The sequence below is a fragment of the Stenotrophomonas riyadhensis genome (assembly GCF_040256885.1).
GTDB classification, from domain to species: Bacteria; Pseudomonadota; Gammaproteobacteria; order Xanthomonadales; family Xanthomonadaceae; genus Stenotrophomonas; species Stenotrophomonas riyadhensis.
In genome coordinates, this window is sequence record NZ_CP155568.1 from 560723 (window position 1) to 618393 (window position 57671).

A 57671-nucleotide genomic window follows, 5' to 3' on the forward strand; every position below is an offset into this window, starting at 1 on the left:
CGGTCAGCAGCGGTGCCCGGTAGTGCAGTTCGTGCACGGCACCTGCGCGTTGCCTGCCTCTTTCCAGTGTCCCGGCATCCAGCCAGCGGGACAGTTCCCCTCCGGTGAATACTACGGCCATGCGTCGTCCTGTCCTCTCCATCTGCGGCACGCGTTGCCAGGGGCACCGCAAGCGGGGAAGGGGACATTCTACGGAAAGGCGGCCGCGCATACCGGTTCATGCTGCGGCGCACCCCAGCCGGCAACGGGTGTGCCGCTAGAATGGCAGCATTCTCACCGGGTAGGGCAGTAGAGATGCAGCAATCGACTTCCACCGGCAAGCGCGGCAAGCGCTTCGCCAGTGCGGCGGAGGCCCTGCAAGGGGTGGTCGCCGATGGCCAGACGCTGGCCGTGGGCGGCTTCGGCCTGTGTGGCATTCCCGAGGCGCTGATCGCCGCGCTGCGCGACAGTGGCGCCAAGGGCCTGACCGTGATCTCCAACAATGCCGGCGTCGATGGTTTCGGCCTGGGCCAGCTGCTGGAAACCCGGCAGATCAAGAAGATGATTTCGTCCTACGTGGGCGAGAACAAGGAATTCGAGCGCCAGTTCCTGGCTGGCGAGCTGGAGCTGGAATTCAATCCGCAGGGCACCCTGGCCGAGCGCCTGCGTGCCGGCGGCGCGGGCATCCCGGCGTTCTTCACTGCCACTGGCTACGGCACGGTGGTGGCCGAGGGCAAGGAAACCCGCGAGTTCGACGGCAAGCACTACGTGATGGAGACCGCGCTGCGTGCCGATGTCGCGCTGGTCAAGGCGTGGAAGGCCGACGAAGCGGGCAACCTGGTGTTCCGCAAGACCGCGCGTAACTTCAACCCGGCCTGTGCGATGGCCGGCAAGGTCTGCATCGTGGAAGTGGAGGAGGTCGTGCCGGTCGGCGCCATCGATCCGGACCAGGTGCACCTGCCCGGTATCTACGTGCATCGGATCGTGCACAACCCGCATCCAGAAAAGCGTATCGAACAGCGCACCATCCGCGCGGAGGGCAACTGACATGGCGTGGACCCGCGATGAGATGGCGGCACGCGCCGCCCGCGAACTGACTGATGGCGCCTACGTGAACCTGGGCATCGGCCTGCCGACCCTGGTTGCCAACCACATCCCCGAAGGCGTGGACGTATGGCTGCAGTCGGAGAATGGCCTGCTCGGTATCGGCCCGTTCCCGACCGATGCCGAAGTCGATGCCGACCTGATCAACGCCGGCAAGCAGACCGTGACCGCACGCGCCGGTGCCAGCTACTTCGGCAGCCACGACAGCTTCGCGATGATCCGCGGCGGCCACGTCAACCTGGCCATCCTCGGCGCCATGCAGGTCACCCACAAGGGCGACCTGGCCAACTGGATGGTGCCCGGCAAGATGGTCAAGGGCATGGGCGGCGCGATGGATCTGGTGGCCGGCGTGCAGCGCGTGGTGGTGCTGATGGAGCACACCGCCAAGAACGGCGAGCACAAGATCCTGACCGAATGCACGCTGCCGCTGACCGGTGTGGGCGTGGTCGACCGCATCATCACCGATCTGGCCGTGTTCGACGTCACCGACAAGGGCCTGTTGCTGGTGGAAGCGGCGCCGGGCGTCAGCGATGACGAGTTGAAGGAAAAGACGGGCGTGGCCTTTCAGCGCTAGTCCTGAGGGCTCGCGCTGACTGTACCGCGTCCGGTGAACGCGTCTTCGGTGGCGAGTTGGGCAAGTACAAGGTCGGCATTCCATCGCCCACTGCCCAGACATTGGAGTGGAACCTGGACGCCCTCGGCGTCCAGGTTCAGCTCGGCGATGTCCTCATGGAGCGTATGGCAGGTTTCTTCGATGAAGGTCAGCGTCCCGGTATGGACCTCGGCGAGGATCTCCAGGGCAGCCGTTGGAAGTTCAACGGAACCGAAGCGGGGCGTATTCAGGCCCTCGCTGCTTTCAGTGAAGCCGTTGAACTGGCCGTGCGGAGCTGCCAGCAGTGACTCCAGCAGCAGGTCGTTGGCAAGGATGGGGGAGTCTGTTTCGTTGCCGCCATTGCGGCCGTCGAAGTACCGTGCCTCGGCCCAGCCCTGCGATGCCAGTGCGCTGGCGCCTGCGCGCAGGGCCATGTAGCAGCCGCCCAGTGGTGTGCCGAGCAGGCGCGCGAGGTTGCGCTGGATGCTGCCGGCGTAGCCCACGTCGATCACCATTGGCGTCGATGAGCCGACGGTACGGGCCCAGTACGCCTGATAGACCTTGCGATGGCGGGCAGCCAGCGACAGAAGTGCATCCCTGACCGGGTGCAGCCAACGCTGTACCTCGTCGGCCATTTCCGGCAGAAAGACGTCGCGCTCCATCAGCGCCGGCTGCAATGCCGCCACCCGTGCCACGGCATCTTCGCCGAGTCGTGCCTGCAGCAGGCCGCGCAGCGACCCGTTGAACGTACCCTGCATGAGCAGTGCAAGATCTGAGGCATCGAGCTGTGCGGGCAGCAGCGTCGCCCGACGCGACGCCAGAAAATAGGTGCTCTTGATCCTGGCGGCGAACGGGTGTGCGGCCTGCAGCCGGGTGAATGCCTGCTCCAGCAGATAGCCTTCGCGGCTCAGGAACAGCAGGTGGTCCACCTCGCGGCGGCGAGCTACGTCGATGATATGCAGCAGGAAGTCCAGGACCAACGGGCCGAGTACCGTATAGCCCAGCGTATGTGCATCGAGCTGGGGACGACCGAGCAGCCGCTGCGGAGAGGTGTCGGCGATCGCAGCGAAGCTGTTTGCCAGCAGGCCGCGCCAAAGCTGCTCAGACCATGGTGCCTGGGTGCCCTGGGGATGGCGGAGCGGGCGAAGGCCCGGTACGACGTCCAGCAGGGTGACCGGCCGCAGCACGTGCACGGGCGTAAGCAGGCCGCCCAGCTGCGGCATCTGGATGTCGGCGTGTTCGTTGTCACCCACATGTAGCCAGCGGCCATCTTCGCGCCCTTCCTGACGCGCCAGCTGCTTCCAACTGTCGGCAGAGTCCTTGCGCAGGCCGGTCTCGCAGGAAATCCACCACCGCGAGATGAGCTGCTGCACTCGATCGGGCAGGACCTGCCGCATGTCGTCGCTGGATAGATACATGTCGGAGAACGCCGTCAGCGAAGTCAGCTTTGCATCTACAAGCGCTGTCAGCAGACCTTGCCGCGGCCGGAGTATCGCGCACTCATGCATTCGCTCGGCATTGGCAAGCATGCTCGCATCCACGCCAGGCAACGCGAGGCGCCCGGCAAGCTCGATGTGGATCTCGGAGAGGGAGGGGTCCCGCTGCAAGATTTCACGCAGGCAGCTTTCCGCATCGGCGCGATGCCGGGAGAAATCGCATATGCCCCATTGCCGCTCCAGTCGCCAAGCGAGATGTTCGCGGGCCGCGGCGGGTGTCAGGAACACGCGGGTGACCAGCGTATCGAAAATATCGACCGTGACCATGCGTGCGTCCAGCGCGGCTAGCGTCAAACGGTCAGACAGGCCGGTTTGAAGTGCCTCGCCGACATTACGTTCACCTTCGGCAGCAAGTGCCAGGCGACCATCGGGTGGCAGGATGCCCAAGCGGAAACCCTGGTGGCGGGCGATGACGCCAAACAGGCGCTCGACGGCGTGCTGCAGCGTTCCATCCACCTGGCCCTGTTCCACGGGGAAGGCATCCAGTGGAAGGTTCAGATCGTACAGCGGTCGCAGCGCATCGACTCGCGCCCAGAACATCGAGCCGGCGGGGAAGTCTATGTAACGCTGCGCATCCAGGGCGATTCCAAGTTTCTGCGCGAGTGCGTCGCACGCGGGGCCATTGCTCAGCCAAGTGTGCGCCCAGAGTGGAACACCGTCGTAACTTTCAGGATAGACCAGGCCCAGCTGTGGGTCGGCCTGGAAGGTGCCCAAGATCCAAGCGATGCGCTCACGTGAGCCCAAAAGGCTGTCTAACAGGTAGTGGCGCCACGTCTGCTGTTCGCTACCGGTATAGAGCGATTTCTTGGTGTGAATGTGGCACACCAGATCCAGTGCCTTGATCTCTTCGCGGAACGTTACTAATAGTGGAGCGATGTCGCGACCACGATTCTGGACTTGGCGGACAAGGAGGGTCTGGACGTTCGGAAGGCGCCCGAATGCCTCACGTGCCTGCGCTTCGGCTGCAGCGTCCATCACCGAGACCAGCAAGGTAAAGCGCAGTGGCATACGCGAGAGCGTGGTGGCGAACTCGTTGATCAGGTCTGGATAGAACACGTGCGCCATCACGCCCACACTCAACCGCAGCTGTTCCAGGGGGATCGGCACAGGCAGCGCAGGCGTATCGAAGGGTTCGCTGGCGCGGGTGCGGACGACGCTGGCCGAGCGCAGGCGCGCAATGAAACCGCGCACGCCCATTGCATGAACTACCTTCAGTGCGCGGAGCAGCACCGATCCCAGTCCAGCCATGCCACCGCCGTGGCGCTGCACCGACCGTCGCGCGGTGGCGAGATAGCGCCCCAGGCTCATGACTGGCCTCTGCGGGGCTGTGGAAGAGGCGGCAGGGGGGAGGGGCACGGCATCAGGTGCATTGGGCAGTGGCGCTGAAATGTCCCGTCATTCTCCGGTTTGCGCCTGAATCGAGCAAATCAGGCATGCTCGCTGTTGCTCCTGTCCAGTACCCGGCCCAATGCTGTTTCCTCCTGATCTGCCTGACGCTGATGTCCGTCATCTATCGGGCTGGCTGCCCGCTGGCAAGGCCGCTGCATTGCTGCTGACCCTGCAGGCCGAAGTCCCCTGGGAAGTCCACCGCATCCGCATGTTCGGCAACTGGGTGGATTCGCCGCGGCTGAGCTGCTGGATCGGCGATTCGCAGGCGCGCTACCGCTATTCCGGGGCTGAATTCGTGCCGCACCCCTGGCCATCCGCGTTGCAGGCCATGCGTGATCGCCTGCAGGTGGAGGGCCTCGGCCGCTTCAACAGCGTGCTGCTGAACCGCTATCGCGGCGGCGGTGATTACATGGGCTGGCACAGCGATGACGAGCCGGAACTGGGGCCGGCCCCGGTGATTGCTTCGCTGAGCCTGGGCGCGGCGCGGCGCTTCCTGCTGCGCCGGCGCGATGACCCGGCGCGGAAGGCCGAGTATCTGCTCGGCCATGGCGATCTGCTGGTGATGGCCGGTGAGACCCAGCAGTTCTATCAGCACGCGCTGCCGAAGATGGCGCGGGTGCAGGGCGAGCGGATCAACCTGACGTTCCGCTGGATCACGCCGCGCTGATCGATCAGCGTGCGACGGTCGGCTGGTCGGCCTGCCCGCTGGTCAGCGTCCAGCCCACCACGTCCTGCGCCAGCTGCTGCAGGCCACGTTCGAAGGCGGCGGTGACGGCAGGAACATCGGTGCTGCCGACCGGCTGCGCCTGACGGAAGGTGCGGTCGGCGACCACGCGCTGGTCGGCGACGTGGATCAGCTTGGCGTTGACCTCGATCACCACCGTCGGCGTGGCCTGTCCCTGGTAATCCGATTCGAAGCGGCGCACGTCGGTGGACAGCTTGTAGTCGGCACGGATGCCGGCGGTGCTGCGGGCGACGCCGCGGATGCGGCCGGAATCCTCGAAGCCGCGCAGCAGCGTGTCCTCGATCATGTCGGTAGCCGGCTGGACCCAGCTGGCGCCCTTGTAGATCTCCATCTGCGACGGCGTCGGCCGCACGTTGATGCGCGGGCTGTCAACCATGCGCGCGGCGCTGGGCTTGGCCAGTACCAGCTGCCAGCTGGCCTGCGGCCATGCCGGGTCCGCCTTCACCTGCACCGAGGGCGAGTACAGCGTCACCGCGGTTTTCTCGCTGCTGCCAAGGATGGAGCAGCCGCCCAGCAGGGGGACCATCGAAGCGGCCAGCAGCAGGCGCGGAAGGGTGGTCGGGCTCATTTGGGTTCGAACTCCTTCGGTGCGTCGCGGCCCAGCAGGTAGCGCGCGGGGTTGTTCTCGAGGCGGTCGCTGACCCGGCGCAGGTCGCGGATCAGGCCGCGCAGTTCGGTCAGCGTCGGGCCGAGCTGGCCAAGGCCATCGTTGGCGAAGCTGTTGATCGCGGCGCGGTTCTCGCCAAGGATCGAATCGGCGTTGCCGGCGGCCGAATCAAGCTTGGCCAGGGTGCCGTCGAGCTTGTCGATGATGCCGGGCAGCTGCTGCACCAGGTTCTTGTCGAGGCGCTCGATGGTGCCGTTGGTGGTCTTCAGCGTGGTGTCCAGGCTGCGCGCGGCATCGCGCGCGCTGAGCAGCAGCGCCTGGGTGCCCTGGTCACGGTCGGCCAGGCCACCGCTGATGGTTTCCAGGTTGGCCAGTGTCGCGTTGATCGAGGCGACGTTGCGGTCGCTGAGGATCTGGTCCATGCGCTCGACGATGCGGTTGGCAACGTCGGTGATGTTCTGCAGCGCCGATGGCGTGGTCGGGATGATCGGCGCCGGGTCCTTGTTGACCGTGGTCAGCGCCGGCGACTGCGGCGTGCCACCACTGAGCTGGATGATCGACGGGCCGGTCAGGCTGGTGATCGCCAGCTTGGCGCGGGTATCGGTCTTGACCGGCGTGTTGGAGTTCAGGCGGATGCGCGCGACGACCTGGCGCGGGTCGTCCGGTACCAGGTTCAGTTCGGTGATCGAGCCCACGGCGATGCCGTTGTACTGCACCGGGCTGCCCACCGACAGGCCGGTCACCGCTTCGCGGAACACCACGCGGTATTCCTGCCAGGTGCGGTCGGAGGAGTACTTGGCGGCCCACAGGCCGAAGGCCAGCAGGGCCAGGCCGGTGATCAGGGTGAACGCGCCGATCAGCACGTAGTTGGCTTTGGTTTCCATGGCTCAGGCACTCTCGATCTGTTCGCCACGCGCGGCGCGCGCGCGCGGTCCGTGGAAGTATTCCTGGATCCACGGATGATCCAGTTTCTCGATCTCCGGCAGCGGCGCATTGGCCACTACCTTGCGGTCGGCGATCACTGCCACCCGGTCACAGATGGCGTACAACGTGTCCAGATCATGGGTGATCAGGAACACGGTCAGTCCCAGTGCTTCCTGCAGGGTCTTGATCAGGCGGTCGAATGCCGCCGCACCGATCGGATCGAGACCGGCGGTCGGTTCGTCCAGGAACAGCAGCGGCGGATCCAGCGCCAGCGCCCGGGCCAGGCCGGCGCGCTTGCGCATGCCACCGGACAGCTGCGAGGGCAGCTTGTTGATTGCATCGGCGGGCAGGCCAGCCAGCTTCACCTTCAGCAGCGCCAGCTCGTAATGCCAGCGCTCGGGCAGCTCGCGATGGTGCTCCTTCAGTGGCACCTGAACGTTCTCGCCCACGGTCAGCGAGGAGAACAGGGCGCCGTCCTGGAACAGCACGCCGGTGTTGCGCTCGATGTGCAGGCGGCTCTCGGCATCGTCGGCACGCGCGTCGCGGCCGAGCACTTCGATCTGCCCGGCATCGGGCACGCGCAGGCCGAGGATCGAACGCATCAGCACCGATTTGCCGGTACCCGACCCCCCCACCACGCCCAGAATCTCGCCGCGGCGCACATCAAGGTCGAGATCCTCGTGCACGGTCTGGCTGCCGAACCGATTGACCAGGCCACGCACGCGGATGGCCAGCTCGTGGCCCTGGTCGTCGTGCATGTCGATGGGGTCGGGGAGGGCTGATGTGCTCATGTCACCAGTCCATGTGCATGAACCACAACGCCGCGAAGGCGTCGATGATGATCACCAGCGAGATCGTCTGCACCACGCTGGACGTGGTGCGTTCGCCCACCGACTGCGCCGTGCCTTCGACCTTCAGTCCTTCCAGGCAGCCGATCAGGCCGATCACCAGTGCGAACACCGGCGCCTTCGACAGGCCGACCAGCATGTGCCGCACTTCCATCGTCTCGTGCATGCGTGCGATGTACATCTGCGGCGGAATATCCAGGTCGAACGCACCCACCGTGATGCCGCCGGCCAGGCCGGCGACCATGGCGATGAAGGTCAGCAGGGGCAGGGTGACCAGCAGCGCCAGCAGCCGTGGCAGCACCAGCAGGTCGATCGGGTCCAGGCCCAGAGTGCGCATCGCATCGATTTCCTCGCGCGCCTTCATCGCACCGATCTGCGCGGTGAAGGCGCTGGCGGTGCGGCCGGCCAGCACGATCGCGGTCAGCAGCACGGCAAACTCGCGCAGGAAGGCGATGTTGACCAGTTCGACCACGTAAATCTCGGCGCCGAAATCGCGCAGGATGGTCGAACCGAGGAAGGCGATCACCGCGCCGACCAGATAGGACAGCAGCGCCACCAGCGGTACCGCGTCCAGCCCGACCTGTTCCATCTGGTGCACGGTGGCCGTCATCCGGAAGCGGCGGGGTTCCTTGACCAGGCGCGCGGCCTTGACCAGGTTCTCGCCGAGGAAGCTGCACAGCGCCTTGATGTTGTGGCCGGTGGCATGGACGCTGACACCCAGCCGCTCCAGCGCGGCCAGCACACCGAAGTCGCGCTTGGGCCTGGGCCGGTCGTCGGCCACTTCCTCGATGGTGCACACCAGCGCCTGGTGATCCGGGCGGAACTTCAGAGCGTCTTCGCCAAGGTCGGCACGGTGGGCCACGCGCAGCACCTGCAGCACGCCGGCCGAATCCATCTTCTCGATGGCGGTGGCATCGATGCCGGTCAGCGTATCGGGAACGCCGCGCAGGACTTCGGCCGCGGCCAGCGCGGTCTTCAGGGTCCAGGTGCCGGACAGGCGGATCAGGCCCGGGTCATGGGCGTCCTGTTCGAGCTGGGGGGCGAGGTTCGGGGTCACTTGGGCCATTCGGGTCGCAGCATAACCGTTCTGTCTTGGGCATCGCGTCGAACTCGGATGAATTTCTCCGGTAAGGCCCAGCCTAGGTAATACTACGGCGCATGTCCGCAGACGCTCACACGATCCCCACGCCCCAGGCCACCTACGCGCAGCGCGTGGCCTTTGTTTCCGAGATCGCCGGACGCCTGCACAGCTATGGCACCACGGCCCAGCGCCTGGAAACGGCGGTGGTGGCACTGGCCCGCCAGCTCGACCTGGATTGTGAACCGTGGTCGAATCCCACCGGTATCATCCTCAGCTTCAGCGACCCGGCGCAGGCAATCGGCTCCAGTGACATCACCCGCGTGATCCGCCTGGCGCCCGGTGAGAACGACCTGCACAAACTCAGCGTCGCCGACCATATCGCCGAGGAAGTGGCCAACGGGCGGATGAGCATCGCCCAGGGCCACACGGCGCTGCGCCAGCTGGACAAGGATCCGGGCCGGCGCGGCAAGCTGCGCACCATCCTCTCGTTCACCCTTGGCGCAGCCGGTGTGGCCGGCATGTGGAAGCTGCCATGGCTGGACATCGCCACCGCCGGCGTCATCGGCCTGATGATCGGCCTGCTTGGCATGGTCACCGACCGTCGCCCGGCCACCCGCGAAGCCGCCGAGGCGCTGGCCGCGCTGCTGGCCGGCATGGTCGCCACCCTGGTGGCGTCCTTCATCGGCGCGCTCAACCTCAACACGGTGATCATCGCCTCGCTGGTGGTGCTGCTGCCCGGCATGTCGCTGACCAATGCGGTCAATGAGCTGGCCAGCCAGCACTGGGTGTCGGGTACCGCGCGCTTTGCCGGTGCGCTGACCACCATCATGAAGCTCAGCGTCGGCGCGATGATCGCGGTGACCCTGGCCGATGTGCTCGGCCTCGATCCGGTGATCCGCGCCACGCGGCCGCAGGGGCCGTGGGTGGAGTGGGGCTCGCTGCTGACCGCGGCGTTTGCCTTCGCGATGCTGTTCAAGGCCAACCGCCGCGATTATCCGTGGGTGATCGCGGCCTCGGTGGCCGGCTATGCGATCTCCAAGTTCGGTGGCCACGCCTGGGGCGCACCGGCCGGCATCTTCCTGTCGGCAATGCTGCTGACCGCCGGTGGCAATCTGTTCGGGCGCCTTGTTGGGCGCCCGGGCGCGATCATCCGCCTGCCGGGCATCATCATGATGGTGCCCGGCAGTACCAGCCTGCGCGGCGTGCTGACCCTGGTCCAGCAGCAGGACGTGGGCGCTGGCCAGAGCGTGTTCCTCACCGTGCTCAATGTGGTGATGGCGCTGGTGGCTGGCCTGCTGTTCGGCAACCTGCTGATGCCGGCGCGCAAAACCCTGTAGGTGCGCACCGTTGGTCCACGCACCTCAGCGGGAAAAGAAAAACGCCGGCTTTCGCCGGCGTTTTTCATTGCATCCCGATTCGGCCTCAGGCCTTCTTGATCAGGAAATCTTCCGGCTTCTTGTTGCCCTTGGCGGTCAGCTCGGCCATCCAGCGCGGCTGCTTGCCACGACCGGTCCAGGTTTCCTTCGGGTTGGCCGGATTGCGGTACTTCGGGGCAACCTTGCCCAGCTTGCGGCCGGCGGTCTTCGACGGTGCCTTGGTTGCCGTGGCGACCTTGCGGGTGCGCGGGGCGGGGGCGCCACCGAACAGTTCCTCGATGGTGTAACCCTCGGTCTTGGCCAGCTTGGTCAGCTGGGCCCGGACCTTGGTGATCGGCCGGCGCTTGGCGACGATGGTCTGCTGTTTCTTGGCGGTGCGGATCAGGGCGCCCAGCTCGCGTGCCGACAGGCCGGTCAGGTCAATGCTCATTTACGGTTACTCCGGAAACTAATGTGTGGACGGGACGAGCCAGTCCATGGCGTCGGCGGACAGAATAAAGATGAATTAATCAGAGTACAAATGCAGGCAGGACAAGGCTTGGCGACATGCCGGCCGCATTGCGTCGATTTTGACCGGATTATGTCCGCTGCAATATCGGTTGGTTGGACACAATGCAAAAAAAGACCGGGGCACGCCCCGGTCTTTCTCTGATCAACCCTGCAGGCGCTGCAGCAGGGTGGCCTTGTCCAGATTCTCGGCTTCACTGGCACGACGCGAGCGGTATTCGTAGGTGCCGGCGGCCAGGCCACGCTCGCTCACCACCACGCGGTGCGGGATGCCGATCAGTTCCATGTCGGCGAACATCGCGCCCGGGCGCAGGCCACGGTCGTCGAGTGCCGCGTCCAGGCCGGCATCGCGCAGCTCCTGCAGCAGGCTGGCAGCAGCATCGGCCACGGCGGCGTCGCCCTTCGGGTTGATCACGCACACCACCACCTGCCAGGGTGCCATCGCGTCCGGCCAGATGATGCCGGCATCGTCATGGTTCTGTTCGATCGCGGCAGCCACCACGCGCGAAATGCCGATGCCGTAGCAGCCCATCGCCATCACCGCCGCCTTGCCGTTCTCGTCCAGCACGGTGGCATCCAGCGCTTCGGCATACTTGCGGCCGAGCTGGAACACGTGGCCGACTTCGATGCCACGGGCGATCTTCAGTTCGCCACCGTCCAGCGCGCGGTCACCGGCACGCACGTTGCGGATGTCGGCCACTTCCGGTTCCGGCAGGTCGCGACCCCAGTTGACGCCGGCCAGGTGGAAACCGGCTTCGTTGGCGCCGACGACGAAATCGGACATTGCCGCCACTTCGCGATCGGCCACCACGCGGATGGCCTTGGCCGGGGCGACCGGGCCGAGGAAGCCCGGCACGCTGCCCAGATGTTCGGCGATTTCCGCCTCGCTGGCGAAGCGCTGTTCGTCCAGGCCGGAAACCTTGGCCAGCTTGATCTCGTTGACTTCATGGTCGCCGCGCACCAGCACCAGCACGAACTGCTGTGCCTCGCCTTCGCCCGCGATCAGCGCCACCGACTTCACCGTGCGCTGCAGGTCGATGCCGAACAGGGCCGCGACGTCCTCGCAGGTCTTCTGGGTAGGCGTGTCGACCTTGCGCATCGCTTCACCGGCTGCTGCACGCGGTGCCGGATCGGCGGCAATCGCCGCTTCCATGTTGGCCGCGTAGTCCGAACCGGTGGAGAACACCAGCGCGTCTTCGCCGGAATCGGCGATCACGTGGAATTCCTGCGAGGCATCACCGCCGATCGCGCCGGAGTCGGCCTGCACCATGCGGAAGTCCAGGCCGAGGCGGGTGAAGATACGGCTGTAGGCCGACTTCATGTTCTCGTACTCGCGCACCAGGCACTCATCGTGCAGGTGGAACGAATAGGCGTCCTTCATCAGGAACTCGCGCGAACGCATCACGCCGAAGCGCGGACGGATCTCGTCGCGGAACTTGGTCTGCACCTGGTAGAAGTTGACCGGCAGCTGCTTGTAGCTGGACAGCTCGCTGCGCGCGAAGTCGCAGGCGGCTTCTTCGGCGGTCGGGCTGTAGCAGAACACCTGGTCCTTGCGGTCCTTGATCTTCAGCAGCTGCGGGCCGAACTTCTGCCAGCGGCCGGTCTGCTCCCACAGTTCCTTCGGCTGGATGGTCGGGATCTGGAATTCCACGGCACCCGCACGGTCCATTTCCTCGCGCACGATGCGTTCAACCTTGCGCAGCACGCGCAGGCCCAGCGGCGACCAGGTGTACAGGCCCGATGCCAGCTTGCGGATCATGCCCGCGCGCAGCATCAGCCGGTGGCTGGTCAGCTCGGCGTCGCTGGGGGTTTCCTTGGTGGTGTGCAGGTGGAACTGGGAGAGGCGCATCGTCGGCTTCGGATAACGGCAGAGACGCCTATTCTGCCAGCCCAGCCGGGGGGAGGGGTATCGGCAGGGCTGCGCCCTGCACCCGCCTCAAGCAACGTCAACAGCAACAGCAACAGCAAGAACGGGTTTCCTGGGAGATGGCGGGGTGGGTCCGGCGGCAGGGGACGCCGTAAACCCATCCTTGGGGGCTTGGTCGCGGCTTGCTCGTGTGCGCTGTCCTGCGCACACGGCAAGACCAGGGTTGGGCTTCCTGCCCAACCCGCCCGAGGCATGCCTCGGGCCCATGCCGCTCACACCCCTGCCGCCGGACCCACCCCGCCTTCGACAGATTTCCGCGATGGACGATTTATGGGGTCAGATCCGTTTTCCTGCGGAAAACGGATCTGACCCCGGATTCAATTCGAGATCTGACAGATTTCATCCACGCATGGCGTGGATCTACCACCGTCACCGGGAAACTGTCGAAGGCGGGGCGGTGTCGGATTGCGGGGTGTCCGCGGCATGGATGCCGCGGCCAAGCCCCCAGGGACGGGTTTACGGCGTCCCCGCAATCCGACACCGCCCCGCCAACCCACAGAAAGCCCAGAGCCGGTTGTTGCCCTTGCTGTTGCCTCTGCGGGTGCAGGGCTGAAAGCCCTGCCGATACCCTCACTCCGCCGGGCAGTAGGCCTTGATGGCGGCTTCAGCCAATCCCTTCTGTGCGCTGCGCTGCTCCGGGGTCAACGCGGTGTCAGGCTTGCCGTCGCCGTCGGTGTCCTGCATCACTTGGCCGGTGCCCTCCAGCAGCGTCAGGTTGGCGCGGGCCGTGCGGCACTGCTCGGGGACCGGTGCGGCCGGGGTCTCGGTGCTGGCGGCCGGTTGTGGGCTGCGGGCCTGCTCGCGGGTTTCATACTTCCTGCCCGCTGGAGGGGTCTCCGAGTACTGGGTCACGCCATTGGCGTCCTTCCATTTATAGACCGGGCCAGCCACGGCGTTGGCACTGGCCAACAGCAGCAGGCATCCAAGGCAGGACAGGGCACGCATGGCGGACTCCACGGAATGGGCGTAGAACGTCGATTGCAGCATTGGCGCCGAGTACTGGCAAGTCGATTAAACTGGATTCCATGGACCCGATCACACCGCCGCCGCGCTCGCGCACGATTTACCTGCTGCCCAACCTGTTCACCACCGCCGGCCTGTTCGCAGGCTTCTACGCGATCATCGCCGCAGCCAACGGGGATTTCGTCAATGCCAGCATCGCCGTGTTCGTGGCGGCGGTGATGGATGGCCTGGACGGGCGCGTGGCGCGCCTGACCGGCACCAGCAGTGAATTCGGCGTGCAGTACGACTCGCTGGCCGACCTGGTCAGCTTCGGCATGGCCCCGGCGCTGGTGATGTACCACTGGTCGCTGTCGTGGCTGAAGTTCGATGACCCGCTGCTCGGCCGCGTCGGCTGGGCCGTCGCTTTCCTATATGCCGCCTGCGCGGCGCTGCGCCTGGCCCGCTTCAATACCCAGGTCGCCGTGGTCGACAAGCGCTGGTTCGTCGGCCTGGCCAGCCCGGCTGCGGCTGGCCTGATGATGTCCTTCGTCTGGGCCTTTGCCGATGGCAACCTGGGCTGGGACGGCAACCAGCTGCGCTACGTGGCCTTGGCAGTGACGATCGTCGCGGCGCTGCTGATGGTCAGCCGCATCCGCTTCTGGAGCTTCAAGGGCGGTGCCGCCAAGGGCACCCGCTCCGATCGCGTGCCGTTCCTGGTGCTGGCGCTGGTGCCGGTGGCGATCGCGATTGCGGTGATCGACCTGCCGCGCGTGCTGTTTGCGGTCGGCATCCTGTACGCCTTGTCCGGCCCGGTGATGTGGGCCGTGCAGCGCCTGCGCAAGAAGCCCGAGGCCGCGTGAGCCAGGACCTGCCCGTGCTGTGGTCACCGGCCCAGCAGGCCTGGCTGCAGGCCATGGGCTACACCGTCTACCACGACGGCCAGCTGGCCGCCGAACTGGATGCCGCGCTGCAGCTGAGCGTGGCCGAAGCCGAGGCGGCTGCCGCGCCGCCAGCGGAACCGGCACGGGCAGGCACGGCACCTTCTTCGCGGGAGCCCCGCGCCGAATCGGCTCCGGCAGCGCGCCAGGAACGCCCGACGCCGCGCCGCGAGACGCCGGTCAGCGCACCGGATACCGCGCCGGCCGCCAGCCGTCCACTGCCGGGTGGCAATGCCCGGCAGCCGGTGGTGCGCCTGCCGGATCGCCTGCAGATCGCCTTGCTGCGCGCATCCGGTTGCAACCCCAATGATCCGGCCACGCAGTCACTGATGGACAGCTGGCCGCTGGACCAGCTGCGCCACGACCCGGCGGCCAAGCGCGCGCTGTGGCCGCAGCTGCGCGCCCTGCGCAAGCGGGGCGCGCCATGAGTGCGGTCAGCCTGCCCGGGCCGGTCAGCCTGCGCGCACTGCGCGAGAGCGACCTCAACGCGGTGATGGCGATCGAAGTGCGCGGCTATCCGTTTCCGTGGACCCGCGGCATCTTCGTCGACTGCCTGCGCGCGGGTTATCCGGGCCTGGCCATGGAACGCGATGGCCAGCTGATCGGCTATGGCGTGCTCAGCATCGCGGCCGACGAGGCGCATGTGCTGAACATCTGCATCGACCCGCTGACGCAGTCGCGGGGGCTGGGGCGCCAGCTGCTGCGCGCGCTGGTGCAGCTGGCCGGCGACCGTGGTGCGCAGCGAGTGTTCCTGGAAGTGCGGCCCTCCAACACGCCGGCGCTGGCGCTGTACCACAGCGAAGGCTTCAACGAGATTGGCCGCCGCCCGCGTTACTACCCGGCCGCGCAGGGCCGCGAGGACGCAGTGGTGATGGCGATCGAACTGGTCGATGGCGACCTGCAGGCGATGCCGCCGCTGTAACGGAGATGGGTTGCCGGCCAGCGGCCGGCACTACCGGTAGCCGGCAACCTGGGGTGGCAGGAATGCGCCGACCAAGGTCGGCTGCTACCAAGGCGTGCAATGGCTTGTCCGGTAGGTGCCAACCTTGGTTGGCACGCTTTCCTCACGCCAGCCGCAGTGCCAACACGCCGCCGACGATCAACGCCGCCGCCAGCCAGCGTGCACGCGGAATCCGCTCGCGCAGCAGGAACACCGAGATCAGCAACGCGAACAGGATCGACGATTCGCGCAGCGCCGAGACCATGGCCACCGGCGCCTGGGTCATCGACCACAAGGCCATCGCGTAGGACGCCGTGGTGCCGACGCCACCGGCCAGCCCCAGCGGCCAATGCTGGCGTGCATAGGCCAGCACCGCGCCACCGCGGGTGTACAACGCCCACAGCGGTAGCGGAATGCCCGACAGCAGGAACAGCCACAGGGTGTAGCTGAGCGCGCTGCCGGACTGGCGCGCGCCCTGCGCATCGACCAGGGTGTAGGTGGCGATCATCGCCGCAGTCAGCAGCGGCAGCCGCAGCTGGCCGCCACGCGCACCCAGTGCCATGCACAGGATGCCGGTGCTGACCAGCACCACGCCCAGCCACGCCGCCGGTGGCAGCTGCTCGCCCAGCAGGGTGCCCGCCAACGCGACCAGGATCGGCGCGCTGCCGCGCATCAGCGGATACGCCAGACTCATGTCGACCTGCTGGTAGCAGCGGGCGACCAGGCCGTAGTACGTCACCTGCAGCACCGATGCGCCCAGCCACGGCCAGCTGTGCGCGGCCGGGAACGGCAGGAAGGGTAGGGCAGCCGCCGACAGCAGCGCGGCGCTGCCGGTGACCAGCACGGTGCCGAGGAACTTGTCCGGCCCGCGTTTGACGATCGCGTTCCAGCTGGCGTGCAGTGCCGCGGCAGCGAGGACGAGCAGGAAAATGGAAAGCGGCATCCGGTGATGATGCCATGCGGGGCAAATGGAAACGCCGGGCATCGCCCGGCGTTTCCGATTCCGCTTCGGTGGGTGCCAACCTCTCCCGGCGTGGTAGGTGCCAACCTTGGTTGGCACGCACCAGAGCGCGGCGTTACAGCTTCGCGCGCTGCTCGCGCAGGCCGGCCAGCTGGGTGTTCCAGTCGACCAGGCGCACGCGTTCCTGCTCGACCACGGCCGGCGGCACCTTGTCGGTGAACTTGGCCAGCTTGGTCTCGCTCTTTTCCTTTTCGGCTTCGACGCGGGCGATTTCCTTGTCCAGGCGCACGCGCTCGGCATCGAGATCGACCAGGCCTTCCAGCGGCACCAGCAGCTTCAGCTCACCGACGATCGCGGCGGCGGCCGGCGGTGCGCTTTCGCCTTCGGCCAGCCACTGGATGCTGTCCAGCTTCAGCAGGAACGACAGCGAGGCGCTGAAGCGTTCGATGCGCACGCGGTCCTGCTCCAGGCCGGCCTGCAGGCGTAGCGGCACCAGCTTGGACGGGGCCACGTTCAGTTCGCTGCGCACGCGACGCACCGCACTGATCACCGCCTTCAACCATTCCACGTCGGCTTCAGCCTGAGTGAAATCGCCTTCGAACTCGGCGGCGGTCGGGTACGGACGCAGCGACAGCGTGCTCTCGGCCAGGCCCAGGCGCGGGGCCAGCTGCTGCCACAGCTGTTCGGTGATGAACGGCGTGAGCGGGTGCAGCAGGCGCAGCAGGGCTTCCAGCACGTACAGCAGGGTGTGGCGGGTGCTCTCCGCATCAGCCGCGTCGCCGCCGTTCAGTGCCGGCTTGCTCAGTTCCAGGAACCAGTCGCAGAACGCGTTCCAGGCGAACTCGTACAGGCACTGGGCCAGCAGGTCGAAGCGGTAGGCGGCGAAATGGCCCTGCGCTTCGGCGGTGGTAGCGGCCAGGCGCGAGAGGATCCAGCGCTCGGCATCGGTGCGCGGCGTCGGCACGCCGGTGAACGCAGCACCCTCGGTGTTCATCAGCGCGAAGCGGCTGGCGTTCCACAGCTTGTTGCAGAAGTTCTTGTAGCCCTCTGCGCGGTTCATGTCGAACTTGATGTCGCGGCCGTGGGTGGCCAGCGCGGCGATGGTGAAGCGCAGCGCATCGGCACCGTGGGCAGCAATGCCGTCCGGGAATTCCTTGCGGGTGGCCTTCTCGATCTTCTCCACCATCTTCGGCTGCATCAGGCCGCCGGTGCGCTTGGCGACCAGGTCGTCGATGGTGATGCCGTCGATGATGTCCAGCGGGTCGAGCACGTTGCCCTTGCTCTTGGACATCTTCTGGCCCTGGCCGTCGCGGATCAGGCCGGTGAAGTAGACGTCCTTGAACGGGATCTTCCCGACCAGGTTGTCGGTGGCCATGATCATGCGCGCCACCCAGAAGAAGATGATGTCGAAGCCGGTGATCAGCACCGACGACGGCAGGTAACGGTCGAAGCCGCGCTCGGCCATGGCCTGCTCGTTGGGCCAGCCCAGGGTGGAGAACGGCCACAGCTGCGAGGAGAACCAGGTCTCCAGCACGTCGCTTTCCTGGTTCAGCACCACGTCGCTGCCCAGGTTGTGCTTCGCCCGCACTTCCTCTTCGCTGCGACCGACGTAGCAGCTGCCGGTGGCTTCGTCGAACCACGCCGGAATGCGGTGGCCCCACCACAGCTGGCGGCTGATGCACCAGTCCTGGATGTTGTTCATCCAGTGGCGGTAGGTGTTGATCCAGTTCGGTGGCACGAAGGAAATGCTCCCATCCTCGACCAGTTCCAGGCCGCGCTTGGCCAGGTCGTCCATCTTCACGAACCACTGGTCGGTCAGGTACGGCTCGATCACCTGGCCGGTACGGTCGCCGCGCGGCACCTGCAGCTTGTGCGCCTTGGTCTCGACCAGGATGCCCAGGTCTTCCAGCTCGGCCAGCACGGCCTTGCGCGCGGCGTAGCGGTCCAGGCCCTGGAATCGCTCCGGCGCGTTCTCGTTCAGCGCCGCCACCGGGGTGAACAGGTTGATCATCGGCAGGCTGTGGCGCACGCCGACTTCATAGTCGTTGAAATCGTGCGCCGGGGTGACCTTGACCACGCCGGTGCCGAACGCACGGTCCACGTAGTCGTCGGCGATCACCGGCACGCGGCGGCCGGTCAGCGGCAGCACCACGCTCTTGCCGATCAGGTGCGCATAGCGCTCGTCTTCCGGGTGCACCATCACCGCGGTATCGCCCAGCAGGGTTTCCGGGCGGGTGGTGGCGACGACCAGGTAGTCGCGGGTTTCGCGCAGGGTTTCCACGCCGTCGGCATCGCGCTCGACGTGCTCGTAGCTCAGGCCCTCATCCAGCGTGTAGGCGATCGACCACAGGAAGCCGTCTTCCTCGGCGCTTTCCACTTCCAGGTCGGAAATGGCGGTCTTCAGCACCGGGTCCCAGTTGACCAGGCGCTGGCCGCGATAGATCAGGCCCTGCTCGTACCAGCGCACGAAGGCCTCGTTGACCGCCGCCGACGGCTGCGGGTCCATGGTGAAGGTGCTGCGCGACCAGTCGGCGGAGGTGCCGAGGCGGCGCATCTGGCGTTCGATGGTGTCGCCGGACTGCTGCTTCCACTCCCAGACCTTGCCGATGAAACCTTCGCGGCCTAGCGAATCGCGGGTCTCGCCCTTGCCTTCCAGCGCCAGGTTGCGGCTGACCACCATTTCGGTGGCGATGCCGGCATGGTCGGTACCGACCTGCCACAGGGTGTCGTAGCCGCGCATGCGGTGGTAGCGCACCAGCGCGTCCATCAGGGTCTGCTGGAAGGCGTGGCCCATGTGCAGGGTGCCGGTCACGTTCGGCGGCGGCAGCAGGATGGTGTACGGCTCGCCCGTGCCGGACGGCTTGAAGTGGCCGGCCTTCTCCCAGGCCTCGTAGAGGTCGGTCTCGAAGGACTTCGGGTCGTAACTGGAGGCGAGTTGGGTCATGCGGGGGAACCGGTAATCAAGGCGGAAGGGAGATCAGCGCGGCCCGAGGGCGCGCCGGATCTTCTGGTCGGTGTGGTACTGGCTGACCGCGTAGGCGGCCCAGATCGCGGCGGGCAGCCAGCCGATCAGGGTGATCTGCAGGATCAGGCAGACGATGCCGGCAAACGGCCGGCCGATGGTGAAGAAGGACAGCCAGGGAAGAATCAGGGCGATCAGCAGGCGCATCAAGGGGTCCTCGCTGGACTTACATGTCGTGCTTGTTCAGGTCGTAACCGGCGGCCTTGTACTGGCGCCAGCGTTCGCGCAGCGGTTCGCGCGCTTCCGGGTCGGCCGGAACCACTTCCAGCACGCGCTCGCACTCGCCCAGCCAGGGTTCATCGCGCAGGTTGATCACCAGCGGGCGCGCCGGTGCCTCGGCGCCGGGCACGGCGATCAGCACCAGGGCTTCTTCCTCATCCATGTCCTCGCCGGCGATCTGGTGCGGGATGTAGGCATCGTTGTCGAACGCCCACAGCAGTTCGTCCAGCTCCTCGGCCTGGGCCTGGTCGCGGGCCAGCACCAGGGTGAACAGCCCGGCGTCGTTGGCCTTGCGTGCCAGCTCGCAGACCAGGCGCAACGGCTCGGTCAGGAAGCGGGGCTTGGCGATCAGGTAGAAGTCGGCGCGGGGCATGGCAGGGTCCGGGTCAGGCAGGGTTCCGGCGGTGCCGGGCGAGGCCCCGGCCGGCGGAGGCCGGCCAGGGTCGGGTACGGCATCAGGCGCGGGCGGTCTGGTCCAGCAGCCACTGGCTCAGCAGGCCGACCGGGCGGCCGGTGGCCATGCCACGCTTGCCTTCATCGCTGGCCACGCCGGCGATGTCCAGGTGCGCCCAGCGCTGGCCTTCGGCAAAGCGCGACAGGAAGCAGCCAGCGGTGATCGCGCCGGCCCAGCGGCCGCCGATGTTGTAGACGTCGGCGAAGGTCGAATCCAGCATCGGCTGGTACTCGTCCCACAGCGGCAGGCGCCAGGCGCGGTCGAACACGTGTTCGCCGGCGGCCAGCAGCTCGTTGGCCAGGTCGTCGTGCTTGCTCATCAGGCCGGCGGTCTGGTGGCCGAGGGCGACCATGCAGGCACCGGTCAGGGTGGCGACGTCGACCAGCGCGGCCGGCTCGAAGCGCTGCGCGTAGGTCAGCGCATCGCACAGGATCAGGCGGCCTTCGGCGTCGGTGTTGCCGACTTCGATGGTCTTGCCCGACATCGAGGTGATCACGTCGGACGGACGGTAGGCGTTGCCGTCGATGGCGTTCTCCACCGCCGGCACCACCACCACCAGGTTCAGCGGCAGCTTGGCCTTGACCGCAGCGACGAAGGTGCCGATGACGTTGGCGCCACCGCACATGTCGTACTTCATCTCCTCGATGCCGCCCTGGGTCTTCAGGTTGACGCCACCGGTATCGAAGGTGATGCCCTTGCCGACCAGCACGTACGGCTTGGCGTCGCCGCCATTGTTCCACTTCAGCACGACCAGGCGCGGGCGGTTGGCCGAACCACGGGCCACGGCCAGCAGCGAGCCCATGCCCAGTGCTTCCATCTGGTGCTCGTCGAGGATCTCGGCCTCGGCACCGTCGTGCTCGCCGGCGAACTTCACACCCACTTCGGCCAGGTAGGCCGGGGTGCAGTAGTTCGGCGGCAGGTTGCCCAGCTCGCGGGCGAACTCGACGCCGGCGGCGATGGCCTGGCCCTGGGCCAGGGCCTGGGCGTCATCACCGGCGATGGCCAGCTGGGCCAGGCCGGCGTCCTCGGCCTTCTTCTTGCCCAGGGTGGCGGTGTAGCGGTACGCGGCGTGATCGGCGGCGATCACTGCCTGGCGGATCGCCCAGGCCGCGTCGCGGTCCTTCGCCGCCACTTCGGACAGGGTGAACAGTGCGCTGCGGGCAGCACCGGCCTTCAGCGCGCGCACGGCGTCGCCGACGGCCTTCAGGTACTGCGGCACGCCGAAGCGGGCGGCTTCGCCGAGGCCGACCACCAGCACGCGCGGGGCGGTCACGCCCGGCAGGTCGTGCAACAGGGTGGTCGCGCCGGTCTTGCCGGACAGATCGCCGCGCTGGGCCAGGGCGGCCAGGCGGCCACCACTGGCGGCGTCCAGGGTCTGGGCGGCCGGGGTCAGGGTATGGTCGGCATACGCGCCGACCACCAGGCAATCAACGGTGGCGGCGGCCGGAGCAACGTGGTTCAGGGTGAATTCGAGGGCCATTGAGCAGATTCCATTGGCGAGTCCGTACAATCGCAGGCCGTTTACGCCCAGACAGTAGACTGGGCGGCACCGCGAACGAACCCCAGAGTTTAAACCACCGCCCCATGCTGAAGCTCGACCGATACCTGCTGGGCGATTTCGTCCAGAGTTTCCTGGCTACCCTGATCGTCCTGCTGGTGGTCAGCGTGGGCGGCGTGCTGGTGGACATCCTCGGCAACATCGCCGATGGGCGCCTGCCGGCCAAGCTGCTGTTCTCGCAGCTGGGCCTGCAGTTCATCGCCTACCTGCCGCTGATCCTGCCATTGGCACTGATGCTGGGCCTGCTGCTGGCCATCGCCCGCCTGTACCGCGACTCGGAGATGGCGGTCATCACCGCCATCGGCGTGGGGCCCAAGCGGTTGCTGCGGCCTTTGCTGATGCTGGTGGTGCCGGTGGTGCTGCTGGTCGGCGCCTGCTCGCTGTGGCTGGGCCCGTGGGCCGGCCGGGTGGCCGAGCAGATGATCATCGAGGCCAACCGCAGCGTGCTGATGGCCGGTCTGGAGCCGGGCCGGTTCACGCCGCTGCCCAATGGCGGCGTGGTCTACCTGTCCTCGATCTCGCCCGACGGCACCGAGCTGGGCAAGGTGTTCCTGCAGCGGCAGAAGGACGACCGCCTGGAAGTGGTGTCGGCCAACAGCGGCCGCATGTACTTCGAGGGCACCCGCCAGCGCTTCCTGGAACTGGACGACGGCCACCAGGTGGAAGGACCGGTGGCCGGCGCGCTGGATTACCGGCTGGCGACCTTCGCCCGCAACGACGTCGCCCTGCCCGATGGCGCGCAGACCCGCACCGAGGACGACCCGGAACTGATGCCGACCCTGAAGCTGATCGGCGATGAACGCCCGCAGGCGCAGGCACAGCTGCACCGCCGCCTGGCGCCGCCGCTGATCGCGCTGGCCTTTGCCCTGCTGACCGTGCCGCTGGGCCGCAGCTCGCCGCGCCAGCAGCGCTACGGCCGCATGATGCTGGCGCTGATGGCCTACATGGTGGGCACCAACCTGATGTTCATCGGCAGTGGCTGGATCGCCAATGGCAGGATTCCGCCCGCGCTGGGCCTGTGGTGGCTGACCCTGCCACTGCTGGCGCTGGCGATCTGGATGTATGCACGTGATGGCCGCCTGGGCCGCCCGAAGGGAGCCCGCGCATGAGGCTGCGCCCGATGCGTTTCGACCTGTACCTGGGCCAGTCGGTGTTCACCACGGTGCTGTTGACCTGGGCCGTGCTGGTCGGCCTGGATGTGGTGATGGCCTTCTCCGGCGAGTTCAAGGACATCGGCAAGAACGGCTACACCCTGGGCCATGCCGCAGCATGGGTGCTGTACACCGTGCCACGCCGCGCCTACACGATGTTCCCCACCGCTGCGGTGATCGGCGCGCTGATGGGCCTCGGCCAACTGGCCGCGACCTCGGAGCTGACCGCACTGCGTGCGCTGGGCCTGTCGCGCAAGCGCCTGAGCGTATCGGTGGCGATCGCGCTGTCGCTGCTGACTGCGGTGATGGTGCTCAGCGCCGAGACGCTGGGCCCCTGGGGCCAGGACCGTGCCGATGCGCTGAAGGCCAGTGCCAAGTGGGGGCGGGACATTTCCACCACGCGGTACTCGGGCCTGTGGGCACGCGAAGGCGACACCTTCCTCAATGCGCAGAGCGGCGAAGAGCAGCTGGTGGGGGACAAGGGCACGCGCCTGATCCTGCGTGACGTGCGCCTGTACCGCATTGCCGACGACGGCAAGATTGCCTCGTTGACCCATGCCACCACCGCCGAGCACGACAAGGATGGCTGGGTGCTGACCGGGGTCCGCCGCGACACTTTTGGCGAGCGCTCGGCGACCCGCCAGGAAGTGGCGCGCGAACCGTGGAATTCGAAGCTGGATGCGGCCGCATTGGCCACCGGCATCGCCAAGCCGCGCAATCTCAGCCTGGCCGAACTCAGCACCAGCATCACCTATCGCCAGCGCAACGGGCTGGATGCGCGCGATTTCGAGGATGTGTACTGGAGCCGCTGGTTCTACCCGGTGAACGTGCTGGCGCTGTGCCTGGCGGCGGTGCCGTTCGCGTTCGGGTCGCTGCGCAGCGGCGGCATGGGCAAGCGCCTGTTCCTGGGCATCCTGTTCGCGCTGGGCTTCTGGCTGCTGCAGCTGTTCTTCGGCCGCATGGCCGGCGCGTTGAAGTTTGATTACCGCATCGCCTATGCATTGCCGCCGATCGTGATGCTGGCGGTATCCGGATTGCTGTTCCGGCGCAAGTCGGGTTGATTCCCAGGGAGCCGGGCAAGGCCCGGCTGTTTCCGTTTCACTTCAAGGACGAACATGAGCTTCCAACGCTTTCTGCCGTACTTCGCGGCCGTGCTGCTTTCTGCCGGCTGCAGCCGGTCCACCGTCGACTTCGAGATCGACAACCCGACGGATGCACCGCTGACCTTGTCGGTCGACCAGCAGGTGCATACCCTGCCGCCGCACACCTCCATGCCCCTGGTCCTGGAGCCGGGCCAGTACCGGCTGCAGAGCGAGAAGATCGGCAGCGTCCGCATGGTTGTCTACGCCGACGGGATCGGTGGGCTGATCAACCCGGCCATGGCCGAGTACGTGATCGTCACCGAGCAGTACGTCACCAGCAAGACCAATACCGGCAACCTGGCATCGAAGATCGAACTGAACGATGTGGAGATCGAGGGTCCCTACGTGAAGGCGACCGGCTTCTTCATTCCGCGCCGTTGGGACGCAGGACTGAAGGACGAACTGCCTGACACGGTGGTCTCCAGCAGCCCGGATACCTCGTCCGACTACCGGACCAAGCTCTACAACGTGCCCGGCTTCTTCGAATACCTGGATGCCGGGGACGAGCTGAAGGAGGCTTTCGGGCCGGATGGCTACCGGCCGCCGGCAGCATCGGTGGCTTTCACTGCCGCCCAGCTGCCGCCGCTTCCGGCGGCCTATGAGGCCCAGGGCAAACCGATGCGCGAGCTGTACGCGCAGTACCTTGCCGCAACCGACGCAGGCGAGCAGAAGCGCCTGAAGAAGGCCAGCCTGAAACTTTGGCAGGAGTTCGTGAAGACCCGTGCGCAGTTGAGCGCACAGTCGCCGGTGGCCGATGATGTGCAGGCCAATGCGTTTGCGTCCGCCTTCTTCGACCTCTGGACGCAGCCGGCGGTGATCCTGCCGGATCCGGCACCCGCTGGCTGATCGCTGCGTTGATCGTGTAGAGCCGAGCCCATGCTCGGCTATCGAGTGCATCGCGAAACGCAGCCGAGCATGGGCTCGGCTCTACACGTCGTGCATCACCGCTTCGGCATGCGCATCAGGCGGGTGCCGCTGGCGCGGTCGTGCCAGGTCAGGCGGTCGCGGTCGACCCAGGCCCACCAGAATCCCAGCCCACCCAGCAGCAGTGACAGCGTGCCCACTGCGAAGCGCAGCCACAGCTGGCCGCGCCGCAGCGGCGTGCCATCGCTCGATTGCAGTTTCAGCCGCCACGGGCGCATGCCCAGCGTCTGTCCGCCACGGCGCCAACTGGCCGTGGCGTACCACCCCGTGATTCCCCAGCACACCGCCCACAGCAGCCACTGCCAGGCGCTGAACGGTGCGATGTTCTCGCGCTGCGCGTGGCCGCTGAAAGTGTAGGCGAGGGTGAACAGCGTGCCGGCCAGCATCCACAGCGCCAGCACCGGCAGTGCGTCGTAGACCATCGCCAGCACGCGCCAGGCCAACAAGGCACGTGGGCGGGGCATTTCGGTAGCGGCCACAGGGGCCGTGTCGGTGGCAGGGCGGGACATGCGCCGAGCATACGCAAAGCTGGCCGTGCCCGCAGTGGCCCTCGTATCCTGCACGCATGGCCCTTGTTTCCACCCCCGCCGAACGCCGCCAGCTGGTCCAGCAACTGCCCGAGCTGCGCGCCGACGACAGCGTGCGCATCCAGCGCTTCCTCGATGCGATCTGGGCCGAGAACGGCCTGGCCCGCGCCACCCTCGACAGCTACCGGCGCGACCTGGAAGGGCTGGCGCGCTGGATGGATGGACGCGACGGCGGCCTGGCCGGCATCGAACGTCCCGGGCTGTTCGACTATCTGGCCTGGCGCACCCGGCATGGCTGGTCGCCGCGCAGCAATGCGCGCCTGCTGTCGGCGCTGCGGGCGTTCTTCGCCGATGGCGTGCGCCGTGGCGAACGCAGCGAAGACCCCAGTGCGCTGCTCGACCCGCCCAAGCTGCCACGGCTGTTGCCCAAGGCGCTGGCCGAAAGCCAGATCGATGCGCTGCTGGCGGCACCGGACATCGACAGTCCGCTGGGCCTGCGCGATCGCGCCATGCTGGAACTGATGTATGCCGCCGGCCTGCGCGTGAGCGAGCTGGTGCTGTTGCCGGCGACAGCCGTGAACCTGCGCCAGGGCGTATTGCGGGTCACCGGCAAGGGCAGCAAGGAACGGCTGGTGCCGCTGGGCGAGGAATCGCAGCATTGGCTGGAGCGTTACCTGCAGCAGTCGCGCCCGCTGCTGGTCGGCAAGGGCAAGGTGCACGCCCTGGCCGATGGGCAGACCCCGTTGTTCATCGAGCCGACGCTGCATGCGCTGACCCGGCAGGCGTTCTGGCACCTGGTCAAGCGCCACGCGCAGGTGGCCGGCATCGACCCGGCGCGGATCAGCCCGCATGGCCTGCGCCACAGCTTCGCCACCCATCTGCTCAACCGCGGTGCCGACCTGCGCGCGCTGCAGATGCTGCTCGGCCACAGCTCGTTGTCGACCACCCAGATCTACACCCTGGTGGCGCGCGAGCATCTGCAGAAGCTGCACGCCCGCCACCATCCGCGCGGCTGAGCGCCGGGCTGAATCGCTGCCCGGGGCCGTGCCGGGCGTCGCGGCCCGGTTCCGGTGGCTGTGTCAGAATCCGGGATCTTCTTCTGTTGCGGACCGCTCCATGCTCCGATTTGCCATCGCCGCCGTGTTCGGTGCGCTCAGCCTGACCGCCTGCGCCCAGCCGGCCCCGCCGGCCGCCAAGGCACCTGCCGCTGCGGCCAAGGCCGGCCCGGCCGCCAACGCGCCGGCCGACCAGGCGGTACGTGCCGCGCTGACCGCGCTCAATCCGGGTTTCCAGGTGGATTACATCGGTGCCGCGCCGTTCCCCGGCTTCCGCGAAGTGGTGGTCTCCGGACAGCTGCTGTACGTGTCCGATGACGGTCGCTACCTGTTCCAGTCGCAGCCCTACGACACCCGCGCCAAGGGCCCGGCCAACAGTGAAGGTCTGCTCGGTTACCGTCGCGGCCTGCTGGCCAAGGCCAACCACGGCGATCGCATCGTGTTCGCCGCGCCGAACGCCAAGTACACCATCAGCGTGTTCACCGACATCGAGTGTGGTTACTGCCGCAAGCTGCACCAGGACATCGCAGAGCTCAACCGCAACGGCATCTCCGTTGAGTATCTGGCATTCCCGCGCATGGGCCTGGGCAGCAAGGACTACACCGACATGATCTCGGTCTGGTGTGCAGCGGATCGTCGCCAGGCGCTGACCAACGCCAAGCGCGGTGGCAGCGTGCCGGCCAAGAACTGCACCAACCCGGTGGCGATGCAGTACGCGCTGGGCCAGCAGCTGGGTGTGAATGGCACGCCGGCGATCTTCGCCCCGGACGGCACCCAGCTGGGGGGGTACCTGCCACCGGCGCAGCTGCGCGCAGCGCTGGAAAAGCTGTCGGCCAAGCGCTGACGCAGAAATGTAGCGTCGAGCCATGCTCGACTGCGGTCCCACACGTGGCAGCCGAGCTATGGCTCGGCGCTACAGATTCGAGGCCGGGGATGCGTGTCGCATCCCCGGCTTTTTTCCTTATTTCAGGCCATCACTGACCGCCTTGGTCAGCGTGCCCTGCGCATCGTCACCGCTGAACTCCCAGACGAACGCGCCGCCCAGACCCTGGGTCTTCACGTAGCCCATCTTGCGGGTGATGTTGGCCGGGGTATCGAAGCTCCACAGCGTGCTGCCGTTGTAGATCCAGGTGGCACCAGCGGTGTTGTCGGTGTAGCCCGGCCACGCCAGGTTCTTCAGCACCTTCCAGTCTTCGATGCCGGCCTCGTAGGTACCCGGGGCGGCACCCGTCGCGGTCTGGTACAGGCCGTTGTTGGCGTTGGCCACACCGGTCCAGCCACGCCCGTAGTAGCCGATGCCCAGGTTGAGCTTGGCGGCGGGCACGCCACGGCTGATGAAGGCCTCGATGGCGTCGTTGCTGTTGTACAGCTTCTGGTCGCCGGTGGACGGATCATTCGGCGAATCGAACAGCGCCGACTGGTGATTGGTCTTCGCATCCCACGCGCCGTGGAAGTCGTAGGTCATCACGTTGATGTAGTCCAGGTACGGGTGGTACGCGGCCGGATCGGTGACGCGGATCTTGTCGATGCCGGCACCCACCGCCACCGTCAGCAACAGGCCCGGACGCACCGCATCGAGCTGGCGGCGGAACTCGGCCATCAGCGCAGTGAAGTTGGCGTTGTCCTCCGGCTTGCCGCATTCGATGCCACAGGCCACCGGGTACTCCCAGTCGATGTCGATGCCGTCGAACACGCCCAGTGCGGCACCGGCGCCACCGGCACCGTCGGTCACCGGCAGGTTGCCCTTGATATAGGCGTCGATGCACGAGGCGACGAAGGCCTGGCGGTTTTCCGGACGCGCCGCGCTGGAGAAGCCACGCGACCAGGTCCAGCCACCGAGCGAGATCAGCACCTTCATGCCCGGGTACTTGGCCTTGAGCTGCTTGAGCTGGTTCCAGTTGCCGCGCAGCGGCTGGTCCCAGGTATCGGCGCTGCCGCTGACACTCTCGGCGGCACTGAAGGCCTTGGTGTAGTCGGCGAAGGCATCGCCACCGGCACCGCTGTTTGGATCCGACGGCTGGGTGATGCCCACTTCACAGCGGTTGTTGCGCACGTTGCCGAACGCGTAGTTGATGTGGGTCAGGCGTGCGGCCGAGCCACTGCTGTCGATGTTCTTGACCCGGTAGTTGCGGCCGTAGATGCCCCACTGGGTGAAGTAACCGATGACCCGCTTGCCGGTGGTGCCGCCGTCACCGGCCAGCGTGGTGGCGCTGATCTCGGTGCCCTGTGCCGACGCATTGCCGGCGTTGTCGCGGGCACGTACGCGGTAGCGGTAGGTGGTCGACGCGGTCAGCCCGCCATCCACATAGCTGGCACTGGACGGCGAACCCACCAGGCTGCCGTTGCGGTACACGTCATAGCCGGCCATGCCGCTGCCACCGGTGTTGTCGGTGGACGGGCTCCAGCTGAGCGCGATGCTGTTGGCGGTGCGGGTGCCAACCGCCAGCCCGCCCGGCACGCTCGGCGCGGTGGTATCGCCACCGGCGGCGTTGACGGTGATGGTGATGGTCGGGGTGCTCGTGGTGGCGTTGTTGTTGTCGGTCGCGACCGCACGCAGGGTGTGGCTGCCGGCGCTGGCATTGGCCCAGCTGGCCGCATACGGCGCACTGGTGGCCACGCCGAGCGTGCTGCCATCGCGGAAGAACTCGACCTTGGCGACGCTGCCGTCCGGATCACTGGCGTTGGCGGTCACGTTGACCGTGCTGCCGGCGCTGAAGGTGGCGCCGTTGGCCGGCGAGGTCAGGCTGACCACCGGCGGCTGGTTGCTGCCGCTGCCATCGCAGGCACCGAGGTTGGTGTAGTAGGGCGCACCGGCCGGATGGTCCGGCGGCGCGTTCCAGATGTCCTGGTTCGCCCGATAGAGGACGCCTCCTTTCTGCAGGGTATCGCCGGCCCGGTAGATCTTGGCCTGGTCCCACTGGGCCACGCCGGCACAGCTGGCGGCCTGCGCCAGGCCGGGCAGGGCGGCGGTACCGGCGGCCAGGGCAAGCAGCCAGGCCAGGCGGCGGGGACGACAGCTTCGGGTCGAACGTTCGGCACTGCGCACAATCGGGTCGTACATGGGTAAGTCTCCGATCAAAGGGCGCGCGGGCCCCGATGGCGCCGCGCGTGACGCAGGTCCGGGCGTCGCCCGGGAAGGCGACGGAGGGGGCGGACGGGGTACCTGGGAGGCCGGGGAGAGAGTCCGGCACCAGGTGGGGACAACGTTGTCATCAATCGCGTGGTCAATCCGTGAGCAAGCGCATGGTTCGGGGATTCGGGTGGAGAGCTGCGCTGCGCGCGGTCGGCGGCCATCGGCGGAGCCCCCTCGTGGCTGGGGCTTTCCGCGAAAAGCAGATTTCTGGGGGTTGGCCGGGCGGGTGGGCTGCGCAGGGGACGCCGTGAATCCATCCCTGGAGGCTCGGGCGCGCCATCCATGGCGCTTACGCCCCTGCGCAGCCCACCCACCCGGCCACGGACAGGTTCCTGCGCGGCCAGCCACGGAAGACAGAACAGAAAATCAAAGGCAGAAGCCGGTCGCTTCGCTCTTCAATGCCTGACTTCTGAGATTTCCCTGGTTGCCGGCCAGCGGCCGGCACTACCGGGGAGCATCCACGCATGGCGTGGATCTACCGCAGATCGCGGAAATCTGTCGAAGGCGGGGTGGGTCCGGTTGCGGGGGCGTGAGCCGCATGGATGCGGCGATCGAGCCTCCATGGACGGATTCACGGCGTCCCCCGCAACCGGACCCACCCCGCCATCCCACGGGAACCCCGCTTTTGCTTTGGCAGTTGCCGTTGCCGTTGCCGTTGCCGTTGCCGTTGCCTTGGCTTCGGCGGGTGCCGGGCGCCGCCCGGCCAAAGCCCACCCCCCGCTTCCGGTACAATGTCGGGCCCGTTTCCCAACTACGGTTCCCCGGACATGATGGTCCTCGAGGGCGCGCCCGCCCTGTCGCCGTTCCGCCGCGAACGTCTTGAATCCCGCCTGCAGTCCATCGCTCCCTCCCTGCGCATCAGCGGTGCCTGGCACGTCTACTTCGTGCAGCCCGAAGGCAGTGCCGCCCCCGACCTGACCACCTTGTGCCGCATCCTCGAAGCTGCGCCGCAGGCCGAGGCCGTGGCCGACGGCGCGGTCAGCCGCATCGTGGTGCCGCGCCTGGGCACGCTGTCGCCGTGGTCGAGCAAGGCCACCGAACTGGTCCGTGGTGCCGGCCAGCCGGTCAGTCGGGTCGAACGTGGCCTGCGCATCGACGTGCAGGGCTGGCCGGCCGATGCCGCCGCCCAGCAGGCGCTGGTCAAGGCGCTGCACGACCCGATGACGCAGTCGGTGCTGGAGACCGTGGAACAGGGCCAGGCGCTGTTCTCGGCGCCGGCCCGGGGTGAACTGGAACGCGTGCCGGTGGACCAGCTGGAGGCCGCCAACCAGCGCCTCGGCCTGGCCATGGCCCAGGACGAGATCGACTACCTGCGCGAACGCTTTACCGCGCTCGGCCGCGCGCCGTCCGACGTCGAGCTGATGATGTTCGCGCAGGCCAATTCCGAGCACTGCCGCCACAAGATCTTCAACGCCAGCTGGACCATCGACGGCCAGGAACAGGACCGTTCGCTGTTCCGGATGATCAAGAACACCCACCAGCAGACCCCGCAGCACACGCTCAGCGCGTACAGCGACAACGCCGCGGTGATCGAAGGCCATCCGGCGTCGCGTTACCGCCCGGATCCGGCCAGCGGCGAATACCGCCGCGAGCCGCAGGTGCCGAGCGCGTTCCAGATCAAGGTGGAAACGCACAACCACCCGACCGCGATCGCACCGTTCCCGGGTGCATCGACCGGCAACGGTGGCGAGATCCGCGACGAAGGCGCGACCGGCCGCGGCGGCAAGCCGAAGGCGGGCCTGTCCGGGTTCTCGGTCTCGCACCTGCGCATTCCGGAACTGCCGCAGCCGTGGGAAGCGCCGCGCGCGCTGAACCCGCGGATGGCGCCGGCGCTGGAAATCATGACCGACGGCCCGCTTGGCGGCGCAGCGTTCAACAACGAGTTCGGCCGCCCGAACCTGCTTGGCTACTTCCGCAGCTTCGAGTTGCCGGAAGGCGCCGATCTGGTGCGCGCGTACGACAAGCCGATCATGCTGGCCGGTGGCCTCGGCGCGATCGATCGCGTGCAGGTCGACAAGATCCAGCTGCAGGCCGGTGACGCGGTGATCGTGCTGGGTGGCCCGGCAATGCTGATCGGCCTGGGCGGCGGTGCCGCCAGTTCGGTGGCCTCCGGCGAGAGCGCCGAGGACCTGGACTTCGCCAGCGTGCAGCGCGACAACCCGGAAATGGAACGCCGCTGCCAGGAGGTCATCGACCGCTGCGTGGCGATGGGCGCCAACAACCCGATCAAATTCTTCCACGACGTCGGTGCCGGTGGCCTGTCCAATGCCATCCCGGAACTGCTGCACGACTCCAAGGTCGGCGGTGTCATCGATCTGGGCAAGGTGCCCACCGATGATCCGTCGCTGTCGCCGATGCAGCTGTGGTGCAACGAGTCGCAGGAGCGTTATGTGTTGGGCGTGGCGCAGGAGCGCCTGGCTGAGTTCGCCGCACTGTGTGCCCGCGAGCGCTGCCCGTTCGCCGCGGTTGGCGTGGCGACTGCCGAGGAACACCTGGTGGTGGCCTACGGTGCCGTGCCGGGCCACACCCCGGCCGATGCGCCGATCGATCTGCCGATGGACGTGCTGTTCGGCAAGCCGCCGAAGATGCACCGCGACACCGCGCACCCGCCGGCCCCGCGCTGGCCGGCGCTGAAGACCGGTGGCCTGGACCTGCAGGAAGCGGGCCTGCGCGTGCTCGCGCACCCGACCGTCGCCTCGAAGAACTTCCTGGTCACCATCGGTGACCGCAGCGTCGGCGGCCTGACCGCACGCGAACAGATGGTCGGCCCGTGGCAGCTGCCGGTTTCCGACGTGGCGATCACCCTGGCCGACTTCGACGGCGTGGCCGGCGAAGCGATGTCGATCGGCGAGCGCACCCCGCTGGCCCTGCTCGACGCCGCTGCGTCGGCACGCATGGCGGTGGGCGAAGCGCTGACCAACCTGTGCGCGGCCCCGGTCGATGCGTTGGATGAAATCAAGCTGTCGGCGAACTGGATGGCCGCGGCCGGCCACCCCGGCGAAGACGCGCTGCTGTACGACGCGGTGAAGGCAGTGGGCATGGAACTGTGCCCGCAGCTGGACATCAGCATCCCGGTGGGCAAGGACTCGCTGTCGATGCAGGCGCAGTGGCACGACCAGGGCGAGGCGCACAAGAGCGTGTCGCCGGTGTCGCTGGTGATCTCGGCGTTCGCGCCAGTGGCCGACGTGCGCCAGCAGCTGACCCCGCTGCTCGACCGCGACGTGGACAGCGAGCTGTGGCTGATCGGCCTCGGTGCCGGCAAGCAGCGCCTGGGCGGTTCGATCCTGGCCCAGGTGCATGCCGACCACGCCGACCTGCCGGCCTTCGCCGGTGCCGCGCCGGACCTGGACGACCCGCAGCGCCTGCGTGGTTTCTTCGAGCTGATCCGCGATGCGCGCCAGTCCGGCCTGCTGCTGGCCTATCACGACCGCAGCGACGGCGGCGCCTTCGCTGCGCTGTGCGAAATGGCCTTCACCTCGCGCCTGGGCCTGGATATCACCCTCGATGCCTGGGGCGATGATCCGTTCCGCAGCCTGTTCAACGAAGAACTGGGCGCGGTGGTGCAGATCGCACGCGAAGACCGTGCGGCCTTCGCCGACCTGGTCGAGCGCCATGCACTGACCGAATGCGCGCAGCGCATCGCCAAGCCGACCACCGCACCGGTGGTGCGCGTGTCGCTGGGTGGCGAGAACCTGGCCGAGTGGCGCTGGGACGCGCTGTTCGACGCCTGGTGGTCGGTCACCCACGCGATGCAGAAGCGCCGCGACAACCCGGCCAACGCGGATGCCGAGCGCGAGGTCGCCCGTGCCTTCAATGCGCCGGGCCTGAAGCCGAAGCTCAGCTTCGACCTCAACGAAGACGTGGCCGCACCGTTCATCAGCACCGGTGCACGCCCGCGCGTGGCGGTGCTGCGCGAGCAGGGCGTCAACGGCCAGATCGAAATGGCCAACGCCTTCGAACGTGCCGGCTTCCGCGCGTTCGACGTGCATATGAGCGACCTGATCGAAGGCCGCGTGGCCCTGCAGGACTTCACCGGCCTGGTGGCCTGTGGTGGCTTCAGCTATGGCGACGTGCTGGGTGCCGGCCGTGGCTGGGCCACCTCGATCCTGGAGCGCAGCGCACTGCGTGATGCCTTCGCCGCGTTCTTCGCGCGCGAAGACAGCTTCGCGCTGGGCGTGTGCAATGGCTGCCAGATGATGAGCCAGCTGAAGGGCATCATTCCGGGTGCCGAGCACTGGCCGCAGTTCCGCCGCAACGCCAGCGAGCAGTTCGAAGCCCGCACCGCGCTGCTGGAGGTGGTGGAGTCGCCGTCGATCCTGCTGCGCGGCATGGCCGGTTCACGCCTGCAGGTGGCGGTGGCACATGGCGAAGGCCAGGCCGTGTTCGACAATGCCGTCGACCAGGCCGCCGCACGTGTCTCGCTGCGCTACATCGATGGCCACGGCAACGTTGCCAGCCAGTATCCGCTGAACCCGAACGGTTCGCCGGACGGCATCACCGGCCTGACCAGCAGCGACGGCCGCGTCACCATCATGATGCCGCACCCGGAACGCACCCCGCGCGCGCTCAACCTGAGCTGGGCCCCGGCCGAGTGGCAGGGTGACTCGCCGTGGATGCGCATGTTCCGCAACGCGCGGGTGTGGTGCGGCTGATCGCACCGCATCGCGCAGGCATCAATGCCATCGCGTATGGAAAAACCCGCCGTTGACCGGCGGGTTTTTCTTTGTGCGCGTGAAACTCCTGTCCTGCCCGCTAGTTACATGGATTTTCAGGCGACAGGAGGTCGTCACGCATACCTAACAAAATCCTTTTATAAACAGGTGAAATAGTGAACTGCTTCACGGCAATAGGATTTGCCGCGTCAAAGTCTTGACGATTTGGAAAGTTGCCGTTAACACTTGAACCCCGTTTCAGAATCATTCATTTCGCAGTAACCGGTTGGCGCACGCGCTCGGTTTTCTGTCGCTGCGCGCCGTTCGGCAATACCCCGCAGTAAATCACGCGAATAAACGCCCCCAGGGGACGTTGGGCCGGAAAGCCCAGCGGTGGCGTTGCTTTGCCCAAAACCAGTCCAATCAGGAGCCGTACCGATGAATCGGATTTATCGCAAGGTCTGGAACAAAGCATTGGGTCAGTTGGTGGTGGCCTCGGAACTGGCCTCCTCCGACAGCAGCAGTGGCGGGGTCGTCGACCAGCGCCGCGATGCGACACAGGGCACGCCCGCACTGCTGGCAGTGGCACTGGGCCTGGTAATGGGGTTGGGCATGAGCGGCAGCGCCGCAGCACAGTCGGTGCAGATCGGCGGCAGCGCCACCTGCGTTGCATTCAGCGGCAAGCTGCTCGAAAAGTGCCTGATCGAAGGCTCGGCCACGGCCAAGGGCAGCAACGCGGTGGCGATCGGCAGCAACAGCAATGCCAGTGCCGCCAACAGCGTTGCGCTGGGCGCTGGCTCCAAGGCCACGCGGGCCAACACCGTGTCCGTCGGCGATGCCGGCAAGGAACGGCAGATCGCCAACGTTGCGGCGGGCACCCAGGCGACCGATGCGGTGAACAAGGCGCAGCTGGACGCGCAGGCGCGCGCCACCCAGGCTGCGCTGGCCGACGTTGCCGCAGATGGCAACCGCTATTTCAAGGCCGATGGCGCAGGCGATGACAGCGACGCGGCGAAGATCGACGGGCAGGGCGCAGTTGCGGCCGGTGCGGGTGCGCAGTCACTGGCCAACGCCACCACCGCCATCGGTACCCAGGCCATTGCCGCTGGCATCGGCGCCAGCGCGTTCGGCCAGGGTGCTTTGGCGATCGGTGATGCCAGCGTGGTGGTCGGGCAGAGCGCTGCGGCCTTCGGTCTCGGCGACACCGCCGTCGGTGCAAGCGCTACCGCCGCCAGCGAAAACGGCGCGGCCACCGCGCTGGGTGCCTTGTCCGAAGCCACCGCCGATGGCGCCACCGCTGTTGGCGGCGGTGCCGTGGCGATGGGCCCGGGCAGCACCGCGCTCGGTCGTGGCGCCACCGCCGCCAACGAAGCATCGATCGCAGTTGGTGCGTTCAGCACTGCTGTCGGTGAATACAGCACCGCGCTGGGTTCCAACTCCGCCGCGGTTGCCACCGGCAGCGTGGCGCTCGGCGCGGGCTCGCTGGCCGACCGCGTCGATACCGTGTCCGTCGGCGCCGCCGGATACGGCCTGACCCGGCAGATCACCAGCGTGGCCGCAGGCACTGAAGACAACGATGCAGTCAATGTCGGTCAGCTGAAGGGCGTCGCCGCCGTGGCCGATGCCACCGCCAAGCGCTTCCAGGCCAACGGCAGCGGCAACAGCGATGCCGGTGCACTGGCCGAGGGCGACGAGGCGCTGGCGGCCGGCGAGGCCGCCAATGCCATCGGCAACGGCACCACGGCAGTCGGTGCTGGCGCCACCGCCGTCGCGCAGAACGCCACTGCCGTTGGCAACAACGCACTGGCCTCGGGCCAGAACAGTGCCGCGTTCGGCAACAACGCGCAGGCCAATGGCCCGGGCAGCGTTGCCGTGGGTGGCGCTGCGGTGGACGCCGATGGCAACCCGCTGATCACCAGTGGTGGCGTGCCGGTGGAAACCGGCGCCACCAGCGCAGGCGTCGGCGGCACTGCGGTCGGCGCCAGTGCCGAAGCCAGTGGTTTTGCGGCGTCGTCCTACGGCGTCGGCGCCTATGCCGCCGGCGCACAGGCGTCCGCGTTCGGTGCGGTGGCCAATGCCATCGGTGACTACTCCACCGCGCTGGGTACGCAGAGCAACGCGACGGGTACCAGCAGCGTTGCCATCGGTGGCCCGGCTGACCTGATCCCCGGCCTGGGCTTCTTCGTGCAGACCCAGGCCAGTGGCGAAGCCGCCACCGCCGTCGGTGCCGGTGCCATCGCCAGTGGCGACCGTGCCGTGGCCAACGGCAGCCTCAGCGAAGCCTCCGGCGCCGAAGCGACCGCGGTCGGCTACTTCGCCTATGCACCGGGCGAGAACGCCAGTGCCCTGGGCGCGCAGACCTGGGCCAGCGGTGCGCAGAGCACTGCCGTGGGCTACTACGCCACTGCGCGCGGCGCCAACAGTGTTGCGCTCGGGGCCAACTCCGAAGCGGTGCGTGCCAACAGCGTGGCGGTGGGCAGTGCCGGCAACGAACGGCAGATCACCAGTGTCGCTGCGGGCAGCGAAGCCACCGATGCGGTGAACAAGGCCCAGCTCGACGCCGTGGCCAGCACTGCCGACACCACCGCGCGTTTCTTCCAGGCACAGCCGGAGGCGGGCAGTGATGCTGGCGCACTGGCTGATGGCGAAGGCTCCATCGCTGTGGGTTCGTCGAGCAATGCGATCGGCGCCGGCGCCATCGCGCATGGTGCTGCCGCGTCGGCCATCGGCGATGACAGCGTGGCCGTGGGCCGCAACAGCACGGCCACCGGCAATGGCGGTGTCGCCATCGGTGGTCTCGGCCAGGCTTATGACGAATTCAACCAACCCATCATCGGCGCCGACGGCACGGCGCAGCAGGTCGGCACCACCGCCGTGGCCGATGCCACCGCCGTCGGCAGCGGTGCGCAGGCCACCGGGGCTGCCAGCAGTGCGTTCGGCAATGCCGCCAAGGCCAGCGGAGACAACAGCTTCGCCGCAGGCGGCAAGTCGCGCGCCACCGGCAGCTACGCGGTCGCGGTCGGCGACAGTGCCTTCGCCAGCAGTGACGACAGCACCGCCGTCGGCGGCTACAGCTGGGCCACCGCCAGCGGCGCGAGTGCGTTCGGTTCCGGCGCATGGGCCACTGCCACCAATGCCTCGGCATTCGGCAACGCGGCCTGGGCCAGTGGCAGCGGCGCAACATCCATCGGTTACAACAGCTGGGCCAACGGGGCCAGCTCCACAGCGGTCGGCCGTGGTGCCTTCGGCTATGGCGACAACAGCGTGGCGCTGGGCTTCCAGGCGCTGGGCAACAGCATCAACAGCATCGCCATCGGCACCAACACGGTGGCCGGTGGCGAGAGCGCGATCGCGCTCGGTGCCGGCAGCAATGCCAGCGCCAGCAATGCGGTTGCGCTGGGCGCCGGCTCGGTTGCCAACCGTGCACGCACGGTATCGGTGGGCAGCACTGGCAACGAACGCCAGGTGACCAATGTCGCTGCCGGTACCCAGGCTACCGATGCGGTGAACAAGGCGCAGCTGGATGCCGTGGCAGGCGCAGCAGCCACCACCAGCCGCTTCTTCCAGGCCAGCGGCAACGGCGGTGATGTGGCCGGTGCACTGGTGGACGGTGATAACGCGCTGGCCGCCGGTGATGCCGCCAACGCCATCGGCAATGGCGCCACCGCACTGGGCAGCGGTGCCAACGCGTTGGCCGGCAACGCACAGGCGCTGGGCTTCAATGCGTTGGCGACCGCAGCCAACGCCAGCGCTGTCGGTGCCAACGCACAGGCCACGGGCGAGTACGCCACCGCGCAGGGTGCGGAAAGCGAGGCCAGCGGCGAGCAGAGTGCGGCGTTCGGTGCCGCCAGCATTGCCAGCGGCGCCGGTAGCACTGCCAATGGCGTGCTGTCTGAAGCGTCCGGCGAAGAAGCCGTGGCCGTGGGCTACTTCAGCAATGCCAGTGGCGACGCCGCCACCGCTGTGGGTAGCGAAAGCGTGGCCAGTGGTACGGCGTCTGCGGCCTTTGGCATCGGTGCCGAAGCCAGCGGCGGTTACAGCACTGCCATCGGTGGCTACGCGCAGGCCTCGGCGTTCAATGCCACCGCGTTCGGCAACTTCGCCAATGCCTCCGGTTCCAACAGCGTGGCAGTGGGTGGCGACTCGGAAGCGTCCGGCGCCTACAGCACGGCAACGGGCCAAGGCAGCCTGGCCACTGGCACCAACAGTGTCGCCGTCGGCGGTTCGCTGTTCGGCGTGCTGGCTACCGAAGCGTCGGGCAACTACTCCACCGCGGTGGGTGGTGGCGCCTGGTCGGGGGGCATCAACAGCACCGCGTTGGGCAACGCCGCCGAATCGCGCGGGGCCAACAGCGTGGCGCTGGGTGCCGATTCGATCGCGGATCGCGACAACACCGTGTCGGTGGGCGGCGGTGGCAACACCCGCCAGATCACCAACGTGGCCGATGGCACCCAGGGCAATGATGCGGTCAACAAGAATCAGCTCGATGCCGTAGCCGCGGCAGCGGAAAAGACCCGCCGGCAGTTCCAGGCCAGCGGCAATGCCGATGGCGAAACCGGGGCGCTGGTGGAGGGCGACAACGCGCTGGCGGCCGGTGACGCGGCCAATGCGATCGGCAACGGTGCCACCGCACTCGGCAGCGGTGCCAATGCGCTGGCCGCCAACGCCACCGCCGTGGGCATCGATGCATTGGCCACCGGCAACAACGCGGCTGCCCTGGGCAGCAACGCACAGGCCACCGGGGAGGACAGCCTGTCCCTGGGCAGCGGTGCCAGCGCCAGCGAGGTCGGTGCAAGCGCGGTGGGTGCGCGTGCGCAGGCCAGCGGCGCCTACAGCACGGCCACAGGTACAGAAGCCAATGCCAGCGGCACCCAGGCACTGGCCAGCGGCTTCCGCAGCGCCGCGTCTGCCGATGGCACTACCGCTGTCGGCGGCTACGCCGAAGCCAGCGGTCGCCTCGGCACCGCACTCGGCTATGGCTCGGCCGCCAGCGGTGCCAACACCACTGCAGTAGGCTTCGGTGCCGCTGCGGCCGGTACCGGCGCGGTGGCGGTCGGCCAGTCCAGCGAAGCCAGTGGCGAGGAGAGCGTCGCCATCGGTGGCAGCACCTTCTTCGGCCTGATCCCGTCGCGTGCCAGTGGCACCGGTGCTGCGGCATTCGGTGCGGGCGCGTGGGCCACCGAAGACTACGCCACGGCGATCGGCTGGAATTCGTGGGCGGCGGGCAGCAGTGCCACCGCACTGGGTGCCAATGCCACCGCCAACGGTAGCAACAGCGTCGCGCTCGGCGCCGGCTCCAAGGCCGACCGTGACAACACGGTGGCTGTCGGCAAGGCGGGCGGTGAGCGCCAGGTCACCCATGTCGCAGCCGGTACCGAAGCCACCGATGCGGTGAACAAGGGCCAGCTGGATGCAGTCGCCAGCGTTGCCGACAAGACCAGCCGGCAGTTCCAGGCCAGCGGCAATGCCGATGGCGAGGCCGGTGCTCTGGTGGACGGTGACAACGCACTGGCCGCCGGCAACGCGGCCAATGCGCTCGGCAACGGCGCCACTGCGCTGGGCAGCGGTGCCAACGCCATGGCCGCCAATGCCACGGCCGTGGGCTTCGATGCGCTCGCCACCGGCAACAATGCGGCCGCACTGGGCAACGCGGCGCAGGCTGCTGGTGTCGACAGCGTGGCCGTGGGCAGCGGTGCCAGCGCCAGCGAACTCGGCGCCAGCGCTACCGGTGCCGGTGCCCAGGCCAAGGGCGCCTACAGCACCGCCAGCGGCGCGCAGGCCACGGCCAGCGGCACCCAGTCGCAGGCCAGTGGTTTCCGCGCCAATGCTTCGGCCGATGGCGCTTCGGCTCTGGGCAGCTATGCCGAAGCCAGTGGCCGCCTCGGTACTGCGGTCGGCTATGGCAGCAAGGCCACCGGCGCCAATGCCACCGCGGTGGGTGTCAGTGCCAACGCGTCGGCGGCCGGCAGCATCGCACTGGGCGCAGGCTCGGTGGCCGATCGTGCCAACACCGTGTCGGTGGGCAGCAGCACCAGTGATCGTCAGATCACCCGCGTCGCTGCCGGTACCGAGCGCACCGATGCGGTCAATCGTGGCCAGCTTGATGCGGTCGCCGCAACCGCCGATGGCACGGCGCGTTACGTCAAGGCCACCGGCGCAGGTATCGCCAGCGCCAGCGGCAGTGATGCCGCCGCGATCGGTTCGGCGGCCAGTGCCAGTGGTGCACGCAGCAATGCACTGGGTGCCAATGCGATGGCGATCGGCAATGGTGCACTTGCGCTGGGTACCAGCGCCGGCGCATCCGGTGCCAACTCGGTGGCACTGGGCGCAGGTTCGCGTGCGCTCGATGCCAACGTGGTGTCGGTCGGCGGTGGCAACGGCACCGAAGGTCCGGCCACGCGCCGCATCGTCAATGTGGCCGATGGCCGCATCGCCGCCGGCAGCAGCGACGCCATCACCGGTTCGCAGCTCAACGTCACCAACCAGCGGGTGGGCGCGGTGGAAACCCGCGTGGGCGATTTTGATTCGCGTATCGCCACCGTTGAAACCACGGCGGCCAGTGCGGTCGGCTATGACGACGCCAGCCGTGATCGCCTGACCCTGTCCGGCTTCCAGGGCACCACCATCGACAACGTCGGTGCCGGCAGCATTGCGGCTGGCAGCCGCCAGGCGATCAATGGTGGGCAGCTGTTCCAGTCGCTCAGCGATGCCGCCAGCTTCCTCGGCGGCGGTGCCAGCGTCGGCATGCAGGGTGTATTCGTGGCACCGAACTACGTGATCCAGGGGGCCACCTACAGCAACGTCGGCGATGCGCTGGGCGCGCTGGACCGCAAGGTCAGCGAGATTGACCGCCGTACTGCGGGTGGCACGCGTGCAGGTGCTTCCAGCCTGCGCGCAATGAGTGCCGCGCTGGATGAAAGCCCGCTGGCCAGCGTGGCCGATGCTCCGGCAACGGCCGACGCGGCACCGGCCAGCACCGCGCGCGTGCAGGGCACGCCGACCGCCGCCGCAGCGGGTGCCGGCATTCCGGTGGGCACGCCGGCAAACGGCTTCAATGCCGTCGCCATGGGCGAGGGCGCTGTCGCCAGCGGCGCCTCGTCCACTGCCATCGGCCAGGGTGCCAATGCCACCGCTGCGAACGCCGTGGCGCTGGGCCAGGGCTCGGTCGCCGATCGTGCCAACACGGTCTCGGTGGGCAGCGAAGGCAACGAACGCCAGGTCACCAACGTGGCGGCCGGTACCACGGCCACCGATGCGGTCAACAAGGGCCAGCTCGACCGTGGCATGGCCACGGCCAACAGCTACACCGACAGCCGCGTCCAGGCCGTCGCCGACAGCTTCGATGTGTTCAAGGGCGAGATCGACGGACGCCTGCGCCACATGGATCGCCGCATCGACCGCCAGGGTGCGATGAGCGCGGCGATGCTCAACATGGCGACCAGTGCAGCGGGTATCCGCACCCAGAACCGGGTCGGCGTCGGCATTGGTTTCCAGGGCGGCGAGTCAGCGTTGTCGCTGGGTTACCAGCGTGCGATCAGCGATCGCGCCACGGTCACTTTTGGCGGCGCCTTCAGCAGCGACGACAGCTCGGTCGGCGTCGGTGCCGGCTTCGGCTGGTAAGTCACTTCATTGCGCCGGCGGCCACCCACGCCGGCGCTGCACCTGCAATGAGGGCCTGGGGGGAGGTCACGGCAATCCCGGCTGGGCCGGCCGGGAGTCGTCAAGGAATGATGGCCGCAGTGTTGGTTCGATCCATGACCCAGAAGAGGAATTCGACGTGATCAAGAAGCAGAACCTTCGCATCAATGTGCTTGCCGCCGCCGTGCTGTCGATGACGGCCGTCGGTGCCGTCCACGCCGCCGGCCTGCCGACCCGCGAACCGGTGCGCCAGGCCAGCACCGCCCAGCCGGGCGCCGAGCGCATCATCGTCAAGTACCGGGCCGGCGCTGCCGCCGCCACCGACCGCTCGGCGAAGCTGTCCACCGTGCAGTCGGCGCTGACCCGGGCCAGCCTGTCCGGCGGTACCTCACGTGCCAGTACCCTCGGCCCGCAAGTGGTACGCAAGCTCGCTACCGGTGCGGACCTGATCCGCGTGCAGGGCCGCCTGGCCCCAGCCGAACTGCAGCGTGTGCTGAAGGAACTGCAGGCCGACCCGTCGGTGCAGTACGCCGAAGCCGACGTGAAGCTGCGCCGCACCGAACTGCGTGCCGGCGACGTACAGCCGGCGCTGGTGCCGAACGATCCCTTCTACCAGCAGAACCAGTGGCACCTGCACAATGCGGTCGGCGGCATCAACGCACCGGCGGCATGGGATGTCTCGCAGGGTGAGGGCATCGTGGTGGCGGTGATCGATACCGGCATCCTGCCGCAGCATCCGGACCTGGTCGGCAACCTGCTGGAGGGTTACGACTTCATCAGCGATGCGGAGACCTCGCGGCGCCCGACCAACGATCGTGTGCCGGGTGCGCAGGACTACGGTGACTGGGTCGAGAACGACAACGAGTGCTATGACGGCTCGCTGGCAGAGGACAGTTCCTGGCACGGCACCCACGTCGCTGGCACCGTGGCCGAGCAGACCAACAACGGCGTCGGCATGGCCGGTGTCGCCTACAAGGCCAAGGTGCTGCCGGTGCGCGTGCTGGGCAAGTGCGGCGGCTACCTGTCCGACATCGCCGACGCGGTGGTCTGGGCATCGGGTGGCACGGTGACCGGCATCCCGGCCAACACCAACCCGGCCGAGATCATCAACATGAGCCTGGGCGGCAGCGGCGCCTGCGGCAGCACCTACCAGGACGCCATCAACGGCGCCATCTCGCGCGGTACCACGGTGGTGGTGGCGGCCGGCAATGAGACCGACAACGCGTCCAAGTACCGTCCGGCCAGCTGCGAAGGCGTGGTGACCGTGGGTGCCACGCGCATCACCGGTGGCATCACCTACTACTCAAACTATGGCACCCGCGTGGACCTGTCCGGTCCGGGTGGCGGCGGCAGTGTCGACGGCAACCCGGGTGGCTACATCTGGCAGACCGGCTCAAATGCGGCCACCACGCCGGAATCGGGCACGCCGGGCTACATGGGCATGGGCGGTACCTCGATGGCCTCGCCGCATGTGGCCGCCGTTGCTGCACTGGTGCAGAGCGCACTGATCGCCAAGGGCAAGGATCCGCTGACCCCGGCCGCGATGCGTACCCTGCTGAAGGAAACCGCACGTCCGTTCCCGGTCGCCATCCCGGCGGCCACCCCGATCGGTACCGGCATCCTCGATGCCAAGGCTGCGCTGGCCAAGGCACTGGAAGAACCGTGCACCGAGAACTGCGGGCCGGTGGCCACGCCGCTGACCAACAAGGCCGCCGTCGGTGGCCTGTCCGGTGCGGCCGGCAGCAGCAAGCTCTACAGCTTCGAAGCGGCTGCCGGCAAGCAGTTCAGCGTGATCACCTACGGTGGCACCGGCAACGTTTCGGTCTACGTGGCTGAAGGCCGTGAGCCCAGTGCCAGCGACAACGACGCCAAGTCGACCCGTCCGGGCACCTCCGAGACGGTGCGGGTGACCAAGCCGGTGGCGGCCACCTACTACATCAAGGTGGTGGGTGAAGCGGCCTACAACGGCGTGAGCATTCTCGCCACGCAGTAAGCTTGAACTGTCGTAGTTGAATGGCCGAAGCCCGTCATCCCATGTGACGGGCTTCGTCTTTTTACGAAAGGTGGCGCAGGGGCGGCGGAAATCATGGCTTAACTGTTAAAGTCGAGCCGATTGACAGGAGAGTCATGTGAACGCGCTTGCTGCTACCGCCGCTGCCGACGACGCTGAAGGCCGCATCCTGGATGCGCTGCTGGCGCGCGGCCGGCTGAAGGAAGGCGATCTGGCACGTGCGCGGCCGCTGCACGCAGAGGCCGGCGGCAGCCTGCTGGGCCTGCTGGTGCGGCTGGGGCTGGTCTCCGAGCGTGACCAGGCCCAGGCCAGCGCCGAAGTGCTGGGGCTGCCGCTGCTGGAAGGCAAACAGCTGCCGGAAGCACCGCCACAAGGGCTGGCGGAAGGCTTGCCGTTGTCGCTGCGCTTCCTCAAGCAGTTCCATGTCTGCCCGCTCGCGCTGGATGAACAGGGGGTCCGGCTGTGGCTGGCCGACGCCCATGATCCTTATCCGCAGCAGGCCGTGCAGCTGGCACTGGGGGTACCGGTGACACCGGTGCTGGGCATGCGCGCAGAAATTGATGACCTGGTCGAACGCTGGTTCGGCCAGGGCCGCAGCGCGATGGGCGCGATCGTCGAGACCGCCGATGGCGAGGGCGGTGCAGTCGATGACATCGAGCACCTGCGCGACCTTGCTTCGGAAGCACCGGTGATCCGCCTGGTCAACCTGGTGATCCAGCGTGCAGTGGAGCTGCGCGCTTCGGACATCCATGTCGAACCGTTCGAAAGCCGGTTGAAGGTGCGTTACCGCGTCGATGGCGTGCTGGTGGAAGGCGAAAGCCCGCCGGCCAACCTCACTGCTGCGGTGATCAGCCGCATCAAGATCATGGCCCGGCTCAACATCGCCGAGCGCCGCCTGCCGCAGGACGGCCGCATCATGCTGCGCGTGCAGGGCAAGGAGCTGGACCTGCGCGTGAGCACGGTGCCGACCGCGCACGGCGAAAGCGTGGTGATGCGATTGCTGGACCGTGAAACGGTGGTGTTCGATTTCCATCGTCTCGGTTTCACTGACGCCTTCCTGCCGCAGTTCCGCAAGGTGCTGGAACAGCCGCACGGCATCCTGCTGGTGACCGGCCCGACCGGTTCAGGCAAGACCACCACGCTGTACACCGCGCTGAGCCAGCTGAACACTGCCGACGTCAAGATCATCACGGTCGAAGACCCGGTGGAATACCAGATCGAAGGCATCAACCAGATCCAGGCCAAGCCGCAGATCGGCCTCGACTTCGCCAACGCCCTGCGCAGCATCGTGCGCCAGGATCCGGACATCATCATGATCGGCGAAATGCGCGACCTGGAAACCGCGCGCATCGCGATCCAGTCGGCGCTGACCGGCCACCTGGTGCTGTCCACCCTGCATACCAACAACGCAGCCGGCGGCATCACCCGCCTGCTCGACATGGGCGTGGAGGACTACCTGCTGACGTCCACCATCAATGGCATCCTCGCCCAGCGCCTGGTGCGCCGGCTGGAGCCGACCCATGCCGAGCGCTATGAAGCCTCGCCGGAAGAGATCGAACGCTTCGAGCTGCGCCGCCTGCAGCCGGAAGGACCGATCCACCTGTATCGCCCGAAGCCTTCCGCGCTGGCGCCGACCGGCTACCTCGGTCGCACCACCATCATGGAATTCCTGGTGATGAACGATGCGCTGCGGCGTGCGGTGATGCGCCGCGATGGCATGGGCGAGATCGAGCGCATCGCCCGTGAAGCCGGCATGCGCACCATGTACGAGGATGGCCTGTCCAAGGCGTTGAGCGGGCAGACCACCATCGAGGAAGTGCTGCGCGTGACCGAGGAAAGCTGATGCGCGCAGGACGCCGGGGCTGACATGCCGACCTACCGTTACAAGGCACTGAATCCGCACGGCGAGATCTTCGACGGGCAGATGGAAGCGGCCAGCGAGGCCGAGCTGGTCGCGCGCCTGCAGGACCAGGGCCATCTGCCGATGGAGACCCAGCTGGCCGATGGCGGTGCGATCGGTGGCAGTACCTGGCGCAACCTGTTCCGCCAACGGCCGCTGCAGGGCGCTGCATTGCTGCAGTTCACCCAGCAGCTGGCGACACTGCTCGGTGCAGGCCAGCCGCTGGATCGCGCGCTGTCGATCCTGCTCGGGTTGCCCGAAGACGAACGCTCGCGCCGCGCGATCACCGACATCCGCGATGTGGTGCGCGGTGGCGCGCCGCTGTCGACCGCACTGGAGCGCCAGCATGGGTTGTTCTCGCGCCTGTACGTGAACATGGTGCGGGCCGGTGAAGCCGGCGGCAGCCTGCACGAAACCCTGCAGCGCCTGGCCGACTACCTCGAACGCAGCCGCGCGTTGCAGGGCAAGGTGATCAACGCGCTGGTGTACCCGGCCATCCTGCTGGTGGTGGTGGGCGGCGCGCTGCTGTTCCTGCTCGGCTACGTGGTGCCGCAGTTCGCGCAGATGTACGAAAGCCTGGATGTGGCGCTGCCGTGGTTCACCAACGCGGTGCTGCAGCTGGGCCTGTTCGTGCGCGACTGGTGGGTGTTGCTGCTGGTGGTGCCAGGGATACTTGCGCTGTTCTTCGAACGCAAGGCGCGGCAACCAGCCTTCCGGCTGGCGCTGGATGGCTGGCTGCTGCAGCGTCGCGGCATCGGCCGCCTGCTCGGCGAACTGGAAACCGCGCGGCTGGCCCGCACGCTGGGCACGCTGCTGCGCAATGGCGTGCCGCTGCTGGGTGCCTTGGGCATCGCCCGCAACGTGCTGGGCAACCGCGCGCTGGCCGCCGATGTGGAAGCCGCCGCGGATGAAGTGAAGAACGGTACCGGCCTGTCGCTGGCGCTGTCGCGCGGCAAGCGTTTCCCGCGCCTGGCCCTGCAGATGATCCAGGTCGGCGAGGAATCCGGTGCACTCGATACCATGCTGCTGAAAGCCGCCGATACCTTCGAACAGGACAGCGCCCGGCGCATCGACCGCCTGCTGGCGGCGATGGTGCCGGCGATCACCCTGGTGCTGGCCTCGGTGGTCGGTGCGGTGATCGTGGCCGTGCTGGTGCCGCTGTACGACCTGACCAATGCCATCGGTTGACGATGGATCCCTACGCAACCCCGACACTCCGCAACTGAAAGGACCGACCATGATTGCTTCCCGTCGACCGATCCGCCTTTCCTTCACCGCCGCGCGCAACCAGTCGGGCATGAGCCTGCTGGAAATCATCATCGTCATCGTGCTGATCGGCGCGGTGCTGACCCTGGTCGCCAGCCGTGTGCTGGGCGGTGCCGACCGCGGCAAGGCCAACATCGCCAAGGCGCAGGTGCAGACCGTCGCCTCCAAGATCGACAACTATCAGATCGACACCGGCAAGCTGCCGGGTTCGCTGAACGACCTGGTGACCGCACCGGCCGGTGTTGGCGGCTGGCTGGGCCCGTATGCCAAGCCGGCTGATCTGAACGACCCGTGGGGCCACGCGCTGGAATACCGTGCGCCGGGCGAAGGCCAGCCGTACGAGCTGGTCAGCCTGGGCAAGGATGGCAAGGCCGGCGGCAGCAGCGTCGACGCCGACATCCGTTACCAGCCGTAAACCCGTATGACGCATTTCCTGCCGCGCCGGCTGTCAGGCCCGCGCCTGCACGGCAGGCGCGCGGCAGGCCTGTCGCTGCTGGAAATGCTGCTGGTGATCGCGCTGATCGCTGCGATCGGCCTGATCACCGCCGCAGGGCTGTCGCGCGGCTTCTCTGGCATGCAGCTGCGCAGCGCCGGCAAGGACATCGCCAACCAGCTGCGCATGGTGCGCGCACAGGCGATCGCCCGCGGTGAGCCGCAGCGTTTCGTCATCGAACCGGCAACGCGGCGCTGGGAAGGCGCCAACCAGCGCCACGGCGAGGTGCCGGCACAGCTGCAGGTGCAGTTCGAAGGCGCCGCGCAGCTGGCCACCGCGCCAGGCCAGGGCGTGATCGAGTTCCACCCCGATGGTGGCTCCAGCGGTGGCCGCATCCGGCTGCAGCGTGACGATGCCGAATGGCGCATCGACGTGGGCTGGCTGACCGGTGAGGTCCGCTCCGGCCCCTGGCGGTCGCAATGAAGCGGCGCGCCCGCGGCTTCACCCTGCTGGAAGTGATCATCGCCTTCGCCCTGCTCGGGTTGGCGTTGACCCTGCTGCTGGGGAGTCTTTCCGGTGGCGCGAAACAGGTGCGCGACGCCGAGCTGCGCACGCGTGCGGTGCTGCATGCGCAGTCGCTGCTGGCCGAAGCCGGTGTTGCCTCGCCACTGCAGGTCGGCAGCCAGCAGGGGGACTGGGAACAAGGGCGCTACCACTGGCAGCTGCAGGTGCAGCCGTGGGTGGAGCCACGCGCGAACAACCTGGCGCAGGCACAATCGCAATCACCGGGTGCCCCCTGGTTGGCCGAGCTGCAGCTGCAGGTACGCTGGGGCGACAGTGAGCGCGAGCAGCTGCGCTGGCGCAGCCTGCGCCTGTTGCCGCCGGACCTGGAGAGCGCGCGATGAAGCACCGAGCCGCGGGTTTCACTCTGGTTGAAGTGATGCTGGCCACGGTGCTGCTGGCCGGTGGCCTGGCCCTGGCGTTCGCCAGCGTGCGCTCGGCGATGGCGGTCAGCCAGCGCGGCGAGCAGATCGCTGCCGAGAGCGAACGCATGCGCGCAGTGGAGACCTTGCTGCGTCGGCAACTGGCAGGCGCGCTGCGTACGCCACTCGAAGCGCCCGATCCCACCCGCGAGCCGATCTTCTTCCAGGGTGAAGAAAGCCGCATGCTGTTCGCCGCCGATCTGCCGGGATATCTCGGACGGGGGGGATCGTACCTGCATGCACTGCAGGTTGATGGCCGCAGCGGCCAGCAGCGCCTGTTGCTGGACCTGGTGCTGTTGCAGGAAGGCGAGCGCATCGCGGAAAATCCGCCACGCCCGCCAGAAGTGCTGGTGGAGAACCTGAAGTCGGTGCAACTGCGTTATCGCGGCATCGATGCCAGCACCGGCCAGGTGACCGACTGGATGCCGCGCTGGGACGACACCCGGCGCCTGCCGATGCTGGTGGAGATCCAGATCGTGCCGGCCAAGGGGGCGCCCTGGCCGACGCTGGTGGTGGCGCCGCGTGCCGGTGGCAGCGGAGGTGCACGGTGAACCGGCAACATGGCGCGGCACTGGTACTGGTGCTGTGGCTGATCGCATTGATGACCGCACTGGTCGGTGCGTTCGCGTTGAGCGCCCGTGTCGAGCACCTGCAGCAGCGGGTACTGGATGACGATGCGCGCGGCCAGGAACGTGCGCGCGCGGGTCTGGAGTACGCGCTGACGCGCCTGTCCGCCGATCCGCAGCGGGCGCCGTGGCGCGCTGATGGCCGTACCTACCGCTGGCAGTTCGATGACGCCAGCATCGAGATCAAGGTGCTGGATGAGAACGGCAAGATCAACCTGAACCTGGCCGACGTGACCCTGCTGACCGCCTTTCTCAAGGCGCTGGGCGAAGACGAGGGGGCTGCGCGGCAGCTGGCCGGTGCCATCGTCGATTGGCGTGACGAGGACAGCCTGCTGCAGCCTGGGGGCGGTGCCGAAGCGCCTGACTATGCGGCGGCCGGGTTGCCGTATGGCCCGCGCAACAAGCGTTTCGAGACCCTCGGCGAGCTGCAGCGGGTGCTCGGCATGCGTGGGCCGCTGTACCAGAAGATGCTGCCGCACCTGACCCTGTACAGCCGACAGGCGCGACCCGATCCGCAGTTCGCCAGCGCCGTGGTGTTGACCGCATTGGGCCTGGACGCGGATACGGTGCTGGCCCAGCGTGCCCAGCAGGAGCGTGATGCCGATTCCGCTGCCGGTGCGTCAACCCTTGCCAGCAGCAGTGGCACCTATAGTATCGAGTCCCGTGTCACCGACGGCAGTGGACGCCGGTCGGTGTTGCAGGCAGTGGTACGCAATGGCTCGGGCGGGGTTCCCGGGCGGTCCTACACAGTGCTTCGCTGGGAGCAGGGAATGACAGCAAGATGACGGCTTGGCAGGACAGTCTGCGGCAGGTGCAGGGCCGGATCGGCCCGGGTGCCGGCCGTTTCCTGCGCTGGTGGCGGCAATCGCTGCTGGCCTGGGTGCCGGCTCGTTGGCAGTGGGCGCTGGGCTGGGCACAGGCGCGCCTGCTGCTGCAGCGCGAGGGCGACCAGCTGCAGGTCTGGCGTGAGGCAGGCGAGCGTCGCGAGCCAGTGGCGCGCCTGCCGTGGCCGTTGTCGCCGGCTGAACTGGACCGGGTGCTGGAAGCGCGCCTGCGCAGCCTGCCGCGGCTGTGGCTGCTGCCGGCCAGCGATGTACTGCGTCGCCAGCTGCGGCTGCCCGCGGCGGCCGCCGACCGCCTGCGCGCGGTGGTTGGTTTCGAGATCGATCGGCAGACGCCATTCGAATCCAGCCAGGTCAGCTATGACGTGCGTGAACTCGGCGTGGCCGGCGAAGGCCAGCTGCAGGTCGAACTGGTGGCCTGGCCGTTGCGCCAGCTGGAGGCCTGGCGCAATGACGTGGGCCAGTGGGCCGATGCGCTGGCCGGTGTCGATGCGATCGATGCGCAGGGCAACACGCTGCAGGTGAACCTGCTGCCGCCCGCACAGCGCCAGTTGCGGACCGATCCGATGCGGCGCTGGAACCTGCTGCTGGCGGTGGCCGCCGTGGTGATGCTGGTGCTGGCCGGCCTGCAACTGCTCGACAACCGCCGCGCGGCGGCCGATGAACTGCGTGCACAGGTGGAACGCAGTGCACGCAGTGCGCGCGGCGTGGCCAGCGAACGTGCGCAGCTGCAGGCGCTGATCGATGGTGCGGCGTTCCTGGAAAAGCAGCGCAGCCAGCGCGCCGGGACGGTGGAGATCTGGACCGAGCTGACCCGGCGCCTGCCGGAGGGCACCTACCTGGAAAAGCTGGCCATCGAGAGCAACAACCTGCAGTTGATCGGGCTCAGCCGCGAGGCCTCGCAGCTGGTGCAGCTGCTGCAGGACGCGCCGCAGTGGCGCAAGGTCAACCTGACCGGTGTGCTGCAGGCCGATGGCGCCGCCAGTGGCCGCGACCGCTTCACCATGACCGCTGAGCTGCAGCCGTTGCCGGCAGCGGCCCCGACCCGGGAGGCGGCCGATGCCGATGCCAAGCGCACGCCGTGACCGCTGGCTGGCGCTGGCGCTGCTGCTGGCAGTGCTGGGCCTGGCCTACCTCCTGCTGGTGCACCCGTGGTTCACCCAGCCGTTGCGCGAGATCGATGCCGATGTCGCGGCGCTGCGCGAGCGCGAGTCGCGTGTGCAGGCACAGCTGCAGCAGCAGCCGCAGATCGAACAGCGCCTGCGTGCCACCCGTGAAGCCTTGCAGCAACGGCCAGGCTTCCTGCGCGAGGCCACTGCCGAGGCCGCCGCCGCCGCGCTTGGCGCCAAGCTGCAGGATGCGGTGGCGATGGCCAGCCCGGGCAACCGCAGCTGCACCATCAGCAACCGCACGCCGCTCACCGACAACCGGCGCGACGCCGAGTTCGTACGCGTCGCCATGCAGGTGCGCCTGCGCTGTGGCGTGGCCGAACTGGCCACCGTGCTGCACAGCCTGGAAACCGGCAGCCCACGCTTGTTCGTCGACAACCTCAACCTGATCGCGCAGCGTTTCCAGCAGTCGCCGAATGAATCCGGACTCGGCCTGGACGTGTCGTTTGAACTGGCGGGCTATCTGCTGCCGGGTGCCGCTGCCGATGGCGCTGCCCCGGCACCTGCAGCCGAGCCGGGCGCGGCACCGCAACCGCCATCGACCGCACCGACACCCGCACCGGCTGCGCCGCAAGCGGGGCAGGAGGTGGCGGATGAAACGTGAGCAGATCAGCCTGCGCACCGGCTTCCTGCTGGCTCTGGCCGGCTGGGCGGCGGCGGTCTGGTTGGCCACCGGCTTTGGCCTCGGCAGCCAGCTGCCCGGCACCGACGGTGATGCCGACACGGCGCCCTCGCTGCCAGCCCTGCCGCCACTGGCCGCCGAGCGCATGGCCAGCGCCGACAGTTACAGCGCCATCGGCGAACGTCCGCTGTTCGCCGAAGACCGCAAGCCGCGACCGTATCTGCTGGGAGGCGGCGAACCGGCCGCCAGCGCCGCGCTGCGCTTGACCGGCGTGCTGCTGACTGGCGATTTCGGCATGGCCACGTTCACCACCGAACAGAACCGTTCGCTGCGTCTGCGCCTCAATGGCGACGCCGTGGATGGCTGGCAGCTGGTGGGGCTGGCGCCACGCCAGGCCACGGTGATCGGCCCCGGCGGCAGCCAGGTGCTGGAACTGGCCGTGTTCAACGGCCAGGGCGGCGAACCACCGACCGTACTGCGTGGTGCCAACGGCGCGCCGCCCGCAGGCGCGATCGTGGTGCCGCCCCCGGCGGGTGCTCCACCAGCACCGCTCACGTCCGCAGCAGCTCCGCAGCCGCAGCAGCAGCCGGCTGGCGCCGTGCCTCCGCCCGCCGCTGCCCCACCTGCCAACACCAACGGCCCCAGCGAAGCGCAGATGCAGGCCATCCGCGAACGCATCCAGGCCCGTCGTCGCCAGCTGCAGCAACAACAGCAGCAACAACCGTCGCCGCCCCCGGGCGATGGCACCAACCGATAGAGTGAATGCATGAGCCTGCGTTTCCTTCCCTGGTCCTTTGCCCTCGCGCTGCTGGTCGGCTGCAGCACCGTGTCCGCGCCGCATGTGCAGCGCAAGGGCAATCTGTCGCCCACTGCCGAGGCCGGCCAAGCGGCCGAAGTCGCCGCTGACGCTGCCCGTGACGCCCAGGGCGCTCCGCAGGCGGTGATCCGACGTGGCACCGGCACCATGATCAACCGCGAAGCGGCCCGCGCTCCGGCACCGGCACTGCATGGCGCCAGCACCGGTGAGGCGACCTTCAATTTCGAAGGCGAGTCGGTGCACGCGGTGGTCAAGGCCATCCTCGGTGACATGCTGGGCCAGAACTACGTGATCGCACCCGGGGTGCAGGGCACGGTCACGCTGGCGACGCCCAAGCCGGTGTCGCCGGCGCAGGCGTTGAACCTGCTGGAAATGGTGCTGGGCTGGAACAACGCCCGCATGGTGTACAGCGGCGGCCGCTACAACATCGTCGCCGCCGATCAGGCGCTGGCCGGTACCGTCGCACCGAGCACGGCGCCGGCTGCCAGCGCGCGCGGTTTCGAAGTGCGTGTGATCCCGCTGCAGTTCATCTCCGCCACCGAGATGAAGAAGGTGCTGGAGCCGTATGCGCGGCCCAACGCCATCGTCAACGTCGACAGTGGCCGCAACGTGATCACCCTGGGCGGTACCCGCGCCGAGCTGGAAAACTACATGCGCACCGTCGAGATCTTCGACGTTGACTGGCTCTCGGGCATGTCGGTGGGCGTGTTCCCGATCCAGTCCGGCAAGGCCGAGCAGGTCGCCGCCGACCTGGAAAAAGTGTTCGGCGAGGAGAGCAAGACGCCCAGCGCCGGCATGTTCCGCTTCCTGCCGTTGGAAAATGCCAACGCGGTGCTGGTGATCACCCCGCAGGTGCGTTACCTGGACCAGATCCAGCAGTGGCTGGACCGTATTGATACGGCCGGTGGCAGTGCGCGCCTGTTCTCCTACGAGCTGCGCTACATCAAGGCACGTGACCTGGCCGAGCGCCTCAGCGAAGCGTTCGCCAGCAGTGGCAACCGCGGCGGCTCCAGCCCTGCATCGCTGGCACCGGGCGCGATGCCGTCGCAGCTGGGCAGCGACGGTGATCGTGGCATGGACAGCAACAACAGCAGCAATTTCGGTTCGACGTCGGGCAGTGGTTCCAGTGGCACCGGCAACGGCAGCATGAACCTGCCGCAGCGCCAGTCCGGCAATGTCAGCGTCAGCCTGGAAGTGGAAGGCGATCGCGTGGGCGTGTCGGCGGTGGAGGAAACCAACACCCTGCTGGTGCGTTCGACCCCGCAGGCCTGGCGTTCGATCCGCGAAGTGATCGAGAAGCTGGACGTGATGCCGCTGCAGGTGCATATCGAAGCGCAGGTGGCCGAGGTCGCACTGGAGGGGGACCTGAAGTACGGCGTGAACTGGTTCTTCGACAACGCGGTGGCCGGGCGGGCGCTGACCGGCGCATTGAGTGGCGTGACCCTGCCGGCGGCTGCCGGCGGCTCCTGGAGCAGCTTCGCCGGTGCCGCAACCGCCGGCGAAGGGCTGGGCTGGGCGTTCACCGGGCACAATGGCGCAGCGGTGGTAAGCGCGCTGGACAAGGTCACCGATGTACGCCTGCTGCAGACTCCCTCGGTGTTCGTGCGCAACAACGCCGAGGCCACGCTCAACGTAGGCGACAAGGTGCCGATCAACACCACCACGGTGAACACCGGTATCGGCGCCGGCACCTACAGCTCGGTGCAGTACATCGACACCGGCGTGATCCTGAAGGTGCGGCCGCGCGTGACCCGTGATGGCACCGTGTTCCTCGACATCGTGCAGGAAGTGAGCAGTGCCTCCAACGTGCCGGACAATTGCAATCCGACGGAGCGCAACTGCAACCCGCGTATTTCCACCAAGAAGCTGTCGACCGAAGCGGCGGTGCAGAGCGGGGACACCATCATGCTGGCCGGCCTGATCACCGACACGGCCACCGATGGCAGCAGCGGTATTCCTGGCCTGAGCCGGATTCCCGTGGTGGGTGCACTGTTCGGGCAGAAGAGTCGCACCAGCCGTCGTTCGGAGGTGATCGTGCTGCTGACCCCGAGCATCGTGCGCAACGGGCAGGAAGCACGCACCCTGACCGACGAGTACAGCCAGCGCTTCCGCGCGATGGAACCGCTGAACCAGCCGCGCGCGAAGAAGTAAGGGGTTACGGCCGGGCTGCGCCCGGCACCCGCAGAGGCTGGAGCAATAGCAACAGCAACAGCGGGTTTACTGAGGGATGGCGGGGCGGTGTGGGTTGTCAGGACACGCCGTAAACCCGTCCCTGGGGGCTCGATGGCGCCATCCATGGCGCCAACGGTCCTGCCAACCCACACCGCCCCACCTCTGACAGATTCCCGCGGCTGTTGGTAGGTGTCGACCTTGGTCGACACGCTGGATCCACATCATGCGTGGAAGACGCTCCATCGAAATCGAATATTTCGATATCTGTGAGATCTGAGCCGAGCATGGCTCGGCTCTACAGAAAGCAATGCCCGGCAGATCGCAGGCAACTGTCGAAGGCGGGGTGGGTCCGGTTGCGGGGGTGTCCGCGGCATGGATGCCGCGGCCAAGCCCCCATGGACGGGTTTACGGCGTCCCCCGCAACCGGACCCACCCCGCCATCCCCCAGGAACCCAGCTTTTGCTCCGGCTGTTGCTTCGGCTCTGGCTCTGGCCTCTGCGGGCGCCGGGTGCAACCCGGCCGATACCCTCCCAGTGCTAGGCTGTGGCTACCGACAACCACGGAGGCGGGATGGGGGCGATCGTGTTGTTGCCGCTGTGCGTGGACGATGCTGCACTGGATCGTTGCCTGGCTGCGCTGGATGCCGGCACCGCGCCGGGAACCGCGGTCTGGTTGGCCGACGACGCGCAGACCGGGCCGCGTGCGCAGGCGGTGGTGGAACACTGGTTGGCACATACGCCATTGCAGGCCGAGTACACCCGGCGCGCACGGCCGCTGGGCGAAGTCGCCCACCTCGATGAAATGCTGCGCGCCTGCGATGGCCTCGACGTGGCGGTGCTGGCACCGGACAGCATGCCGACACCGGGCTGGCTGCAGCAGCTGCAGGATGCCTTTGCCCGCGACGCGGCCATCGCAACCGCAACCCCCTGGTGCAACGCCGGTGAAACCTCCGCCTGGCCGCGCTTGGGCGAAATCAATCCCGAGCCTGAAGATCCGGACCTGCTGGCGCAGACCTGCGCGAGCCTGCCAACGCTGCACCCGGAGCTGCCGTCGGCGGTCACCCACGCGGTGCTGGTGCGTGGCAACGCGCGCCGTCGTGCCGGTGGCCTGGACGTGGACAGCTATGCCGGCTGGAACGCGGCGCTGGTCGACCTCAGCCTGCGCATGGCCGGATTGGGTTGGCGCAACGTGCTGTGCGAGACCGCCTTCGTCAGCCGGGCAGGGGAGGCGGTCAGCCGTGACGGCGATCTCGAAGCACTGGCCGCGCGCTGGCCGGGCTGGGTGCCTCGGTTGGCGGACTTCCTGATGCACGACCCGCTGCACGGGCTGCGCGCCGACCTGCAGCAGCGCATGCGGCAGGCGATAATGCCGAAGGAACAGGGCGACCTGTTCGTCCCGTCCGCGCCGGAGCCACCCGTTTGAATGTTGCCATTGCCGCCATCGTCGTCACCTACCAGAGTGGCAGCACCATCGACGCCTGCCTCTCGCGCCTGCGCCAGGCGCAGGACGTGGCCGAGATCCGGGTGATCGACAATGGCTCGATGGATGGCACGCTGGACATCGTGCAGCGGCATGCCAGCCACGACCCCCGCGTGCGCTTCGTCGGCAATCCGGACAATCCCGGCTTTGCCGCCGCCAACAACCAGGGCGTGGCCGATTCGCACAGCCCGTGGCTGGCCTTCATCAACCCGGATCTGATGGTCGAGCCGGATACGTTGGCTGAACTGCGCCGCCGTGCCGAAGCCTTGGGCGACTGCCTGCTGGGTGTTGAGCAGCTGGACGAGCATGGCCATGCCGACGAGGCGGTACGCCGTCGTGATCCGGATTTCCTGTTGATGCTGCGTTCGCCCGGGAAGGGTTCGAAGCTGGCGGTGCCGCGTGAGCCGCACCAGGCGCTGCAGCGGGTGCCGGCCCTGTCCGGTGCGCTGCTGATGATGCCGCGCGCACTGTTCGAGCGCATCGGCGGCTGGGACGCGGGCTACCGCCTGCACGCCGAGGACCTGGACCTGTGCCGCCGCGCACGCGAGGCCGGCGCGGTGGTGGCGATCGCCAACGACCTGCATGTCACCCACGTGCGCGGTGTCTCCAGCCGTTCGCGGCCGTTCTTCGTTGAATGGCACAAGCACAAGGGCCTGTGGCGCTATTTCCAGAAGTTCGAGGCCAGGCAGCGCTCGCTGCCGGTGCGCGTGGCGGTGTGGGGCGCGATCTGGGCGCATGCCCTGATGCTGGTGCCGAGGCTGCTGCGCAGGTCGTTGTAGAGCCGAGCCCACGCTCGGCTCAGGCAACATCCAGCCGAGCGTGGGCTCGGCTCTACGGAAGGCGGGCGCGCCCACGGTTCACTCCGCCGGGCGCATAATCCGCCCCATGCCTATCATCCAGTCCCTGCTCGACACCGATCTGTACAAGTTCACCATGATGCAGGCGGTGCTCCACCAGCACCCCGGCGCCCAGGTGCAGTACCGGTTCAAGTGCCGCACCCCCGGCATCGACCTGGCCCGCTACATCGACCAGATCGACGAAGAGATCGACCACCTGTGCAGCCTGCGCTTCAGTGATGCGGAGCTGGATTACATGCGTGGCCTGCGCTTCGTGAAGCCGGACTTCGCCGATTTCCTCGGCCTGTTCCACCTCGACCGCAAGTACATCCAGCTGCGCGCCTCGAAGACCGTGCCCGGCGAGATCGAACTGGACATCACCGGTCCGTGGCTGCACACCATCCTGTTCGAAGTGCCGTTGCTGGCGATCATCAACGAAGTCTGGTTCCGCAACACCACCACGGCCGATTTCGCCGAGGGCGAGCGCCGCCTGCAGGCCAAGGCCGCGCTGCTGCGCGATACCCCCGGCTTCGAGCAATGCCGCATCGCCGACTATGGCAGCCGTCGACGCTACTCGCGTGACTGGCACGCCCGCCTGCTGCCGCTGCTGCGCGATGCGCTCGGCCCGCAGCTGGTCGGTACCAGCAACGTGCACTTCGCCCGCCTGTACGGCATGACCCCGCA

At 67.8% G+C, this 57671-nt stretch carries 45 protein-coding genes (2 of these 45 running past the window's edge); 29 read left to right on the top strand and 16 right to left on the bottom strand.

Going from position 1 to position 57671, the window contains the following annotated elements; translation table 11 throughout:
• A protein-coding gene (locus SriyCCGPB3_RS02590; RefSeq protein WP_350259841.1) for a DEAD/DEAH box helicase crosses the window boundary here: on the bottom strand, window positions 1-121 show its 5' end (the start). 2504 nt of this gene lie to the left of the window's left edge; the window shows 121 of its 2625 coding nt (coding positions 1-121); the start codon lies at window positions 119-121; its stop codon lies off the left edge, out of view.
• 173 nt (window positions 122-294) lie between these two features.
• Between SriyCCGPB3_RS02590 and SriyCCGPB3_RS02595 the strand changes: the two genes are divergently transcribed.
• A complete protein-coding gene (locus tag SriyCCGPB3_RS02595; protein WP_012509993.1) occupies window positions 295-1026 on the top strand; it encodes a CoA transferase subunit A in 732 nt (243 codons plus the stop codon).
• Window position 1027: 1 nt separating this feature from the next.
• Complete coding sequence (locus SriyCCGPB3_RS02600; protein WP_153856250.1) at window positions 1028-1657, top strand: CoA transferase subunit B; 630 nt, start codon at window positions 1028-1030, stop codon at window positions 1655-1657.
• Here SriyCCGPB3_RS02600 and SriyCCGPB3_RS02605 read toward each other — a convergent pair.
• Window positions 1654-4479 carry a rhamnan synthesis F family protein gene (locus SriyCCGPB3_RS02605; RefSeq protein ID WP_228756429.1) on the bottom strand — a complete coding sequence of 942 codons (2826 nt, stop codon included), beginning with the start codon at window positions 4477-4479 and terminating at the stop codon, window positions 1654-1656. The genes SriyCCGPB3_RS02600 and SriyCCGPB3_RS02605 overlap by 4 nt on opposite strands.
• A gap of 160 nt (window positions 4480-4639) precedes the next feature.
• Here SriyCCGPB3_RS02605 and SriyCCGPB3_RS02610 point away from each other — a divergent pair, with 160 nt between their 5' ends.
• Window positions 4640-5227 (top strand): alpha-ketoglutarate-dependent dioxygenase AlkB family protein, encoded by a 588-nt coding sequence (locus SriyCCGPB3_RS02610; protein ID WP_180855371.1) that lies wholly within the window; start codon window positions 4640-4642, stop codon window positions 5225-5227.
• Between the two features lie 4 nt (window positions 5228-5231).
• On the opposite strand, the gene SriyCCGPB3_RS02615 is transcribed toward SriyCCGPB3_RS02610, so the two are convergent.
• From SriyCCGPB3_RS02615 to SriyCCGPB3_RS02630, 4 genes are read right to left on the bottom strand one after another with little or no spacing between them, the layout of a single operon-like run.
• Window positions 5232-5873 (bottom strand): ABC-type transport auxiliary lipoprotein family protein, encoded by a 642-nt coding sequence (locus SriyCCGPB3_RS02615; protein WP_134950829.1) that lies wholly within the window; start codon window positions 5871-5873, stop codon window positions 5232-5234.
• The gene (locus tag SriyCCGPB3_RS02620) at window positions 5870-6796 is read right to left on the bottom strand and encodes an MlaD family protein (RefSeq protein WP_014035909.1); all 927 of its coding nucleotides are present in this window, start codon (window positions 6794-6796) and stop codon (window positions 5870-5872) included. The genes SriyCCGPB3_RS02615 and SriyCCGPB3_RS02620 overlap by 4 nt, the downstream gene beginning before the upstream one ends.
• 3 nt (window positions 6797-6799) lie before the next feature.
• A complete protein-coding gene (locus SriyCCGPB3_RS02625; RefSeq protein ID WP_164162095.1) occupies window positions 6800-7627 on the bottom strand; it encodes an ABC transporter ATP-binding protein in 828 nt (275 codons plus the stop codon).
• 1 nt (window position 7628) lies between these two features.
• On the bottom strand, window positions 7629-8750 hold the full coding sequence (locus SriyCCGPB3_RS02630) for an ABC transporter permease (RefSeq protein WP_350259842.1): 1122 nt from the start codon (window positions 8748-8750) through the stop codon (window positions 7629-7631).
• A gap of 92 nt (window positions 8751-8842) precedes the next feature.
• On the opposite strand from SriyCCGPB3_RS02630, the gene SriyCCGPB3_RS02635 reads away from it, so the two are divergent.
• Window positions 8843-10102, top strand: a complete 1260-nt coding sequence (locus tag SriyCCGPB3_RS02635; RefSeq protein ID WP_094000482.1) for a threonine/serine ThrE exporter family protein — start codon at window positions 8843-8845, stop codon at window positions 10100-10102.
• Window positions 10103-10187: 85 nt separating this feature from the next.
• Here the strand turns inward: SriyCCGPB3_RS02635 and SriyCCGPB3_RS02640 are convergent, their stop codons facing one another.
• The 3 genes from SriyCCGPB3_RS02640 to SriyCCGPB3_RS02650 form a co-directional block, all read right to left on the bottom strand.
• The gene (locus SriyCCGPB3_RS02640; protein WP_153856253.1) at window positions 10188-10571 is read right to left on the bottom strand and encodes an H-NS family nucleoid-associated regulatory protein; all 384 of its coding nucleotides are present in this window, start codon (window positions 10569-10571) and stop codon (window positions 10188-10190) included.
• A gap of 222 nt (window positions 10572-10793) precedes the next feature.
• The gene (locus SriyCCGPB3_RS02645) at window positions 10794-12497 is read right to left on the bottom strand and encodes a proline--tRNA ligase (RefSeq protein WP_153856254.1); all 1704 of its coding nucleotides are present in this window, start codon (window positions 12495-12497) and stop codon (window positions 10794-10796) included.
• Window positions 12498-13145: 648 nt separating this feature from the next.
• Entirely contained in the window at window positions 13146-13520 is a 375-nt protein-coding gene (locus tag SriyCCGPB3_RS02650) for a DUF4124 domain-containing protein (RefSeq protein ID WP_197611135.1), read from the bottom strand.
• 80 nt (window positions 13521-13600) lie between these two features.
• On the opposite strand from SriyCCGPB3_RS02650, the gene pssA reads away from it, so the two are divergent.
• The 3 genes from pssA to rimI are packed head-to-tail and all read left to right on the top strand — an operon-like array spanning window position 13601 to window position 15377.
• Window positions 13601-14377: a CDP-diacylglycerol--serine O-phosphatidyltransferase gene (gene pssA / locus SriyCCGPB3_RS02655; RefSeq protein WP_088024094.1), complete on the top strand. Its 777-nt coding sequence runs from the start codon at window positions 13601-13603 to the stop codon at window positions 14375-14377.
• Window positions 14374-14883, top strand: a complete 510-nt coding sequence (locus SriyCCGPB3_RS02660) for a hypothetical protein (protein ID WP_350259843.1) — start codon at window positions 14374-14376, stop codon at window positions 14881-14883. The genes pssA and SriyCCGPB3_RS02660 overlap by 4 nt, the downstream gene beginning before the upstream one ends.
• Window positions 14880-15377: a ribosomal protein S18-alanine N-acetyltransferase gene (gene rimI, locus SriyCCGPB3_RS02665; RefSeq protein ID WP_088024100.1), complete on the top strand. Its 498-nt coding sequence runs from the start codon at window positions 14880-14882 to the stop codon at window positions 15375-15377. Before SriyCCGPB3_RS02660 ends, rimI begins: the two co-directional genes overlap by 4 nt.
• Window positions 15378-15519: 142 nt before the next feature.
• Here the strand turns inward: rimI and SriyCCGPB3_RS02670 are convergent, their stop codons facing one another.
• The 5 genes from SriyCCGPB3_RS02670 to SriyCCGPB3_RS02690 all read right to left on the bottom strand — a co-directional run bounded on the left by SriyCCGPB3_RS02670 (window position 15520) and on the right by SriyCCGPB3_RS02690 (window position 21531).
• Window positions 15520-16338 (bottom strand): EamA family transporter, encoded by an 819-nt coding sequence (locus tag SriyCCGPB3_RS02670; protein ID WP_350259844.1) that lies wholly within the window; start codon window positions 16336-16338, stop codon window positions 15520-15522.
• A gap of 133 nt (window positions 16339-16471) precedes the next feature.
• Entirely contained in the window at window positions 16472-19300 is a 2829-nt protein-coding gene (locus SriyCCGPB3_RS02675) for a valine--tRNA ligase (protein WP_110710992.1), read from the bottom strand.
• A gap of 33 nt (window positions 19301-19333) precedes the next feature.
• Window positions 19334-19525: a YqaE/Pmp3 family membrane protein gene (locus tag SriyCCGPB3_RS02680; RefSeq protein ID WP_012510005.1), complete on the bottom strand. Its 192-nt coding sequence runs from the start codon at window positions 19523-19525 to the stop codon at window positions 19334-19336.
• A gap of 19 nt (window positions 19526-19544) precedes the next feature.
• Window positions 19545-19970, bottom strand: coding sequence for a DNA polymerase III subunit chi (locus SriyCCGPB3_RS02685; RefSeq protein ID WP_350259845.1), 426 nt, complete (start codon window positions 19968-19970; stop codon window positions 19545-19547).
• An 82-nt stretch (window positions 19971-20052) separates the two neighbouring features.
• Window positions 20053-21531: a leucyl aminopeptidase gene (locus SriyCCGPB3_RS02690; protein ID WP_350259846.1), complete on the bottom strand. Its 1479-nt coding sequence runs from the start codon at window positions 21529-21531 to the stop codon at window positions 20053-20055.
• 104 nt (window positions 21532-21635) lie between these two features.
• Between SriyCCGPB3_RS02690 and lptF the strand changes: the two genes are divergently transcribed.
• Genes lptF through SriyCCGPB3_RS02705 form a run of 3 tightly spaced genes read left to right on the top strand, consistent with a single transcriptional unit; the run spans window position 21636 to window position 24748 of the window.
• Window positions 21636-22718, top strand: coding sequence for an LPS export ABC transporter permease LptF (gene lptF / locus SriyCCGPB3_RS02695; protein ID WP_110710994.1), 1083 nt, complete (start codon window positions 21636-21638; stop codon window positions 22716-22718).
• The gene (lptG, locus tag SriyCCGPB3_RS02700; protein WP_110710995.1) at window positions 22715-23821 is read left to right on the top strand and encodes an LPS export ABC transporter permease LptG; all 1107 of its coding nucleotides are present in this window, start codon (window positions 22715-22717) and stop codon (window positions 23819-23821) included. The genes lptF and lptG overlap by 4 nt, the downstream gene beginning before the upstream one ends.
• Window positions 23822-23875: 54 nt before the next feature.
• A complete protein-coding gene (locus SriyCCGPB3_RS02705) occupies window positions 23876-24748 on the top strand; it encodes a hypothetical protein (protein ID WP_197611137.1) in 873 nt (290 codons plus the stop codon).
• Window positions 24749-24843: 95 nt separating this feature from the next.
• Here SriyCCGPB3_RS02705 and SriyCCGPB3_RS02710 read toward each other — a convergent pair whose 3' ends face one another.
• Window positions 24844-25335, bottom strand: coding sequence for an RDD family protein (locus tag SriyCCGPB3_RS02710; RefSeq protein WP_350259847.1), 492 nt, complete (start codon window positions 25333-25335; stop codon window positions 24844-24846).
• Between the two features lie 56 nt (window positions 25336-25391).
• On the opposite strand from SriyCCGPB3_RS02710, the gene xerD reads away from it, so the two are divergent.
• Window positions 25392-26369 (top strand): site-specific tyrosine recombinase XerD, encoded by a 978-nt coding sequence (xerD, locus tag SriyCCGPB3_RS02715; RefSeq protein ID WP_046428433.1) that lies wholly within the window; start codon window positions 25392-25394, stop codon window positions 26367-26369.
• A 100-nt stretch (window positions 26370-26469) separates the two neighbouring features.
• Window positions 26470-27252, top strand: coding sequence for a DsbC family protein (locus SriyCCGPB3_RS02720; protein WP_350259848.1), 783 nt, complete (start codon window positions 26470-26472; stop codon window positions 27250-27252).
• A 117-nt stretch (window positions 27253-27369) separates the two neighbouring features.
• Here the strand turns inward: SriyCCGPB3_RS02720 and SriyCCGPB3_RS02725 are convergent, their stop codons facing one another.
• Window positions 27370-29469: a glycosyl hydrolase family 18 protein gene (locus tag SriyCCGPB3_RS02725; RefSeq protein ID WP_121504849.1), complete on the bottom strand. Its 2100-nt coding sequence runs from the start codon at window positions 29467-29469 to the stop codon at window positions 27370-27372.
• An 839-nt stretch (window positions 29470-30308) separates the two neighbouring features.
• Here SriyCCGPB3_RS02725 and purL point away from each other — a divergent pair.
• The 17 genes from purL to pncB all read left to right on the top strand — a co-directional run.
• A complete protein-coding gene (gene purL / locus SriyCCGPB3_RS02730) occupies window positions 30309-34193 on the top strand; it encodes a phosphoribosylformylglycinamidine synthase (protein ID WP_350259849.1) in 3885 nt (1294 codons plus the stop codon).
• Between the two features lie 438 nt (window positions 34194-34631).
• Window positions 34632-41813 (top strand): ESPR-type extended signal peptide-containing protein, encoded by a 7182-nt coding sequence (locus SriyCCGPB3_RS02735; protein WP_350259850.1) that lies wholly within the window; start codon window positions 34632-34634, stop codon window positions 41811-41813.
• A 157-nt stretch (window positions 41814-41970) separates the two neighbouring features.
• The gene (locus SriyCCGPB3_RS02740; protein ID WP_049398129.1) at window positions 41971-43824 is read left to right on the top strand and encodes a S8 family peptidase; all 1854 of its coding nucleotides are present in this window, start codon (window positions 41971-41973) and stop codon (window positions 43822-43824) included.
• Between the two features lie 136 nt (window positions 43825-43960).
• Window positions 43961-45685: a type II secretion system ATPase GspE gene (gspE, locus tag SriyCCGPB3_RS02745; protein WP_049424954.1), complete on the top strand. Its 1725-nt coding sequence runs from the start codon at window positions 43961-43963 to the stop codon at window positions 45683-45685.
• Window positions 45686-45709: 24 nt separating this feature from the next.
• On the top strand, window positions 45710-46930 hold the full coding sequence (xpsF, locus tag SriyCCGPB3_RS02750; RefSeq protein WP_032130133.1) for a type II secretion system protein XpsF: 1221 nt from the start codon (window positions 45710-45712) through the stop codon (window positions 46928-46930).
• 49 nt (window positions 46931-46979) lie between these two features.
• The gene (gene gspG / locus SriyCCGPB3_RS02755; RefSeq protein WP_004154150.1) at window positions 46980-47423 is read left to right on the top strand and encodes a type II secretion system major pseudopilin GspG; all 444 of its coding nucleotides are present in this window, start codon (window positions 46980-46982) and stop codon (window positions 47421-47423) included.
• Window positions 47424-47429: 6 nt separating this feature from the next.
• The gene (gene xpsH, locus SriyCCGPB3_RS02760; protein ID WP_350259851.1) at window positions 47430-47924 is read left to right on the top strand and encodes a type II secretion system protein XpsH; all 495 of its coding nucleotides are present in this window, start codon (window positions 47430-47432) and stop codon (window positions 47922-47924) included.
• On the top strand, window positions 47921-48346 hold the full coding sequence (gene xpsI, locus SriyCCGPB3_RS02765) for a type II secretion system protein XpsI (RefSeq protein WP_153856265.1): 426 nt from the start codon (window positions 47921-47923) through the stop codon (window positions 48344-48346). Before xpsH ends, xpsI begins: the two co-directional genes overlap by 4 nt.
• Window positions 48343-48975, top strand: a complete 633-nt coding sequence (locus tag SriyCCGPB3_RS02770; protein WP_153856266.1) for a type II secretion system protein J — start codon at window positions 48343-48345, stop codon at window positions 48973-48975. Before xpsI ends, SriyCCGPB3_RS02770 begins: the two co-directional genes overlap by 4 nt.
• Window positions 48972-49835: a general secretion pathway protein GspK gene (locus SriyCCGPB3_RS02775; RefSeq protein ID WP_110711009.1), complete on the top strand. Its 864-nt coding sequence runs from the start codon at window positions 48972-48974 to the stop codon at window positions 49833-49835. Before SriyCCGPB3_RS02770 ends, SriyCCGPB3_RS02775 begins: the two co-directional genes overlap by 4 nt.
• Entirely contained in the window at window positions 49832-50977 is a 1146-nt protein-coding gene (locus SriyCCGPB3_RS02780) for a PilN domain-containing protein (RefSeq protein WP_110711010.1), read from the top strand. Before SriyCCGPB3_RS02775 ends, SriyCCGPB3_RS02780 begins: the two co-directional genes overlap by 4 nt.
• Complete coding sequence (gene gspM, locus SriyCCGPB3_RS02785) at window positions 50952-51665, top strand: type II secretion system protein GspM (protein WP_153856267.1); 714 nt, start codon at window positions 50952-50954, stop codon at window positions 51663-51665. Before SriyCCGPB3_RS02780 ends, gspM begins: the two co-directional genes overlap by 26 nt.
• Complete coding sequence (locus SriyCCGPB3_RS02790; protein WP_350259852.1) at window positions 51655-52440, top strand: hypothetical protein; 786 nt, start codon at window positions 51655-51657, stop codon at window positions 52438-52440. The genes gspM and SriyCCGPB3_RS02790 overlap by 11 nt, the downstream gene beginning before the upstream one ends.
• 9 nt (window positions 52441-52449) lie before the next feature.
• Window positions 52450-54651 (top strand): type II secretion system secretin GspD, encoded by a 2202-nt coding sequence (gene gspD, locus SriyCCGPB3_RS02795; protein ID WP_153856269.1) that lies wholly within the window; start codon window positions 52450-52452, stop codon window positions 54649-54651.
• Window positions 54652-55242: 591 nt separating this feature from the next.
• Window positions 55243-56094 carry a glycosyltransferase family 2 protein gene (locus SriyCCGPB3_RS02800; protein WP_110711014.1) on the top strand — a complete coding sequence of 284 codons (852 nt, stop codon included), beginning with the start codon at window positions 55243-55245 and terminating at the stop codon, window positions 56092-56094.
• Entirely contained in the window at window positions 56091-56930 is an 840-nt protein-coding gene (locus SriyCCGPB3_RS02805) for a glycosyltransferase family 2 protein (protein ID WP_110711015.1), read from the top strand. The genes SriyCCGPB3_RS02800 and SriyCCGPB3_RS02805 overlap by 4 nt, the downstream gene beginning before the upstream one ends.
• Before the next feature lie 106 nt (window positions 56931-57036).
• On the top strand, window positions 57037-57671 hold the 5' portion of the coding sequence (gene pncB, locus SriyCCGPB3_RS02810) for a nicotinate phosphoribosyltransferase (protein WP_110711016.1). Its footprint extends 547 nt past the window's final position; the window shows 635 of its 1182 coding nt (coding positions 1-635); its start codon is at window positions 57037-57039; its stop codon lies beyond the right edge, outside the window.

Coding starts and splice junctions, on each gene's coding strand:
- SriyCCGPB3_RS02595 (WP_012509993.1), top strand. CDS start 295: ATGCAGCAATCGACTTCCACCGGCAAGCGCGGCAAGCGCTTCGCCAGT.
- SriyCCGPB3_RS02600 (WP_153856250.1), top strand. CDS start 1,028: ATGGCGTGGACCCGCGATGAGATGGCGGCACGCGCCGCCCGCGAACTG.
- SriyCCGPB3_RS02605 (WP_228756429.1), bottom strand. CDS start 4,479: ATGAGCCTGGGGCGCTATCTCGCCACCGCGCGACGGTCGGTGCAGCGC.
- SriyCCGPB3_RS02610 (WP_180855371.1), top strand. CDS start 4,640: ATGCTGTTTCCTCCTGATCTGCCTGACGCTGATGTCCGTCATCTATCG.
- SriyCCGPB3_RS02615 (WP_134950829.1), bottom strand. CDS start 5,873: ATGAGCCCGACCACCCTTCCGCGCCTGCTGCTGGCCGCTTCGATGGTC.
- SriyCCGPB3_RS02620 (WP_014035909.1), bottom strand. CDS start 6,796: ATGGAAACCAAAGCCAACTACGTGCTGATCGGCGCGTTCACCCTGATC.
- SriyCCGPB3_RS02625 (WP_164162095.1), bottom strand. CDS start 7,627: ATGAGCACATCAGCCCTCCCCGACCCCATCGACATGCACGACGACCAG.
- SriyCCGPB3_RS02630 (WP_350259842.1), bottom strand. CDS start 8,750: ATGGCCCAAGTGACCCCGAACCTCGCCCCCCAGCTCGAACAGGACGCC.
- SriyCCGPB3_RS02635 (WP_094000482.1), top strand. CDS start 8,843: ATGTCCGCAGACGCTCACACGATCCCCACGCCCCAGGCCACCTACGCG.
- SriyCCGPB3_RS02640 (WP_153856253.1), bottom strand. CDS start 10,571: ATGAGCATTGACCTGACCGGCCTGTCGGCACGCGAGCTGGGCGCCCTG.
- SriyCCGPB3_RS02645 (WP_153856254.1), bottom strand. CDS start 12,497: ATGCGCCTCTCCCAGTTCCACCTGCACACCACCAAGGAAACCCCCAGC.
- SriyCCGPB3_RS02650 (WP_197611135.1), bottom strand. CDS start 13,520: ATGCGTGCCCTGTCCTGCCTTGGATGCCTGCTGCTGTTGGCCAGTGCC.
- pssA (WP_088024094.1), top strand. CDS start 13,601: ATGGACCCGATCACACCGCCGCCGCGCTCGCGCACGATTTACCTGCTG.
- rimI (WP_088024100.1), top strand. CDS start 14,880: ATGAGTGCGGTCAGCCTGCCCGGGCCGGTCAGCCTGCGCGCACTGCGC.
- SriyCCGPB3_RS02670 (WP_350259844.1), bottom strand. CDS start 16,338: ATGCCGCTTTCCATTTTCCTGCTCGTCCTCGCTGCCGCGGCACTGCAC.
- SriyCCGPB3_RS02675 (WP_110710992.1), bottom strand. CDS start 19,300: ATGACCCAACTCGCCTCCAGTTACGACCCGAAGTCCTTCGAGACCGAC.
- SriyCCGPB3_RS02680 (WP_012510005.1), bottom strand. CDS start 19,525: ATGCGCCTGCTGATCGCCCTGATTCTTCCCTGGCTGTCCTTCTTCACC.
- SriyCCGPB3_RS02685 (WP_350259845.1), bottom strand. CDS start 19,970: ATGCCCCGCGCCGACTTCTACCTGATCGCCAAGCCCCGCTTCCTGACC.
- SriyCCGPB3_RS02690 (WP_350259846.1), bottom strand. CDS start 21,531: ATGGCCCTCGAATTCACCCTGAACCACGTTGCTCCGGCCGCCGCCACC.
- lptF (WP_110710994.1), top strand. CDS start 21,636: ATGCTGAAGCTCGACCGATACCTGCTGGGCGATTTCGTCCAGAGTTTC.
- lptG (WP_110710995.1), top strand. CDS start 22,715: ATGAGGCTGCGCCCGATGCGTTTCGACCTGTACCTGGGCCAGTCGGTG.
- SriyCCGPB3_RS02705 (WP_197611137.1), top strand. CDS start 23,876: ATGAGCTTCCAACGCTTTCTGCCGTACTTCGCGGCCGTGCTGCTTTCT.
- SriyCCGPB3_RS02710 (WP_350259847.1), bottom strand. CDS start 25,335: ATGTCCCGCCCTGCCACCGACACGGCCCCTGTGGCCGCTACCGAAATG.
- xerD (WP_046428433.1), top strand. CDS start 25,392: ATGGCCCTTGTTTCCACCCCCGCCGAACGCCGCCAGCTGGTCCAGCAA.
- SriyCCGPB3_RS02720 (WP_350259848.1), top strand. CDS start 26,470: ATGCTCCGATTTGCCATCGCCGCCGTGTTCGGTGCGCTCAGCCTGACC.
- SriyCCGPB3_RS02725 (WP_121504849.1), bottom strand. CDS start 29,469: ATGTACGACCCGATTGTGCGCAGTGCCGAACGTTCGACCCGAAGCTGT.
- purL (WP_350259849.1), top strand. CDS start 30,309: ATGATGGTCCTCGAGGGCGCGCCCGCCCTGTCGCCGTTCCGCCGCGAA.
- SriyCCGPB3_RS02735 (WP_350259850.1), top strand. CDS start 34,632: ATGAATCGGATTTATCGCAAGGTCTGGAACAAAGCATTGGGTCAGTTG.
- xpsF (WP_032130133.1), top strand. CDS start 45,710: ATGCCGACCTACCGTTACAAGGCACTGAATCCGCACGGCGAGATCTTC.
- gspG (WP_004154150.1), top strand. CDS start 46,980: ATGATTGCTTCCCGTCGACCGATCCGCCTTTCCTTCACCGCCGCGCGC.
- xpsH (WP_350259851.1), top strand. CDS start 47,430: ATGACGCATTTCCTGCCGCGCCGGCTGTCAGGCCCGCGCCTGCACGGC.
- xpsI (WP_153856265.1), top strand. CDS start 47,921: ATGAAGCGGCGCGCCCGCGGCTTCACCCTGCTGGAAGTGATCATCGCC.
- SriyCCGPB3_RS02770 (WP_153856266.1), top strand. CDS start 48,343: ATGAAGCACCGAGCCGCGGGTTTCACTCTGGTTGAAGTGATGCTGGCC.
- SriyCCGPB3_RS02780 (WP_110711010.1), top strand. CDS start 49,832: ATGACGGCTTGGCAGGACAGTCTGCGGCAGGTGCAGGGCCGGATCGGC.
- gspM (WP_153856267.1), top strand. CDS start 50,952: ATGCCGATGCCAAGCGCACGCCGTGACCGCTGGCTGGCGCTGGCGCTG.
- SriyCCGPB3_RS02790 (WP_350259852.1), top strand. CDS start 51,655: ATGAAACGTGAGCAGATCAGCCTGCGCACCGGCTTCCTGCTGGCTCTG.
- gspD (WP_153856269.1), top strand. CDS start 52,450: ATGAGCCTGCGTTTCCTTCCCTGGTCCTTTGCCCTCGCGCTGCTGGTC.
- SriyCCGPB3_RS02800 (WP_110711014.1), top strand. CDS start 55,243: ATGGGGGCGATCGTGTTGTTGCCGCTGTGCGTGGACGATGCTGCACTG.